The organism is Pseudomonas sp. IPO3749 (genome assembly GCF_013386605.1).
GTDB classification, from domain to species: Bacteria; Pseudomonadota; Gammaproteobacteria; order Pseudomonadales; family Pseudomonadaceae; genus Aquipseudomonas; species Aquipseudomonas azotoformans_A.
Window position 1 is genome coordinate 1 of record NZ_JACARN010000036.1, and the last position, 54,550, is coordinate 54,550.

Annotated in this window: 59 protein-coding genes (1 of these 59 cut by a window edge); 38 read left to right on the forward strand and 21 right to left on the reverse strand. The window is 61.5% G+C overall.

Annotated elements, in window-relative coordinates; all coding sequences use genetic code 11:
- Positions 1 to 49: 49 nt before the first annotated feature.
- On the reverse strand, positions 50 to 1,396 hold the full coding sequence (locus tag HX812_RS14750; RefSeq protein WP_016975387.1) for a class II 3-deoxy-7-phosphoheptulonate synthase: 1,347 nt from the start codon (positions 1,394 to 1,396) through the stop codon (positions 50 to 52).
- Positions 1,397 to 1,520: 124 nt separating this feature from the next.
- Here HX812_RS14750 and HX812_RS14755 point away from each other — a divergent pair, with 124 nt between their 5' ends.
- Complete coding sequence (locus tag HX812_RS14755; protein WP_038841936.1) at positions 1,521 to 2,276, forward strand: spermidine synthase; 756 nt, start codon at positions 1,521 to 1,523, stop codon at positions 2,274 to 2,276.
- 1 nt (position 2,277) lies between these two features.
- Here the strand turns inward: HX812_RS14755 and HX812_RS14760 are convergent, their stop codons facing one another.
- Positions 2,278 to 3,069, reverse strand: a complete 792-nt coding sequence (locus HX812_RS14760) for a crotonase/enoyl-CoA hydratase family protein (protein WP_038841939.1) — start codon at positions 3,067 to 3,069, stop codon at positions 2,278 to 2,280.
- Positions 3,070 to 3,493: 424 nt separating this feature from the next.
- On the opposite strand from HX812_RS14760, the gene HX812_RS14765 reads away from it, so the two are divergent.
- Complete coding sequence (locus HX812_RS14765; protein ID WP_028615656.1) at positions 3,494 to 5,167, forward strand: DEAD/DEAH box helicase; 1,674 nt, start codon at positions 3,494 to 3,496, stop codon at positions 5,165 to 5,167.
- Between the two features lie 84 nt (positions 5,168 to 5,251).
- On the opposite strand, the gene HX812_RS14770 is transcribed toward HX812_RS14765, so the two are convergent.
- Positions 5,252 to 6,019: a class III extradiol ring-cleavage dioxygenase gene (locus HX812_RS14770; protein WP_038841943.1), complete on the reverse strand. Its 768-nt coding sequence runs from the start codon at positions 6,017 to 6,019 to the stop codon at positions 5,252 to 5,254.
- Between the two features lie 103 nt (positions 6,020 to 6,122).
- Here HX812_RS14770 and HX812_RS14775 point away from each other — a divergent pair, with 103 nt between their 5' ends.
- Positions 6,123 to 6,779 (forward strand): thiopurine S-methyltransferase, encoded by a 657-nt coding sequence (locus tag HX812_RS14775; RefSeq protein ID WP_038841944.1) that lies wholly within the window; start codon positions 6,123 to 6,125, stop codon positions 6,777 to 6,779.
- A gap of 54 nt (positions 6,780 to 6,833) precedes the next feature.
- On the opposite strand, the gene htpX is transcribed toward HX812_RS14775, so the two are convergent.
- Both htpX and HX812_RS14785 read right to left on the reverse strand, forming a co-directional pair.
- The gene (gene htpX, locus HX812_RS14780; protein ID WP_016978461.1) at positions 6,834 to 7,721 is read right to left on the reverse strand and encodes a protease HtpX; all 888 of its coding nucleotides are present in this window, start codon (positions 7,719 to 7,721) and stop codon (positions 6,834 to 6,836) included.
- A gap of 304 nt (positions 7,722 to 8,025) precedes the next feature.
- Positions 8,026 to 9,237, reverse strand: a complete 1,212-nt coding sequence (locus tag HX812_RS14785; RefSeq protein ID WP_017734399.1) for a pyridoxal phosphate-dependent aminotransferase — start codon at positions 9,235 to 9,237, stop codon at positions 8,026 to 8,028.
- Positions 9,238 to 9,439: 202 nt separating this feature from the next.
- Between HX812_RS14785 and msrB the strand changes: the two genes are divergently transcribed.
- The 3 genes from msrB to HX812_RS14800 all read left to right on the forward strand — a co-directional run bounded on the left by msrB (position 9,440) and on the right by HX812_RS14800 (position 10,922).
- On the forward strand, positions 9,440 to 9,832 hold the full coding sequence (gene msrB, locus HX812_RS14790; protein ID WP_033901384.1) for a peptide-methionine (R)-S-oxide reductase MsrB: 393 nt from the start codon (positions 9,440 to 9,442) through the stop codon (positions 9,830 to 9,832).
- Positions 9,833 to 9,960: 128 nt separating this feature from the next.
- Complete coding sequence (locus HX812_RS14795) at positions 9,961 to 10,446, forward strand: glutathione peroxidase (RefSeq protein WP_038841948.1); 486 nt, start codon at positions 9,961 to 9,963, stop codon at positions 10,444 to 10,446.
- Positions 10,443 to 10,922: a MarR family winged helix-turn-helix transcriptional regulator gene (locus HX812_RS14800; RefSeq protein WP_038841950.1), complete on the forward strand. Its 480-nt coding sequence runs from the start codon at positions 10,443 to 10,445 to the stop codon at positions 10,920 to 10,922. The genes HX812_RS14795 and HX812_RS14800 overlap by 4 nt, the downstream gene beginning before the upstream one ends.
- Here HX812_RS14800 and HX812_RS14805 read toward each other — a convergent pair.
- On the reverse strand, positions 10,876 to 13,185 hold the full coding sequence (locus HX812_RS14805; RefSeq protein WP_038841953.1) for a response regulator: 2,310 nt from the start codon (positions 13,183 to 13,185) through the stop codon (positions 10,876 to 10,878). The two genes, HX812_RS14800 and HX812_RS14805, sit on opposite strands and share 47 nt — an antisense overlap.
- A gap of 164 nt (positions 13,186 to 13,349) precedes the next feature.
- Here HX812_RS14805 and HX812_RS14810 point away from each other — a divergent pair, with 164 nt between their 5' ends.
- On the forward strand, positions 13,350 to 14,240 hold the full coding sequence (locus HX812_RS14810; RefSeq protein WP_038841956.1) for an ATP-binding protein: 891 nt from the start codon (positions 13,350 to 13,352) through the stop codon (positions 14,238 to 14,240).
- Positions 14,237 to 14,719: a GAF domain-containing protein gene (locus HX812_RS14815; protein WP_038841959.1), complete on the forward strand. Its 483-nt coding sequence runs from the start codon at positions 14,237 to 14,239 to the stop codon at positions 14,717 to 14,719. The genes HX812_RS14810 and HX812_RS14815 overlap by 4 nt, the downstream gene beginning before the upstream one ends.
- 26 nt (positions 14,720 to 14,745) lie before the next feature.
- On the opposite strand, the gene HX812_RS14820 is transcribed toward HX812_RS14815, so the two are convergent.
- The 8 genes from HX812_RS14820 to HX812_RS14855 form a co-directional block, all read right to left on the reverse strand.
- Positions 14,746 to 18,381 carry a transporter substrate-binding domain-containing protein gene (locus tag HX812_RS14820; protein ID WP_080642324.1) on the reverse strand — a complete coding sequence of 1,212 codons (3,636 nt, stop codon included), beginning with the start codon at positions 18,379 to 18,381 and terminating at the stop codon, positions 14,746 to 14,748.
- 8 nt (positions 18,382 to 18,389) lie between these two features.
- Positions 18,390 to 19,016, reverse strand: a complete 627-nt coding sequence (locus HX812_RS14825; RefSeq protein ID WP_038841965.1) for a response regulator transcription factor — start codon at positions 19,014 to 19,016, stop codon at positions 18,390 to 18,392.
- 249 nt (positions 19,017 to 19,265) lie between these two features.
- Positions 19,266 to 19,667 (reverse strand): response regulator, encoded by a 402-nt coding sequence (locus HX812_RS14830; protein ID WP_038841968.1) that lies wholly within the window; start codon positions 19,665 to 19,667, stop codon positions 19,266 to 19,268.
- A 171-nt stretch (positions 19,668 to 19,838) separates the two neighbouring features.
- Positions 19,839 to 21,170 carry a deoxyguanosinetriphosphate triphosphohydrolase gene (locus HX812_RS14835; RefSeq protein ID WP_038841971.1) on the reverse strand — a complete coding sequence of 444 codons (1,332 nt, stop codon included), beginning with the start codon at positions 21,168 to 21,170 and terminating at the stop codon, positions 19,839 to 19,841.
- A 71-nt stretch (positions 21,171 to 21,241) separates the two neighbouring features.
- Complete coding sequence (locus HX812_RS14840; protein ID WP_038841974.1) at positions 21,242 to 22,405, reverse strand: EAL domain-containing protein; 1,164 nt, start codon at positions 22,403 to 22,405, stop codon at positions 21,242 to 21,244.
- A 92-nt stretch (positions 22,406 to 22,497) separates the two neighbouring features.
- Positions 22,498 to 22,839, reverse strand: a complete 342-nt coding sequence (locus HX812_RS14845; RefSeq protein ID WP_033901396.1) for a hypothetical protein — start codon at positions 22,837 to 22,839, stop codon at positions 22,498 to 22,500.
- Positions 22,836 to 23,219, reverse strand: coding sequence for a phage holin family protein (locus HX812_RS14850; protein WP_033901397.1), 384 nt, complete (start codon positions 23,217 to 23,219; stop codon positions 22,836 to 22,838). Before HX812_RS14850 ends, HX812_RS14845 begins: the two co-directional genes overlap by 4 nt.
- Before the next feature lie 2 nt (positions 23,220 to 23,221).
- Positions 23,222 to 23,536: a YqjD family protein gene (locus tag HX812_RS14855; protein WP_012723021.1), complete on the reverse strand. Its 315-nt coding sequence runs from the start codon at positions 23,534 to 23,536 to the stop codon at positions 23,222 to 23,224.
- A gap of 341 nt (positions 23,537 to 23,877) precedes the next feature.
- Between HX812_RS14855 and HX812_RS14860 the strand changes: the two genes are divergently transcribed.
- Positions 23,878 to 25,086: an ammonium transporter gene (locus HX812_RS14860; RefSeq protein WP_038842012.1), complete on the forward strand. Its 1,209-nt coding sequence runs from the start codon at positions 23,878 to 23,880 to the stop codon at positions 25,084 to 25,086.
- Here the strand turns inward: HX812_RS14860 and HX812_RS14865 are convergent.
- Complete coding sequence (locus HX812_RS14865) at positions 25,073 to 26,797, reverse strand: monovalent cation:proton antiporter-2 (CPA2) family protein (protein WP_050572360.1); 1,725 nt, start codon at positions 26,795 to 26,797, stop codon at positions 25,073 to 25,075. The two genes, HX812_RS14860 and HX812_RS14865, sit on opposite strands and share 14 nt — an antisense overlap.
- A gap of 147 nt (positions 26,798 to 26,944) precedes the next feature.
- On the opposite strand from HX812_RS14865, the gene HX812_RS14870 reads away from it, so the two are divergent.
- The 3 genes from HX812_RS14870 (at position 26,945) to HX812_RS14880 (ending at position 28,554) form a co-directional block, all read left to right on the forward strand.
- Positions 26,945 to 27,181: a glutaredoxin family protein gene (locus tag HX812_RS14870; RefSeq protein WP_038841978.1), complete on the forward strand. Its 237-nt coding sequence runs from the start codon at positions 26,945 to 26,947 to the stop codon at positions 27,179 to 27,181.
- A 73-nt stretch (positions 27,182 to 27,254) separates the two neighbouring features.
- Positions 27,255 to 27,590, forward strand: coding sequence for a hypothetical protein (locus HX812_RS14875; RefSeq protein WP_038841980.1), 336 nt, complete (start codon positions 27,255 to 27,257; stop codon positions 27,588 to 27,590).
- A gap of 73 nt (positions 27,591 to 27,663) precedes the next feature.
- Positions 27,664 to 28,554 carry a pseudouridine synthase gene (locus HX812_RS14880; protein ID WP_038842018.1) on the forward strand — a complete coding sequence of 297 codons (891 nt, stop codon included), beginning with the start codon at positions 27,664 to 27,666 and terminating at the stop codon, positions 28,552 to 28,554.
- A 56-nt stretch (positions 28,555 to 28,610) separates the two neighbouring features.
- Here the strand turns inward: HX812_RS14880 and HX812_RS14885 are convergent, their stop codons facing one another.
- Positions 28,611 to 28,832, reverse strand: a complete 222-nt coding sequence (locus HX812_RS14885) for a YgdI/YgdR family lipoprotein (protein ID WP_016978480.1) — start codon at positions 28,830 to 28,832, stop codon at positions 28,611 to 28,613.
- 79 nt (positions 28,833 to 28,911) lie between these two features.
- Positions 28,912 to 29,514 (reverse strand): molybdenum cofactor guanylyltransferase MobA, encoded by a 603-nt coding sequence (gene mobA, locus HX812_RS14890; RefSeq protein ID WP_038841983.1) that lies wholly within the window; start codon positions 29,512 to 29,514, stop codon positions 28,912 to 28,914.
- 76 nt (positions 29,515 to 29,590) lie between these two features.
- Here mobA and moaB point away from each other — a divergent pair, with 76 nt between their 5' ends.
- The 3 genes from moaB (at position 29,591) to HX812_RS14905 (ending at position 32,699) form a co-directional block, all read left to right on the forward strand.
- Positions 29,591 to 30,130, forward strand: a complete 540-nt coding sequence (gene moaB, locus HX812_RS14895) for a molybdenum cofactor biosynthesis protein B (RefSeq protein WP_038841985.1) — start codon at positions 29,591 to 29,593, stop codon at positions 30,128 to 30,130.
- Complete coding sequence (gene glp / locus HX812_RS14900) at positions 30,114 to 31,340, forward strand: gephyrin-like molybdotransferase Glp (protein ID WP_038841987.1); 1,227 nt, start codon at positions 30,114 to 30,116, stop codon at positions 31,338 to 31,340. The genes moaB and glp overlap by 17 nt, the downstream gene beginning before the upstream one ends.
- 102 nt (positions 31,341 to 31,442) lie before the next feature.
- On the forward strand, positions 31,443 to 32,699 hold the full coding sequence (locus HX812_RS14905; RefSeq protein WP_152514676.1) for a hypothetical protein: 1,257 nt from the start codon (positions 31,443 to 31,445) through the stop codon (positions 32,697 to 32,699).
- A 1-nt stretch (position 32,700) separates the two neighbouring features.
- Here the strand turns inward: HX812_RS14905 and HX812_RS14910 are convergent, their stop codons facing one another.
- On the reverse strand, positions 32,701 to 33,030 hold the full coding sequence (locus tag HX812_RS14910) for an EscU/YscU/HrcU family type III secretion system export apparatus switch protein (protein ID WP_038841992.1): 330 nt from the start codon (positions 33,028 to 33,030) through the stop codon (positions 32,701 to 32,703).
- The gene (locus HX812_RS14915; RefSeq protein WP_038841994.1) at positions 33,027 to 34,604 is read right to left on the reverse strand and encodes a flagellar hook-length control protein FliK; all 1,578 of its coding nucleotides are present in this window, start codon (positions 34,602 to 34,604) and stop codon (positions 33,027 to 33,029) included. Before HX812_RS14915 ends, HX812_RS14910 begins: the two co-directional genes overlap by 4 nt.
- Before the next feature lie 200 nt (positions 34,605 to 34,804).
- Here HX812_RS14915 and ccmA point away from each other — a divergent pair, with 200 nt between their 5' ends.
- From ccmA to HX812_RS14965, 10 genes are all read left to right on the forward strand, one after another.
- The gene (gene ccmA, locus HX812_RS14920; RefSeq protein ID WP_038841997.1) at positions 34,805 to 35,440 is read left to right on the forward strand and encodes a cytochrome c biogenesis heme-transporting ATPase CcmA; all 636 of its coding nucleotides are present in this window, start codon (positions 34,805 to 34,807) and stop codon (positions 35,438 to 35,440) included.
- Entirely contained in the window at positions 35,437 to 36,105 is a 669-nt protein-coding gene (gene ccmB, locus HX812_RS14925) for a heme exporter protein CcmB (RefSeq protein WP_003189951.1), read from the forward strand. Before ccmA ends, ccmB begins: the two co-directional genes overlap by 4 nt.
- A gap of 83 nt (positions 36,106 to 36,188) precedes the next feature.
- Positions 36,189 to 36,944, forward strand: a complete 756-nt coding sequence (locus HX812_RS14930) for a heme ABC transporter permease (RefSeq protein WP_038842001.1) — start codon at positions 36,189 to 36,191, stop codon at positions 36,942 to 36,944.
- Complete coding sequence (gene ccmD / locus HX812_RS14935) at positions 36,941 to 37,117, forward strand: heme exporter protein CcmD (protein ID WP_038842003.1); 177 nt, start codon at positions 36,941 to 36,943, stop codon at positions 37,115 to 37,117. The genes HX812_RS14930 and ccmD overlap by 4 nt, the downstream gene beginning before the upstream one ends.
- On the forward strand, positions 37,114 to 37,569 hold the full coding sequence (gene ccmE / locus HX812_RS14940; protein WP_028615684.1) for a cytochrome c maturation protein CcmE: 456 nt from the start codon (positions 37,114 to 37,116) through the stop codon (positions 37,567 to 37,569). The genes ccmD and ccmE overlap by 4 nt, the downstream gene beginning before the upstream one ends.
- A 3-nt stretch (positions 37,570 to 37,572) precedes the next feature.
- Entirely contained in the window at positions 37,573 to 39,561 is a 1,989-nt protein-coding gene (locus HX812_RS14945; protein WP_038842006.1) for a heme lyase CcmF/NrfE family subunit, read from the forward strand.
- Positions 39,558 to 40,094 carry a DsbE family thiol:disulfide interchange protein gene (locus tag HX812_RS14950; protein WP_016978490.1) on the forward strand — a complete coding sequence of 179 codons (537 nt, stop codon included), beginning with the start codon at positions 39,558 to 39,560 and terminating at the stop codon, positions 40,092 to 40,094. Before HX812_RS14945 ends, HX812_RS14950 begins: the two co-directional genes overlap by 4 nt.
- Entirely contained in the window at positions 40,091 to 40,564 is a 474-nt protein-coding gene (locus HX812_RS14955; RefSeq protein ID WP_017136200.1) for a cytochrome c-type biogenesis protein, read from the forward strand. Before HX812_RS14950 ends, HX812_RS14955 begins: the two co-directional genes overlap by 4 nt.
- Complete coding sequence (gene ccmI, locus HX812_RS14960) at positions 40,557 to 41,744, forward strand: c-type cytochrome biogenesis protein CcmI (RefSeq protein ID WP_038842010.1); 1,188 nt, start codon at positions 40,557 to 40,559, stop codon at positions 41,742 to 41,744. The genes HX812_RS14955 and ccmI overlap by 8 nt, the downstream gene beginning before the upstream one ends.
- A 15-nt stretch (positions 41,745 to 41,759) precedes the next feature.
- Complete coding sequence (locus HX812_RS14965) at positions 41,760 to 42,155, forward strand: lipoprotein (RefSeq protein WP_033901408.1); 396 nt, start codon at positions 41,760 to 41,762, stop codon at positions 42,153 to 42,155.
- 91 nt (positions 42,156 to 42,246) lie between these two features.
- Here the strand turns inward: HX812_RS14965 and HX812_RS14970 are convergent, their stop codons facing one another.
- Both HX812_RS14970 and HX812_RS32105 read right to left on the reverse strand, forming a co-directional pair.
- Positions 42,247 to 43,443, reverse strand: coding sequence for an ATP-binding protein (locus HX812_RS14970; protein ID WP_038842011.1), 1,197 nt, complete (start codon positions 43,441 to 43,443; stop codon positions 42,247 to 42,249).
- Between the two features lie 240 nt (positions 43,444 to 43,683).
- Positions 43,684 to 43,830 (reverse strand): DUF6124 family protein, encoded by a 147-nt coding sequence (locus HX812_RS32105; RefSeq protein ID WP_371318419.1) that lies wholly within the window; start codon positions 43,828 to 43,830, stop codon positions 43,684 to 43,686.
- Positions 43,831 to 44,205: 375 nt separating this feature from the next.
- On the opposite strand from HX812_RS32105, the gene phnC reads away from it, so the two are divergent.
- The 13 genes from phnC to phnP all read left to right on the forward strand — a co-directional run.
- Complete coding sequence (gene phnC / locus HX812_RS14975) at positions 44,206 to 45,039, forward strand: phosphonate ABC transporter ATP-binding protein (RefSeq protein ID WP_038845851.1); 834 nt, start codon at positions 44,206 to 44,208, stop codon at positions 45,037 to 45,039.
- Between the two features lie 32 nt (positions 45,040 to 45,071).
- A complete protein-coding gene (gene phnD / locus HX812_RS14980; RefSeq protein WP_038845852.1) occupies positions 45,072 to 46,073 on the forward strand; it encodes a phosphonate ABC transporter substrate-binding protein in 1,002 nt (333 codons plus the stop codon).
- Between the two features lie 170 nt (positions 46,074 to 46,243).
- Complete coding sequence (gene phnE, locus HX812_RS14985; RefSeq protein WP_016978496.1) at positions 46,244 to 47,026, forward strand: phosphonate ABC transporter, permease protein PhnE; 783 nt, start codon at positions 46,244 to 46,246, stop codon at positions 47,024 to 47,026.
- 36 nt (positions 47,027 to 47,062) lie between these two features.
- A complete protein-coding gene (gene phnF, locus HX812_RS14990; RefSeq protein ID WP_177128227.1) occupies positions 47,063 to 47,767 on the forward strand; it encodes a phosphonate metabolism transcriptional regulator PhnF in 705 nt (234 codons plus the stop codon).
- An 11-nt stretch (positions 47,768 to 47,778) separates the two neighbouring features.
- Positions 47,779 to 48,216 (forward strand): phosphonate C-P lyase system protein PhnG, encoded by a 438-nt coding sequence (gene phnG, locus HX812_RS14995; RefSeq protein ID WP_038845854.1) that lies wholly within the window; start codon positions 47,779 to 47,781, stop codon positions 48,214 to 48,216.
- Positions 48,216 to 48,806: a phosphonate C-P lyase system protein PhnH gene (gene phnH, locus HX812_RS15000; protein ID WP_038845855.1), complete on the forward strand. Its 591-nt coding sequence runs from the start codon at positions 48,216 to 48,218 to the stop codon at positions 48,804 to 48,806. Before phnG ends, phnH begins: the two co-directional genes overlap by 1 nt.
- Positions 48,806 to 49,882, forward strand: a complete 1,077-nt coding sequence (locus HX812_RS15005) for a carbon-phosphorus lyase complex subunit PhnI (RefSeq protein ID WP_038845856.1) — start codon at positions 48,806 to 48,808, stop codon at positions 49,880 to 49,882. The genes phnH and HX812_RS15005 overlap by 1 nt, the downstream gene beginning before the upstream one ends.
- On the forward strand, positions 49,875 to 50,717 hold the full coding sequence (locus tag HX812_RS15010) for an alpha-D-ribose 1-methylphosphonate 5-phosphate C-P-lyase PhnJ (RefSeq protein ID WP_038845857.1): 843 nt from the start codon (positions 49,875 to 49,877) through the stop codon (positions 50,715 to 50,717). The genes HX812_RS15005 and HX812_RS15010 overlap by 8 nt, the downstream gene beginning before the upstream one ends.
- Positions 50,678 to 51,487: a phosphonate C-P lyase system protein PhnK gene (gene phnK, locus HX812_RS15015; RefSeq protein ID WP_161630236.1), complete on the forward strand. Its 810-nt coding sequence runs from the start codon at positions 50,678 to 50,680 to the stop codon at positions 51,485 to 51,487. Before HX812_RS15010 ends, phnK begins: the two co-directional genes overlap by 40 nt.
- Complete coding sequence (phnL, locus tag HX812_RS15020) at positions 51,484 to 52,206, forward strand: phosphonate C-P lyase system protein PhnL (RefSeq protein WP_038845858.1); 723 nt, start codon at positions 51,484 to 51,486, stop codon at positions 52,204 to 52,206. The genes phnK and phnL overlap by 4 nt, the downstream gene beginning before the upstream one ends.
- A complete protein-coding gene (locus HX812_RS15025) occupies positions 52,196 to 53,341 on the forward strand; it encodes an alpha-D-ribose 1-methylphosphonate 5-triphosphate diphosphatase (RefSeq protein WP_033897609.1) in 1,146 nt (381 codons plus the stop codon). Before phnL ends, HX812_RS15025 begins: the two co-directional genes overlap by 11 nt.
- Positions 53,341 to 53,913, forward strand: coding sequence for a phosphonate metabolism protein/1,5-bisphosphokinase (PRPP-forming) PhnN (phnN, locus tag HX812_RS15030; RefSeq protein ID WP_038845859.1), 573 nt, complete (start codon positions 53,341 to 53,343; stop codon positions 53,911 to 53,913). The genes HX812_RS15025 and phnN overlap by 1 nt, the downstream gene beginning before the upstream one ends.
- Positions 53,904 to 54,550: the 5' portion of a phosphonate metabolism protein PhnP gene (gene phnP / locus HX812_RS15035; RefSeq protein WP_038845860.1), read on the forward strand. 103 nt of this gene lie beyond the right edge of the window; the window shows 647 of its 750 coding nt (coding positions 1-647); its start codon is at positions 53,904 to 53,906; its stop codon lies beyond the right edge, outside the window. Before phnN ends, phnP begins: the two co-directional genes overlap by 10 nt.

Consider the following 54,550-nt stretch of genomic DNA (forward strand, 5'->3'; position numbering starts at 1 on the left):
GGGCAAGCCCGCTCACCACATTAAGTTAGAACCTTTTGCTACAGGTTCCTCAGCGCTTGACCTGTTTCAGGGTCTCGGCAATCAGAAACGCCAACTCCAGCGATTGATCGGCATTCATCCGTGGGTCGCAGTGGGTGTGATAGCGGTCCGACAATCCATCCTCGGTGATCGGCCGCGCGCCGCCAATGCACTCGGTGACGTTCTGCCCGGTCATCTCGATATGAATCCCGCCGGCATAAGTCCCTTCGGCCTGGTGTACTTGGAAGAAGTCCTTCACTTCACCCAGGATCTGCGCAAAGTCGCGGGTCTTGTAGCCGCTGCTGGCCTTGATGGTGTTGCCATGCATCGGGTCGGAACTCCACAACACCTGCTTGCCTTCACGTTGTACGGCGCGAATCAGACCTGGCAGGTGATCGCCGACCTTGCCGGCGCCCATGCGCGCGATCAGGTTGAGGCGGCCGGGGTCGTTGTCCGGGTTGAGGATGTCGATCAGGCGGATCAGGTCATCCGGGTTCATGCTCGGGCCGACCTTGACCCCGATCGGGTTGTTCACGCCACGCAGGAACTCGACATGGGCGCCGTCCAACTGGCGGGTGCGGTCGCCGATCCACAGCATGTGCGCCGAGCAGTCGTAGTAATCGTTGGTCAGGCTGTCACGGCGCACGAAGGCTTGCTCGTAGTTGAGCAGCAGTGCTTCGTGAGCGGTGAAGAAACTGGTTTCGCGCAGTTGCGGCGAGCTGTCCATGCCGCAGGCGCGCATGAAGGCCAGGGTTTCGTCGATACGGTCTGCCAACTGGCTGTACTTCTCGGCCAGCGCGGAGTTGGCGATGAAATCCAGGTTCCACTTGTGCACCTGGTGCAGGTCGGCAAAACCGCCCTGGGCAAAGGCGCGCAGCAGGTTCAAGGTGGCCGTGGACTGGTGATAGGACTGCAGCAGGCGGTCCGGGTCCGGCACGCGGCTTTTTTCGTCGAAACCGATGCCGTTGACGATGTCGCCACGGTAGGCGGGCAGGGTGATGCCGTCGATGGTTTCATCGTTGGCCGAGCGCGGCTTGGCGAACTGGCCGGCCATGCGCCCGACTTTCACCACCGGGCAGCCGGCGGCAAAGGTCATCACGATGGCCATCTGCAGCAGCACCTTGAAGGTGTCGCGGATCTTCGCGGCAGAGAACTCGGCAAAACTCTCGGCGCAATCGCCGCCCTGCAACAGGAAGGCGCGACCCTGGGTCACTTCGGCAAACTGACGGCGCAACTCGCGGGCTTCCCCGGCAAACACCAGCGGCGGGTAGCTGGCCAGATTCTGCTCCACTTGCAACAAGTGCGCAGCGTCCGGGTACTGGGGTTGTTGCTGGATCGGCAGGGCGCGCCAGCTGTCGGGGCTCCAGGGTTGGCTCATCATGAACTCGATTGGCTGATTGACGGTGGGGCGCCAATGTTATCAGCAATTAGTGCGTGACCTGTTGCCGCCGGTTGGCCGACAATCGCGCCTTTGCCGTGCGGTAAACCCTTTAGGAGTAGTGATGACCGAGGAGCGTGTCGAGCGCCTGCTGGCTGAAGTCCATGATGACTTCGGCATGATTCGTGTGCTCGAAGTGGCCGATTACCGTTTTCTCGAGTTCGGCGATGCCATCGAGCAAAGCTGTGTGTTCACCGCTGACCCGAGCTGGCTGGAGTACGACTACACCCGCGCGATGCTGATCGGCGCGTTGTGCCATGAACAGCCGGAAAGCGCGCTGTTCCTGGGCTTGGGCGCTGGCACGCTGACCCAGGCGTGCCTGAAGTTCCTGCCGCTGGAAGACGTGGAAGCCATCGAACTGCGCCCCGATGTGCCGCGCCTGGCCATCGAATACCTGGGGCTGGACGATGATCCGCGCCTGTACATCCGCATTGGCGATGCCCTGCAATTGCTGGAGACCGCAGAGCCGGCCGACCTGATCTTCGTTGACCTCTACACTGACGTCGGCCCCGGCGTTGGGCACCTGGCCTGGACCTTCCTGGAAAACTGCCAGAAGAAACTCAACCCCGGCGGCTGGCTGGTGATCAACCAGTGGGCTACCGACGATGGCAAGCCTTTGGGCGCTGCTTTGTTGCGTGGCTTGTATCACCGGCATTACTGGGAGTTGCCGGTGAAGGAGGGCAATGTGATCTTGCTGGTGCCTTCGGAGTTGGATCAGGAACTGGACCTGCAGGCATTGTCCGCTCGCGCCGAAGCCCTGGCACCGCGATTGGGTTATTCGTTGCAGCCGCTGATCAAGGCGATCCGCCCGGCGACCTGAGCTAGAGGCCTTTGAATACGCCGGGCCGCTTCTCGATCATCGCCCGTACACCTTCCTTGGCATCCTCGCTATTGAGCAGCTTATCCACCATCGGCGGCAACGCCGCTGCCGCAACGGTTTCGCCTTCCATCCGCGCCAACCGCGCCGACATCAGCGTGGCCTGCACGCCCAGTGGCGCCTGGCGGGCGATGCGGTTGGCCAGTTCGACGGCGCGGGGCAGCAGGTCTTCGCTGGCCATCACTTCCTGCACCAGGCCCAGGCGCAGGGCGTCATGGGCGTCGAATTCATCGCCGGTCAGCAGCCAGCGCATCGCGTTGCCCCAGCCGGCGATCTGATGAAAGCGCAGCGTCGCGCCGCCAAACGGAAAGATCCCACGCTGTACCTCCATCTGCGCGAAGCGCGTGTTGCTGGCGCAGAGGTTGATGTCTGCGGCCAGCATCAGCTCTATCCCGATGGTCAGGCAGTAACCCTGGGCTGCGACGATCACCGGTTTGTTCACACGGGGGCCGGCAAACACACCCCAGGGGTCACAACCGCCCAGAGGAGGCTGCCAGCCGCCGGCCATCACCCCGCTGACGTTGGCCAGGTCCAGCCCGGCGGTGAAGTGATCGCCATGGGCAAACACCACGGCGACCCGTGCGTCGGTATTTCGATCAAATTCGCCATAGGCCAGGCTCAGCTCATTGAGCAGGTCCAGGTCGAATGCATTGCGTTTGGCGACCCGATCCAGGCCTAAAAGCAAGACATGCCCCTGGAGTTCACGACTGACGCGGCTGCTGCTGGCTTGATTCATCGGGGTGTGCCCTCGGGCGCGGGGAAGGGTTTCGGACCAAAGGGTTCGAAAGGTCAGGTGAACCGTTTAAGCATTATGGCCAACAGGGCCGGGCCTTAGAAAAATAGACCTTGCCGGTGTTATCTGCAAAGACTGTGACACAGCACGGTTTATCGGTGCTTTCCGATAAAAAAAGCTCCCTTTTTCAGCTATTTCCGGTATAGTGCGCGCCGGCCTTTAACCGGGCCGCGTTTAGGTAGCGCATTTCCCCGAAGTCAGCTTCGGCTGCACGTCCGCACAGCGGACTCTCCCTTGACGAATCTTTTTCATTCATTCGTTTTCGCAAATCCCCGCCGACAAAGCAGCCAGGGCGACTCTTGAGTCTCAACACGGCATGCGCAGCTTTGGAGCATGGGTCTTTGCGGATGCACTTAGAGGCAGACCCATGACCCAGGAAACCGGCGGCTTCGCCGCTTTTAATCTGAACCCGAATATTCTTGCAGCCGTCGCAGCGACTGGCTACGAAGAGCCTTCGGCGATTCAGCAGCAATCGATCCCGATCATCATGGCCGGTAAGGACATGATTGGCCAGGCGCAAACCGGTACCGGCAAAACCGCCGCGTTCGCTTTGCCAATCCTGCACTGCATCGATCCTGCCAAGCGCGAACCGCAAGCCCTGATCCTGGCGCCAACCCGTGAGTTGGCGCTGCAAGTAGCAACCGCTTTTGAAACCTACGCCAAGCAAATGCCAGGCGTTACCGTTGTGGCCGTTTACGGCGGCGCGCCTATGGGCCCACAACTGAAAGCAATCCGTAATGGCGCACAGATCGTTGTCGCCACTCCGGGCCGTCTGTGCGACCACCTGCGTCGTGACGAGAAAGTCCTGTCGACCGTGAACCACCTGGTTCTGGACGAAGCTGACGAAATGTTGAAGCTGGGCTTCATGGATGACCTGGAAGTCATCTTCAAGGCGCTGCCACCGACCCGTCAGACCGTGCTGTTCTCGGCCACCCTGCCACAGTCGATCCGTGCCATCGCCGAGCGTCACTTGCGTGACCCGGAGCACGTCAAGATCCAGACCAAGACTCAGACCGTTACCGCGATCGAACAGGCTCACCTGTTGGTTCACGCTGACCAGAAGACCTCGGCTGTATTGAGCCTGCTGGAAGTCGAAGACTTCGACGCGCTGATCATGTTCGTGCGCACCAAGCAAGCCACCCTGGACCTGGCCAGTGCCCTGGAAGCCAAAGGCTACAAAGCCGCTGCGCTGAACGGTGACATCGCCCAGAACCAGCGTGAGCGCGTGATCGACTCCCTCAAGGATGGCCGTCTGGACATCGTTGTGGCGACCGACGTAGCTGCTCGTGGCCTCGACGTTCCACGTATCACCCACGTGTTCAACGTTGACATGCCGTACGATCCAGAGTCCTACGTTCACCGTATCGGCCGTACCGGCCGTGCCGGTCGCGAAGGTCGTGCACTGCTGCTGGTGACTCCACGTGAACGCCGCATGCTGCAAGTGATCGAACGTGTTACTGGTCAAAAAGTTGCCGAAGTCCGCCTGCCGGATGCCCAGGCCGTTCTGGATGCCCGCATCAAGAAACTGACCAACAGCCTGTCGCCACTGGTAGCTGACGCTGAATCGACCCACGGCGACCTGTTGGACCGCCTGACCGCCGATATCGGTTGCACCCCACGTGCCCTGGCTGCAGCCTTGCTGCGCAAAGCTACCAACGGTCAGGCCCTGACCCTGGCAGCCATCGAGAAAGAACGTCCACTGGTTCCGAACAGCGCACCACGCGGTGATCGTCCAGAGCGTACTGGCGACCGTCCAGACCGTGGTGATCGTGAGCGTCGTGCTCCGGTGCCATTGGCTGAAGGCCGTGCTCGTTGCCGTACCGCGCTGGGCGCGCGTGACGGTATCGCTGCCAAGAACCTGCTGGGCGCTATCCTCAACGAGGGTGGCCTGGCACGTGAAGCCATTGGTCGCATCCAGGTCCGTGATAGCTTCTCCCTGGTGGAGCTGCCGGAAGATGGCCTGGAAAAGCTGCTGGCCAAGCTGAAAGACACTCGCGTTGCCGGTAAGCAGTTGAAGCTGCGTCGCTACCGCGAAGATTGATCCGCCCTTGGGCTGATTGATCGCACATAAAAAATCCCCGACTGGTTCGGGGATTTTTTTTGCCTGCGGTTTAAGGTGTCTGGGTTAGCCGAAGCGGTAGATGTCCATGCCCAGCGCGCCCAACGTGAAGCCCTGGTACGCGATGCTGAAATCCCCCCCAGCGCCACGCGCAAAGAACAGCGGCAGCAGGTGCTCGTCACTGGGATGGCTGCGCACGGCATTCGGCGCCTGGCGGCGGTAGTCGTGCAATGCCTCTTGATCGTCGGCGGCCAGCTTGTCGACCACCCAATCGCGGAAGTCTCGCGCCCAGGATTCGATGCTCTCAGGCCCTGCGTGCCAGTCCAACTCGCCCAGGTTGTGGGTGATGCTGCCCGAGCCGATCAGAAGTACGCCCTGCTCGCGCAGGCTGGCCAGCGCATACCCAACCTGGGTCTGCAGGGCAGGGCCCATGCGACTGGGCAACGACACCTGCACCACCGGGATATCTGCCTCCGGGTACATCAACGACAGGGGCACCCAGGTGCCATGGTCGAAGGGGCGACGGTCATCGGTGCGCGCATTCAGGCCGTCGGCCTTCAGCAACTCGACAATTTCCCCGGCCAGTTGCGGGTTGCCCGGTGCCGGGTACTGCACGGCAAACAGTTCGCGGGGGAAACCGCCGAAATCATGCCAGGTTTCGGGCGCGGCATTGCCGCTGACCAAGAGTTCGTGGCTTTCCCAGTGTGCCGACACCACCACGATTGCCTTCGGGCGTGGCAGCTCGGCAGCGAGACGTTGAAGGGCCGGGCCGCTGGCACCGGGTTGCAGGGCAAGCATGGGTGAACCATGTGAGATAAACAGGCTGGGCAACATAAGTAGGGTCCTGAGCGTTAACATGGACCCATCTTCAATCAGGTCATTGATCTAAATCTAATATAAGTTTTAGCACTATTTGATCGAATTATAGGGAGGATCTATGGAGCCTAAGTTTTGGCAGGAACGCTGGGCGCGCAATCAGATCGGCTTTCATTTGCCCGAGGTCAACCCTTACCTGCAACGACATTGGCCGCAGCTGGCGCTCGCCGAGGGCTCCAAGGTATTGGTGCCGCTGTGCGGCAAGAGCCTGGATTTGATGTGGCTGGCCAGTCATGGGCTGCGGGTGATGGGCGTGGAGCTCTCGGAACAGGCCGTCGAGGCGTTTTTCAGTGAGCAGAACCTTGTGCCACGCATCACTCGGCGCAATGCCTTTACGGTGTACCAGGCTGACCTGATCGAAGTATGGTGCGGCGACTTTTTTGCCCTGGACGCCGAAGCCCTGATCGGGTGCATTGCGTTGTATGACCGCGCCGCCCTGATTGCCTTGCCACCGCTGATGCGTGCGCAGTACGCCGAGCAGTTGAGCCGCTTGCTGCCGTCGGGTTGCCAGGGGCTGCTGATCACACTCGATTACGACCAGACGCAAAAAGCCGGGCCGCCATTTGCGGTGACGGATGAGGAGGTGAAGGTGTTGTTCGGGTCGGACTGGACCCTGAAAGCGCTGCAAGAGCAAGACGTTCTGCAGGAGAGCTGGAAGTTCGTGCAGGAGGGTGTCACGCAGCTTGATGAGCGGGTTTACCGGTTGACCAAGGCCTGAATCGGCATCACAAAAAAGGGGCGATTCAATCGCCCCTTTTTGCATTGCAAGTTATCAGCCCATACGACGCAGTGCGTCGATACGCTCTTCCAGCGGCGGGTGGCTCATGAACAGGCGAGCCATGCCCTGCTTGATGCCACCGTTGATGCCAAAGGCGGTCAGGCTGTCCGGCATATGCACCGGCAAGCCTTGTTCGGAGCGCAGGTGTTGCAGCGCTGCAATCATCGCCCCGGTACCGGCCAGGCGGGCACCGGCTTCATCTGCACGGAACTCTCTCTTGCGAGAGAACCACATAGTGATTGCACTGGCCAGGAAGCCCAGCACCAACTCGGCGAAGATGGTCGCCACGAAGTAGGCAATGCCGCGGCCGCCCTCGTTCTTGAAGATCACTTTGTCAACAAAGTTGCCGATGATCCGCGCGAAGAACATCACGAAGGTGTTCACCACGCCTTGTACCAGCGCCAGGGTGACCATGTCACCGTTGGCCACGTGGCCGATCTCGTGGGCGAGCACGGCCTTCACTTCATCGTAGGAGAAGCGTTCCAGCATGCCCTGGCTCACCGCAACGAGTGCGTCGTTCTTGTTCCAGCCGGTGGCAAAGGCGTTGGCTTCATAAGCCGGGAAGATCCCGACTTCTGGCATTTTGATACCGGCTTGTCGGGATAGCTCCTCGACGGTCTGCAGCAACCATTGCTCATGCCGGGTACGGGGCTGGGTGATCACCTGGGTGCTGGTGCTCATCTTTGCCATCCACTTGGAGATGAACAGCGAGAAGAGCGAGCCGGCAAAACCAAAGACCGCACAGAAAACCAGCAGCTGATTGAGGTTCAGGTCAACCCCGTTGGCCGCCATGAACCCATTGAAGCCGAAAAGGCTCAAGGTGATGCTGGCAATCAGCACGACCGCAAGGTTAGTGGCCAAGAACAGCAGGATGCGCATCATGGTTGTAGAGTTCTCCTCATGCTTAATATGTCGCGTACTGCGGGGTATATAAGGTGCGGCATGGGGTGATTCAACCGAGCGACTATTTCAAACTGTGTCCTACAGCCTGAATGTAGAGTCTCGAAGGGCATTTCCGATAGGGAAAAGACGGCTGAATCGGTTCGCCGGTGCCTCGCAGTCCCGTGAATACAGGGGGTAGCAGGCTTTTTCAGTCACGGCGAAGTGCCTGTACGGGGGAAAACCAGAGAAGTGTTGCCAGATACTCGCTGTACGACCGATTGTCGGTCGTACAGCGTCGCTTCCGTTACTGGCGATAGGACTTGAGGAAGTTGCCGATGCGACCAATGGCCATGTCCAGGTCATCCACGCGCGGCAATGTCACTACACGGAAGTGATCCGGCCACGGCCAGTTGAACGCGGTGCCTTGCACCACCAGCAGCTTTTCCGACAGCAGCAGGTCAAGCACGAACTTCTCGTCGTTGAAGATAGGGCATACCTTCGGGTCGATCCGCGGGAAGGCGTACAGCGCACCCATGGGCTTCACGCAGCTCACGCCCGGGATCGCGTTGAGCAGTTCCCAGGTGCGGTTGCGCTGCTCCAGCAAGCGGCCTTGAGGCAGGACCAGGTCATTGATGCTCTGGTAGCCGCCCAGGGCGGTCTGGATCGCGTGTTGGCTCGGCACGTTGGCACACAGGCGCATGTTGGCCAGCATGTCGATGCCTTCGATGTAGCTCTGGGCGTTGTGCTTGGGACCGGAGATGGCGATCCAGCCGGAGCGGAAGCCCGCCACGCGGTAGGACTTGGACAAGCCGTTGAAGGTCAGGCACAGCAGGTCCGGCGCCAGGGAGGCGGTGCACACGTGCACGGCGTCGTCGTAGAGGATCTTGTCGTAGATCTCGTCGGAGAACACCACCAGGTTGTGCTGGCGTGCCAGTTCGAGCATGCCCAGCAACACTTCCTTGGAATACACCGCGCCGGTCGGGTTGTTCGGGTTGATGATCACCAGGGCCTTGGTGTTCGGGGTGATCTTGGCCTTGATGTCGGCCAGGTCCGGGAACCAGTCGGCGCCCTCGTCACACAGGTAGTGCACCGGATGGCCGCCCGCCAGGGTCACGGCGGCGGTCCACAACGGGTAGTCCGGCGCCGGTACCAGCACTTCGTCGCCATTGTTGAGCAGGGCCTGCATGGACATCACGATCAGCTCGGACACGCCATTGCCCAGGTAGATGTCTTCGATGCCAACACCTTCGACCTGCTTTTGCTGGTAGTACTGCATTACCGCCTTACGTGCGCTGAACAGGCCTTTTGAGTCGCTGTAGCCCTGGGCGGTGGGCAGGTTGCGGATCACGTCCTGGAGGATTTCGTCCGGCGCTTCGAAACCAAAGGGCGCCGGGTTGCCGATGTTCAGCTTGAGGATGCGATGGCCTTCCTCTTCCAGGCGTTTGGCGTGCTTGAGCACTGGGCCGCGAATGTCGTAGCAGACGTTGGCGAGCTTGTTCGATTTGCTGACCTGCATGGCGATGTGATCCTGAAAATGAACGATCCAGACGGTGGGGACACTACCGTACTGCGAATCCTGCGGGGCCCGCACCCATAAATACGTTTGAATGCCGGTAGCGCGGGTGCCAGACTGGCGTTTTGAAGAGGCGCAATCATACGTGCCGCCTGATCCATGGAAAAGACACAGATCAGGCTTTTTCAGTTGCCGAGGTGTACCGATGGAAAAGTTGCAGAAAACCGTTGAAGAATGGAAGGCGATGCTCGATCCGGAGCAATACAACGTGTGCCGTCTCAAGGGTACCGAGCGACCTTTCAGCGGCAAGTACAACGCCACCAAGACGGATGGCGTGTACCACTGCATTTGCTGCAACGAGCCGCTGTTCGACTCCACCACCAAGTTCGACTCCGGCTGCGGCTGGCCCAGCTTCTACGCGCCGATTGCCGACAGCGCGATGATCGAGATCCGTGACGTCAGCCACGGCATGATCCGCACTGAAGTCACCTGCGCCAAATGCGATGCCCACTTGGGGCACGTGTTCCCGGACGGCCCGCCGCCGACCGGCCTGCGTTACTGCATCAACTCGGTGTGCCTGGACCTGGTGCCGCGCTAGGTCTTCCAGCGCTCCTGCGGATAACGCGGGAGCGCCCTATAGCGGGATATCATTCCGGTCAATTCAATTGCGCACAATTTAATTGCCTACTATGTTTACGCTTCTTTAGACCTTACTGAGGCATTGCCATGAGCAACAACCTGCTGAGCATCCCTTGCACCACCATCAAGGGGGAGCAAAAGACCTTGGCCGATTTCGCCGGCAAGGCCATCCTGGTGGTCAATACCGCCAGCAAGTGCGGTTTCACCCCGCAATACAAGGGCCTGGAGCAGCTTTGGCAGCAATACAAGGACCAGGGATTGGTGGTGTTGGGCTTCCCCTGCAATCAGTTCGGCAAGCAGGAGCCGGGTAACGAGGGCGCGATTTCCGAGTTCTGCGAGCTGAACTTCGGTGTCAGCTTCCCGCTGTTCAAGAAGATCGACGTGAATGGCAGCGACGCCCACCCATTGTTCGTGCAACTGAAAAAACAGGCGCCCGGACTGCTCGGTTCCAAGGGCATCAAATGGAACTTCACCAAGTTCCTCATCGGCCGTGACGGCCAGATGGTCAAGCGCTTTGCGCCGACCACCAAGCCGCAGGACCTGACCCAAGAGATCGAAGCCCTGCTCAAATGACCGTCTCCCTGGCGCTCGACCATCAGCTGTGTTTCAAACTTTACGCCGCCTCCAGGGCGGTGACGCGCGCGTACAAGCCGATGCTTGATCAGTTGGGCCTGACTTATCCGCAATACCTGGCGATGCTGGTGCTGTGGGAGTGGCACGCCGCAACACCGGTGCAACCCACGGTCAAGGCGTTGGGCGAGCGCTTGATGCTGGATTCCGGCACGCTGACACCGCTGCTCAAGCGCCTTGAGCAGCTCGGGTGGGTCAAGCGCCAGCGCAGCGCCGAGGATGAGCGGGAAGTGCACTTGAGCCTGAGTGAAAGCGGCGTTCAACTGCGCGAGCAGACCCATGACCTCAAGACCCGGCTGCTGTGCGACAGCGGTATCGACCTGAACCAGGCTGACGCGCTGCGCGAGGGCTTGGACCAGTTGCTTCGGCAGATCAGAGACTTGTCGTCTTCGGCACCCACAGCTCCAGCAAACCATTGAGTTCCTCACGCCGGAATGGCTTGGCCAGGTAGTCATTCATGCCCGCAGCCCGGCAACGCTCGCGCTCTTCGGACAGCGCATTGGCGGTCAAGGCAACGATCGGCAGGTCCGGCCAGCGCCCGCTGCGACGGATCTGCCGGCTGGCCTCATAGCCGTCCATCACCGGCATATTGCAGTCCATCAACACCAGGTCGAAGTGTTGTTCTTCAAGAAACTTGAGCGCTTCACCACCATGGGCTGCGACGATCACTTCACACCCCAGTTTGCCGAGCATGCCCTTGGCCACCAGTTGGTTGACCGGGTTGTCTTCCACCAACAGGATGCGCGCGCGGTGTGCCAAGGGCGCGGCCTCCATCTGGATCGGGTCGAGGATCAGTTGTGCGTCGCTGCGCAAGTTACGTTGCAGGATCTGATACAGCGCATTGCGGCTCAACGGGCGTGCCTGTTGTTGCAGCGGCGCGAGTGCGGCGACTTCTTCGCTGGGCATGAAGTTGCCGTAGGCGGTCACCAGCAGGATCGGCGCGTTGATGGTAGGGCGTAGGCGGAACAGGCATTCCGGGCAATCGGTGATCAGCAGGTCCGGCGTTTGCCCGCTTAAATCTTCATCACGTGGGTAGCAGCGCGGTGTCAGCCCCCAGTGGGGAAGCAGGGTCGTGAGCAGTTCGGTCAGGCCGCTGCCGGCACTGGTAATGGCGATGACCTCGCCTTTGAGCGGCAGTGGCTGGACGGCGGGCAAATGGATCGGCAGCGGCAGGTCGGCGCAGAACTGGCTGCCAAAGCCCACCTCCGAGCTGATGCTCAGCCGGCCTTTCATCGCTTCACACAGGTTGTGCGTCAATGCCAGGCCCAGGCCCGTGCCGCCGAACTGGCGTGTGATACCCGCACCGGCTTGGGTGAAAGGCTGGAAGATCTTCACTTGGGCTTCTTGCGCAATGCCGATGCCGGTATCACAGACCTCGATGCGCACCTGGCCGTCCCGCGCGCTGAGACGAACATCTACTCGGCCGAAGCGCGTGAATTTCAAGGCGTTGGACAGCAGATTGCTGACAATCTGTCGTACACGGGTCGGGTCACCCAGGACCTGGGCGGGAAACTGCGGGTCGATCAGGCACGTCAGTTCGACGTTCGGCGCGGCGTTCTGTGACAACAGGTTGGCGGTGTCTTCCACCAGCGAGCCCAAGTCGAACGGGATGCGTTCCAACTCCAACTGGCCGGCGTCGAACTTGGACAGGTCGAGGATATCGTTGAGCAGTTCCACCAGCACCTTGCCCGAGTCATGGGCGATGGACAGTTGCTGACGCTGCTCGGCATTGAGTGGGCTGTCGAGTGACAGCGCGATCATCCCCAGCAGGCCGTTCAGCGGCGTGCGGATTTCGTGGCTCATGTTGGCCAGGAACGCTGCACGTGCCTGGGCCATGCCCAATGCATGCATTTTGGCCGCTTCCAGCTCATCGTTGGACTGGCTCAGCCGCTGGTTGCTCGCCTTGAGTTCCAGGGTGCGTGCGGACACGATGTCTTCCAGTTGTCCCAGGTATTCGGTCAACCGGTCTTCGGCGTGACGGCGTTGCTGGATCTCCGTCTCCATGTTTTCGAACTGCTGGTTGGCCACGTTCACCAATACGCCGATTTCGTCGTGTTCATGGCCGGGTGGGCAGTCCAGGCGTGCCTGACGGCGGTTGCTCAACTCGCGGATGATGCGCACCAGCGGCTGGGTCAGCATCACGTAGAACAAGCCCAACAGAATGCCGGTCAGCAAGAGGCTACGGACGAAGCCGTTGAGCAGGGTGATCTCGGCACGGCGCAGGAAGCGGCTGCCAAAGGCATAGGTGTCCACGTCCAGGCGCAGCACGCCGAGGGATTCGTTGGGCATATGGCTGAGGAACAGCCGGTCTTCGAACTGGCGGTTGGCGCCGAACAGGAAATCGCTGACGGGGCGGTAGGTACTTTCTTTGCGCGGGCGGTCGACATCGGCCAGTACCGCGCCGTTGTTGTCGATCAACTGGGCGTGAATGATGGCGGGGGAGTGCAGCAGGCCCAGGGTCAGTTCCTGGGCCAGTTCGGCGTCGATGTTATAAGCGATGCGTGAGGCGGGGTTGTGGCTGATTTCGATCAACGAGCGAATTTCACGGTTGATGGATGCGTCTTCGCTGGCATAATCAATGCCGATTTGGATCAGGCTGAGCAAGGTTCCCAAGACGAAACCGACCAGCACAGTCAATCTGGCTTGTTTATAAGACAAGCGGTGGGCGAACTTGATATCCATCGAGTGTTGAACCACTTCACGTTTCCCTTCGCCCGGCAAGCATAGCTGAACATCCACAGGCTCTGGCTTACCCGGCATGAATCGTTTTTTTACGCAGCCTCGTGCGGTCTGCCGCAGGGCTGCCAATACGCCATCTTTTGCAAGAACTTGCCAGAGGAATAATCGTGGATTCTCGATTGAATGCGTTTCTTGAACGGGCCGATGCAGTGCTCGCCCGCCTGGAACCCTTGTTACCCGCGCCCCGCCAAGCCATCGATTGGAACCACTGCCTGGCTGCCCGCTGGCAGCGTGAAGGCCGCACGGGTTTCCTGTTGCCGCTGGACGTAAGCCTGGACATGCGCCTGTCCGACCTGATCGGCGTGGACAAGCAACGTGAAACACTGGCGCGCAATACCCAGCAATTCATCGACGGTCTTCCCGCCAACCATGCGTTGCTGTGGGGTTCGCGTGGCACCGGCAAATCGTCCATGGTTCGGGCTTTGCTGGCCCAGCACGCCAAAGCCGGCTTGCGCCTGATCGAGATCGAACGCGACCACTTGGCCGACCTGCCGCGCGTGGTCGAGCAACTGCTCAAGCTGCCGCAACGTTTTATCCTGTTCTGCGACGACCTGTCGTTCGAGGCTGGTGAGGGCGATTACCGTGTGCTTAAAAGCGTGCTCGACGGCTCCTTGGAGCAGGCCCCGGAAAACGTGCTGTTGTACGCCACCTCCAACCGCCGTCACCTGGTGCCGGAAAACCAGAGCGACAACGACAATTGGAAACGCGTGGACGGCGAGTTGCACCCAAGCGAAGCGGTGGAAGACAAGATCGCGTTGTCCGATCGGTTCGGCTTGTGGTTGTCGTTCTACCCCTTCACGCAAGAACACTTCCTGGATGTGGTGGAGCACTGGATCGGCGAGCTGGCAAGCAAGGCCGGTTTGCAGTGGCAACGCGATGAAGCCCTCGACATCCTGGCCGTGCGCTGGGCCACCGGTCGCGGCAACCGCAACGGTCGTTGCGCCTATCAATTCGCCCGTTACTGGGTAGGCCTCAAATTGCTGGAGCTGCAACCATGATCGATCTACAAAGCGCCGGCACTGGCCTTGATGGCTACGCCATGCTCTGTGCGCAACTGGAGTCGCTGCTGGCCGATGAGCGGGATTTCATTGCCAACAGTGCGCAGTTTTCTGCGTTCCTGTTCAACCAGTTGGACGACTTGAACTGGGCCGGTTTTTACCTCAACCGTAACGAAGAGCTGGTGCTCGGCCCGTTCCAGGGCCAGATCGCCTGCGTGCGCATTCCGTTTGGCCGTGGCGTGTGCGGTGCAGCGGCCGCCTCGCGGCAGACCCAGCGCGTGGAGGATGTGCATGCGTTCCCAGGGCATATCGCCTGTGACAGCGCGTCCAACAGCGAGCTGGTGGTGCCTCTGGTCAAGGACGGCCAACTGATTGGCGTGCTTGACCTCGACAGCCCGTCGCTGGCGCGCTTCACCCCCGAGGACCAGGCGGGTATTGAACAGCTGGCGGCGATTTTCCTGCGCTTGACCGACTGCTGATCACGGGAGGGGCGGCTCGCGCCCCTTCACTGACCCTCCAAGCCGTGAAGCTGCCCTTGCAGCAACCTCTCGAGTTCCAGCATGAGTTTTTCCAGGGATCTCGCCCCGGCTTCAATCGCCGTCCAGTCATCCTCACGGGCGCACGCCTGCTCAAGGGTTTCGCACTGCCTGGCCAATGGGGTCGCCTGAACAATGCGCGCAGCGCCCTTGATTTTGTGCGCCTGCTCGGTGATCTCCTGAAGCGGGGCATGTGCGCTGATCAGCGCCTCCAGTTCCTGGCGGTCATGCCGACTGCTGCTCAACAGTTCTTCCAGCAAACGCCAGCTCAATTGTGGGTCGCCACCGGTGAGGGCCTCGAAGTTGCCGAGGTCCAGGTGCAGGTCAGTGGTTTGCGGGGCGATCTTTGCCAGTTGCCGTTCCAGTGCAGTGAGGCTGATCGGTTTGAACAGGCAGTCGTTCATGCCCGCGTCGGCACAACGTTGCTTCTCTTCGGGCTGGGCATTGGCGGTAAAGCCCAACACCACGCACGGCGCCAGTTGCTCGCGCTGTTCGTATTCGCGGATCGAGCGACTCAGCTCATAGCCATTCATGGTGGGCATGTTGCAGTCGGCGATCACCAAGTCGAAACGCTCCTGGCGCCAGGCCTGGAAACCGGCGGCGCCATTCTGGGCGGCGCTGAACTGACGCCCCAGGTAGCCCAGTTGCTGGCACATCAGCAAGCGGTTTGCGGGATGGTCGTCCACGACCAGCACGTTCAGCACTGGCGCGCTTGCAGGTGCCTCAGGCTTGTATTCAAGCACCGGCTGTTCCGGCTGAAGACGGGTCATGTTCAGGCTGATATGCACCTGGGTGCCCACCATCGGCACGCTGCTGAGGCTCAATTGCCCACCCATCATCGCGCACAGGCTGCGGCAGATCACCAACCCAAGGCCGGCGCCGCTCCTGGCAAGCTGCCCGGAATTGTCGGCCTGGGCAAAGGGCTCGAACAGGCGCAACTGATCATCCCGACTGATCCCTATGCCGGTGTCCTCGACCACCAGTTTCATCTCGACCTGCTGCGCCAGCTCGGTGGGCAGCACCTCGACCTTGACTTTCACCTGGCCACGCTCGGTGAATTTGATCGCGTTGCTGACCAGGTTCGACAGCACCTGCTTGAAGCGCAGCGGGTCGATCAGCACTTCGGTGTCATCCAGGTTGGGGTTGAACTCAAGCGACAGGCTGAGGGTTTTCTGGCGTGCCAGGCCGTCGAACACGCGCACCACCGACTCGATCACCTCCCGCAGGTTGACACGCTCCGGCGCGAGGCTCAGGCGGCCGGATTCGATGCGCGCGATGTCGAGGATATCGCCGATCAGTTCGAGCAGGTCCTTGGCCGAGTTGTACGCCACTTCGATGGCCGGGCGATCAAGATGACCCTGGTCGGCGCGCTTGAGGGTGAGTTCGAGCATGCCGATCACCGCGTTCATCGGCGTGCGGATTTCATGGCTCATGGTGGCGAGGAACGTGCTCTTGGCCCGGTTGGCTTCGTCGGCGCGTTCTTTGGCAGCGCGGATTTCATCGAACAGCTGGCGTCGTTCGCTGATGTCGATCCAGCCGCCAATAATGCCTTGCACCTCTCCAGTCGAGTCACGGTAGGGCAGGATCCAGTGATAGATCGTCAGTTTCTTCCCGTGGATATGCAGCGTGCGGTCCAGGATCAGCGGGTTACCTTCGGCCATCACGCGCTGGTAGTCGGCATGGTATTGCGTCGCATCGGTTTCAAGGGCGGCGCTCATCTGGATGGCGCTTTTGCCGATCACGTCTTCGCGTTTGACGTTGAACACCTGCAAGTAGCTGTCGTTGCAGGTCTGCAGCAAGCCTTTACGGTCACGTACGTAGATGGGGTGCGGGGTTTCGTTGACCAAGGCCCGCATGAACTCGAATTGATCATTGAGGGCGCGCTCGGCCATTTTGCGATGCTTGATCTGACGGCGCATATAGGCGTTCCAGCTCAGGGAGATCAGCAGCAAAAGCCCGGTGCCGATGATGATGCGCGCGATCAGTTGGTGATAGTTGCGCCAGTAGCTGTCGGAGGCGGCGGTGTAACCGCGCCAGCGACTGTTGATGACCCCCAGCTCATCCGGTGCGATGCTCAGCATGGCCTTGTCGAGAATCGAGCTGAGTTCGGTGGCGTTGCGTGAGGTGGCCAGCGAAAATTTAGCGGGCGTGGTGCCAATACTGAAACTGATCTGGACCTTGTCCTGAAACATGGAGGACGAGAGGTAATAGTTGGCGATGACCAAGCTGTTCACGGCACCGTCGACGTGCTCTTGCACCAGCAGCTCGGCGGCTTTGAAGTTATCACCCGTTGCGACCAATTGAATGGTTGGGAAGTGCTCGCGCAGAAACGCTGCCATTGGGCTGCCTTCAGTGACGGCCACGCGCTTGCCTTCCATTTCTTCCAGGCTGGTCGCCGCCTGGTTTTCCTTGCGTGTCAACATTACGTAGGAGTTTTCCAGGTAGGGACGGCTGAAGTTCAACCGGGCTTCCCGTTCCGTGCTGGGAACGATGGCGCCAATGATGTCGGCCTTCCCTGCGTCGACCTGTTCGATCATTGACTGAACGACACGCTCACGTTGGATATCAAAACGCAGCCCTGTGCGCAGGCGAACCAGTTCCAGCAGGTCGGCGGTGATGCCGCGGAAGTTGCCATCGGCGTCGAAGAACGACAGCGGGGCAAAGGTCTCATTCACGATCACCTTGACCACTGGATGCTCCTGTAGCCAGCGTTCTTCGCGTTGTGTCAGTTGCAGTTTCTGGTCGGTCAGCAAGATATCGCTGCCGGCGCTCCAGCGTTTGGCGATCGCTTCCCGTTCATTGGTGGGCACGGCCGTCAATACGGCGTCGACAATGCTCAATAGCGTCTGCTGGTGTTGGGGCATGGCGAAGCTGAACCCGTAGGCTTCGTGTTTGCCGAAGTTGGCCATGCGGATGTTCTTCAGGTAGCCCTTGTTGATCATGTAGTGAGTAGAGATGGTATCGCCAAGGAATACATCCGCCTGGTCGAACGCCACCGCATTCAAGGCATTTTGATAAGAGGGATAAGCGCGTAGGGTCGCCTTGGGGTACAGCTTTTCCACCTCGCTCAACGGCAGGTAGTGGTACACCAGCGCCAGGCGCATGCCGGCCAGGCCATTGGTCAGGCTGCGGGTTTCTCCTTCGCGGGTGACGAGGACCGGCTGGTCCACCGCGTAGGGCTCTGACAGCGTGAGGTTTGGGTTGGCCGCCTCAAAACCGTTGGAGGATCCCAGCAAATCGATAGCCCCCGTTTCAAGCGCGCGGATCGCGGCCTCGCGAGAGGGGTAGCGCAATACTTTCACCGGCAAGGCCAGCGCCTTGGACAGCAGGCCGGCGTAATCAGCGGTGAGACCCTCGTAGTCACGTCCGCTGGACGTGAGGTCGAAGGGGGGGTAATCAGGCGCCGCAGTGCCCAGCACCAACTCGCGCTTGTTTTGCAGCCACTGGCGTTGAGCCTTGTTCAGGTGGGTTTCCAGTTGAACCGAGCCTGCACGACTCAACAAGGCGAAATGTTCCGGGCCCGTTGGCGGGTTCGCAAGTACCACGGTGCTGAAGCACAAGCCGGCACTCAATATAATCAGATAGTCCTTTATACGCCTGGGCATCCGCTTTCTCACACTAGCGCGTTTCGTTTTGCCATCTCGATAAGTTCTACCAAGGACTTGGCTTGAAGTTTCTGCATCAGCCTCTTTTTATAAGTGCTTACTGTTTTGTTACTCAGGAACATACCCTTGGCAATTTCCTTGTTGGTACGTCCTTGTGCAAAAAGTTGCAATACCATCAGTTCCCGGTCATTGACGGTCTTGAATAGTTCAAGCTCCTGGGATTCGACGCTATCGACACCATTGGTATTCAGTGCCTGGCTGGGGAAGTAGTTGTAACCGGATAACACTGCACGGATGGCGCTCAGCAACTCGCTCAGGTCGCCTTCCTTGCACACGTAGCCATCGGCGCCCGAACGCATGCAGCGTGTGGCGAACAGGGTGGGCGATTGGGCGGTCAGTATGAGGGTTTTCATCGGCGTGTTCATGGCGTTGAAGCGGCAGAGCACTTCTAGGCCATCCAGCTTGGGAATGCTGATATCCAGGATAATCAGGTCCGGCAGGCATTCGCGGACCATTTGTATGGCGTCGCACCCGTTATCTGTTTCGCCCACTACTTTGTAGCCTTCGTGTTCCAGCAACATCCGGATGGCGAGCCGTATAACCGGGTGGTCATCGATAATAAAAACTGAGTTCATGATCAGATTCCGTGCAAGTGCAAATAAAGCGGGCACATTAGCTCAGAAGAGGAGAGAGGAGCATGAGCCGAGGGGTGAGTAGATATAAAACAGGAAAAATCCTACAATAAAAAAGGTAATAGCCTACCGGCTGCTCAGGCTTGGTGAAGCGATGTGTCAGTGCTTTGGACGTGAGTGGACTAAATGCTGCAGCTATGGATTTAACTGATGCGGTATCGACGTCTTTCGTCGGCTCATAATGTTTAATTCCTACATTTCTAACTTGAGCAGTGGGCAGAGCAAATGTGCAAGTTCATCCTTGTTCAGCGGCTTGGATAAATAGCCAAGCAGTGGCAGGCCGCGGTCCATGGCTTGAGTGATCAGGCTGGCGAGTTCCGCCACCGGTAAACCGCTCAACAGGATGGCGGTCGTGGTAAAGCGTCGGCGACTGGCGATTTCAATCAGTTCGAGTCCCGGCAAGTCGGGTAGGCATTGGTCACACAAGATGATGTCGAAAGGCACCTCGGCCTGCGACATCAAGCAGATTGCCTGCTCGGCGCTTTCGGCCGGCGTCAGTCGTGCGAAGCCAAAGCTTCTGAGCAGGCATTGGGTGGCGAGGAGTTGGAACGGGTGATCCTCCACCAGCAGGATACGGAGCGAGTAAATGGGCATTGGGGCCACACGGTGAGTCAAGCATCGAGGGAGGGCGCGTAGGACCAGTTCGCCAGGGTCGCCCGGAGCGTGCGTGATTATTCATCGAGTGGTTGTGCGAATTCGATCAGGCCGCTCTGTTCCCGTCGTAGGTCGATTCCTTTCAAGAAACAGGCGGCTTGATCATGGTCGTTACTGAGGGCTGGAACGTCCGGTCATTTCCCGGGCCATCTCGGTGGCATAGCTGTCAGTCATCCCCGCGATAAAGTCGATCATGCGCAGGAACGACGCGTGCAGCGGCCATTCAGGGTTCGGCGCATTGTTGCCCAGCAGATCGAGAATGCGCCGGTTCTTGAACGACGGCGTACGCCCGCCATGCTGCTCCAGTGCCGCACCGCAGAACGCATTCAAGAGAATTTCCAGGGTGGTGTAAGCGCCGATCTCATGCAGGGTCTTGCGCTTGTCCTGGAAGATCTTCTTGCGCGCCATGTCCTTGGCATCCAGCACACAACGCTTGGCCGGGCCGTGCATGTGTTCCACCAGGTCGCCGGGAAGGGTGCCGGCGAGCAGGGCGTCCTGTTGCTCGACGAAGGCCTGTGCCGCTGCGTTGGTCAGATGCTCGATGGCCTTGCCGCGCAGGATCGCCAGCTTGCGTCGGCGCGAGTCCTGGGCGCCCAGTTGGCGATAGGTCTGGGGCAGGTCGTCGCCCACCAGGTTGAGCAGCAGCGACTCGACTTCGGCGTATTCGAGCAACTCCATTTCCAGGCCGTCTTCCAGGTCGATCAGGGCGTAGCAGATGTCATCCGCCGCCTCCATCAGGTACACCAGCGGGTGCCGGGCCCAGCGCTGTTCTTCGAGTTGTGGCAGGCCGAGCCTGTGGGCGATCTGTTCGAGGATTGGCAGTTCGCTCTGGTAGCAGCCGAACTTGTGCTTCTTGTAGCCCAGGGAGTCGGCGTGGCGGGCAGTCCAGGGGTATTTCAGGTAGGTACCCAGGGTGGCGTAGGTCAGCCGGGTGCCACCGTCGAACTGGTGGTACTCAAGCTGGGTCAGCACCCGAAAGCCTTGGGCGTTGCCTTCGAAATTCAAGAAGTCATTGCGCTCGGCGCTGCTCATGTCGTCCAGCCAGCCACGTCCTGCGGCTTGTTGGAACCAATGGCGGATGGCGTCTTCGCCGGAGTGCCCGAACGGTGGGTTGCCGATGTCATGGGCCAGGCAGGCCGACTGCACCACCATGCCCAGGTCGCTCGGGTCGCACCAGTCGGGCAGGGCGCTGCGCAGGGTTTCGCCGACGCGCATGCCGAGGGAACGACCCACACAGCTCACTTCCAGGGAGTGGGTGAGGCGCGTGTGGATATGGTCGTTGCTGGTAACCGGGTGCACTTGAGTCTTGCGGCCCAGGCGACGAAATGCGCCGGAGAAGATAATACGGTCATGGTCTTTGTGAAACGGGCTACGCCCCAGTTCTTCCGGGCTGTGCAGCGGTTTGCCAAGACGTTCGCGAGTCAACAGGGTGGGCCAATCCAAGGCGGGTACTCTCCGTGCGGTGAATGACCCTCCCAGCTTCCCGGTTCAGCGCGGCCTGGGCAAGCGAAAATCTACAGCCCGGCCGCGTCGATATCGATTAACAGCAAGCGCTGACCGTTATCGAAGAATTGTCCGGCGGTGAGGCAATACTGGTTGGTGGTGGCGTCGCGGTAGGTCGAAGACAACGTCAGCCGGCGCTCTTCCCAGCCTTCGGCCAACAGGTGATAGAAGTATGGACGCCATGACCAGTTGTGGCCCAGGTAACGGCTGTCGGACTGCCAGGCATCCTGGCGCCACTCAAAGTTCGGTGTGAGTTGGGTGCCGTGCCGGTCACACTGATAGAAGCGCAGCAGCCAGGGAAACGCCGGCAGTTGCGGCAGTTGGTTCAGCGGCGCCTGCCCCTGGGCCCAGGTCTGCAGGATCTTCATCAGTTCGGCCAATTGCTGGCGCAGTTGCATGACGCGCCCGCGTTCCGCCAGCTTCTGCTGGACATAGGCCGTGCGCAACTGGGCGAAACGCGGCACAAAGGCGTCGGCGGCGAACCAGTCCAACTGCGCCTGGGCAAACAGATAGCCCTGCACATAGCGCGAACCGCACTCCAGGGCGAAGCTCAATTGCGCCTCGGTTTCCACGCCTTCGGCAATGATCCAGCAGCCGGTCTTCTCGGCCATCTGCGCCAGGGCTCGCACCACTTCGCTGCTCGGCCCGCCGCGAGCGGCGTCCTGGAACAGGCGCATGTCCAGCTTGAGGATATCCGGCTGCAACGCCAGCACCCGGTCGAGCTGGGAGTAACCAGCGCCAAAGTCGTCGATGGCGATGCGCGCACCGGCTTCGCGATAGCGCGCCACCACGTCGGCCAGGCGCCGGATGTCGCCACCTAGTTCGGTGATCTCGAACACGATGCGCTGCGGGTCGACGCCATGGTGGTGGATCTGCTTCAGGCTCGGCAGGGCCTGGCCTGGGCGCAGGCGATTGATCCAGCGTGGCGAGATGTTCAGGCTCAGGAACCAGTCTTCGGGCGCTTCGTGCAAGCGGCTCAGCGCATTGTCGCGAATCTGCCGGTCGAGGCGGCGCAAGGTCACGCCCGGCGTGCGCGGGTCAGCGAACAGCGGGCCCACGGACTGCAAGCGGCCGTCAGCCTGGCGCAGGCGGCCCAGGGCCTCGACGCCGGCAATGCGGCCGGTGGCGGTGTCGATAAACGGCTGGAAGCAGGCGAGCGGTTGCCCGTCGATCACGGGGCCTCCTTAGAAACATTGGCGAAAAAAGGCCCGGCCCTCGAAAACGAGGGCCGGGCCGATTCTGTTAGCAAGAATGCAGCCAGCCAGGCTCAACTTTTACGCGAAGAGCCCTGCATGGCCAGTTTGATCAACGGGATCAAGCCGGCGCCGAGGCGCACCAGGCGCGTCAAGCTGCCAATGCCGCCGCCCTTGGCACCTTTGCCGGTAAAGAAACCCATCAGCGTCACCGCGGCCACGCCCCACAGCGGCGCGTGCTTGATGCCCAGGCTGTCCTGCCAGTTGCTGCCCATATTGCGCACCTTGTTCAGGGGCAACATCAGTTGCTGGGACTCGTGGCGGATCTCCTGACGGTGCATTTCCATGCGCAGACGGATCAACGCCTTGCGCATTTCCCGGCGGGAGGTGGTTTGCGGGATCTCAGTGATGCTCATGGCAGCAGGCGCTCCCGGTCATTGGCCAGCTCTTCGAGGGTGGCGTGGAAGGGCGTGGACTCATCGAATACCGCCGCCTTCAAGCGTACCCCGCAAAACGCGGCGGCCAAGGTATAGAACACGCAGAGGCAGATGATCCCGGTCAGGCGGTAGCCGGTGTCCCACACCAGGATCATCACCAGGGTCGACAGCCCCACCAGCAACAGCAGCGCAAACACTAATGCCAGGCCGGCAAACAGCAGCAGGCTGACGGTGCGGGCCTTCTGTTCCTGCAATTCGATACCAAACAATTCGACGTGGCTGTGCAGCAAGCCCAACACGGCCGCGCCCAGACGTCTTGAGGTAGTGCCCGTGGACGAGCCCGTTTCGCCGATAGACATGGTTAGCGCCTTGTGGCCAGCAGGCCGATCAGAAAGCCCACGCCGGCGGCAATGCCCACCGACTGCCAAGGGTTGGCTTGCACGTAATCTTCGGTCGCAGTGACCGCAGCCTGGCCGCGTTCGCGCAGGGAGTCTTCGGTCTGCTTCAGGGTTTCACGGGCCTGCAACAGCGTGTCGTGAATTTTTGCGCGCAGCTCATCAGCCTGGTCGCCCGCCAGCACTTTGGTGTCGTCCAACAACCGTTCGGTGTCAGTCACCAGGGTTTGAAAATCCGCCATCAGTATTTCTTGAGCAGTCTTTGCAGTTCTTCTGGCCATGGTTATCTCCGTGATTGGCTGATCTGTACGTTTCGAGTCACCGGCTTCGGTGAAGGTTCAGTGCAATTGTGTGGTACAGCTTTTGCTTTGCCTTGGTGCGCAGGCCCCGGGGCTTGCGCTGAATCTGGGCGGTCGGGCAGGAAGCCTTGAAAAACCTTACCCTAAATAACTGAAATTCGCGGAAAAACCCTGTCGGCAACGGCTTGTTGTGTTGATCGCTGCGCTAAAGCGGTTCACGCCCTCTGAAGAGGGGTGGGACCGGTGGTGCCAATTTAGTGCGCTCAACCCTGGCTTGAACCGCTTTGGTGCTTTTTGCCTTTATTGCAGGCCTGCCAACCTCCATGGAAAATTTGCAAAGTGCAGTGGACACGCTCGTCCACAGCTCCAACACCCTGTTTATCCTGATCGGCGCGGTCATGGTCCTGGCCATGCACGCCGGCTTCGCGTTCCTCGAAGTCGGTACAGTGCGCCAGAAGAACCAGGTCAACGCCTTGTCGAAGATCCTCAGCGACTTCGCCATCTCCACCCTGGCCTACTTCTTTATAGGCTATTGGATCTCCTACGGTGTGAGCTTCATGCAACCGGCAGCGGTGCTCAGTGCCGATCACGGCTATGGCCTGGTGAAGTTTTTCTTCCTGCTGACCTTTGCGGCGGCGATCCCGGCGATCATTTCCGGGGGCATTGCCGAGCGCGCAAGGTTCGCTCCACAGCTCTGCGCGACGGCGTTGATCGTGGCGTTTATCTACCCGTTTTTCGAAGGCATGGTGTGGAACGGCAATTTCGGCCTGCAGGCCTGGTTGCTCGCGACCTTTGGCGCCAGCTTCCATGACTTCGCCGGTTCCGTGGTGGTGCACGCCATGGGCGGCTGGCTGGCGCTGGCGGCGGTGTTGCTGCTGGGTCCGCGCAATGGGCGCTACCGCGAAGGGCGCCTGGTGGCGTTTGCACCGTCGAGCATTCCGTTCCTGGCGCTGGGCTCGTGGATTCTGATCGTCGGCTGGTTCGGCTTCAACGTGATGAGCGCGCAAACCCTGAACGGCGTCAGCGGTTTGGTCGCCGTCAACTCGCTGATGGCCATGGTCGGCGGCACGGTGGCGGCCCTGATCATCGGCCGCAACGACCCAGGCTTCCTGCATAACGGCCCGCTGGCCGGGTTGGTGGCGATCTGCGCCGGCTCCGACCTGATGCACCCGGTGGGCGCGCTGGTCACAGGTGTCGTCGCCGGTGGTTTGTTTGTGTGGTTCTTTATTGCGGCCCAGGACCGCTGGAAGATCGACGATGTCCTGGGTGTGTGGCCCCTGCACGGTCTGTGCGGCGTGTGGGGCGGCATCGCCTGCGGCATCTTCGGCCAGACCGCGCTGGGTGGACTGGGCGGTGTCAGCCTGGTCAGCCAGTTGATCGGCACCGCCCTCGGCGTGCTGGTGGCGCTGGCGGGCGGCCTGTTGGTGTATGGCGTGATCAAGCGCGTCACCGGGCTGCGTTTGAGCCAGGAACAGGAGTATTACGGCGCGGACCTGTCGATCCACAAGATCGGCGCGGTCAGTCAGGATTGATCGGCTCGTCTGCCGGCCGATAAAAACCGTGTAGCAGGCGATAGCGGGTCTGCCGCACTTCGTCGACCCGCGCCTGAACCTGTTGGTCCGGCAGGCCCAGCAGGATCAAGGCATGGGAGGCGAGCATCAGGCTCGACTCCAACAACTCGGGCACCACTTCACTGGCGCCTGCGGCTTTCAGTTCTGCCAGCTGGCTGTCGTCGCGGGTACGCACCAGGATTGGCACGTCGGCGTTGATCCGACGCGCTTCCTTGAGCACCACTAGCGCCACATCGGTGTTGTCCACGGCAATCACCACCAATCGCGCACGCTCCAGGCCGACTGCGCTGAGCAACGCGCCACGCCGGCAATCGCCGTAATGCACGCTGCTGTCTTCAGTGGCGGCTTCCTGCACCCGTTCCGGGTCGTCATCCAGGGCGATGAAGGTTTGTTGTTCGTTGCGCAGAAAACGCCCGATGGACTGGCCGACGCGTCCATAGCCACAGATCACCGCGTGCCCGCGCAGCTCGGCGTTGAGCGCGGTGATTGCTTCCAGCTGCACCTGCTGGTTGGGCTTGCGGTGCAGGCGCAGGGCGATGGCGGGGGCGGCGCGCAGTAGCAGCGGCGTGAGCAGCATCGAGCAAAAAGTGGCCGCGAGCAGCAGGCCGTTAAATTCATCCGGGATCAACCGGCTTTGTTGCATCTGTGCCATCAACGCAAAGCAGAACTCGCCACCCTGGGCCAGGGCCAGGCCGCTGCGCCAGGCGGTTTCACTGTCGCTGCCGCGCAGTTTGACCAGCACGGCGACCACAGAGCCTTTGACCAGCATCAAGGTCAGGGTCAGGCCGAGGATCAGCAGGCTATGGCTGACGAAGAGTTGCAGGTCGATCAGCATGCCGATGCTGACGAAAAACAGCCCCAGCAGGATGTCGCGAAACGGCCGGATATCTGCCTCGATCTGATGGCGGTAATGGCTTTCGCCCAACAGCATGCCGGCCAGGAAGGCACCGAGCGCAGGGGAGAGCCCCAACAGGTGCGTGAGCCAAGCGGTCAACAACACAATCACCAGCGCCAGCAGCACAAACAGCTCCGCTGAATGGGAGGCGGCCACTTCATGAAACAGGCGCGGCAATAACCAGCGGCTGGCCAATAGCAGGCCGACAAACAGCACCACGGTCTTGCCCAGGGTCAGGGGCAGCGCCCAATACCAGGCTTGCTCGCCAGTGCCGGCGAACACTGGCACCAGGGTCAGCAGCAACACCGCGACCACATCCTGGAACAGCAACACGCCAATCGCGTTCTGGCCGTGACTGCTGAAGATTTCCCCGAGGCTGGTCAGCTCCTTGCTGACGATGGCTGTGGACGACAGTGCCAGTCCTGCCCCCAGCAACAAGGCGATACCCGGCGCCACACCCAGGATCATCAACAACAGTCCCAGCAGTACCCCGCACCCCAACACCTGCAAGCTGCCCAGACCAAATACAACTCGGCGCAGGGCGAGCATCCTGGTCAGGGAAAACTCCAGGCCGAGGGAAAACAGCAGGAACACCACGCCCAGTTCGGCCAGGTCGGGTAGCTCTTCACTGTCATTCACCCAGTCCAGCGCGGTGGGGCCCACGGCCAGGCCGACGCACAGGTAACCCAGCACGGGGGGTAATTGCAGGCGACGAAACAGCGCAATCACCACCAGGGATGAGGCCAGTATAATCAGCAGGTTGGCAAACACACGCATCTCCGTTGCAGGTGGGCAGGCAAAAAGCCGCGAGAATCGCTGAAACAGTTATAGGCCATGGTGACCTGGGTCAGGGTTTATAGAGTGGGCTTCAGGCGGTCACCGGGCTTAGAATGTCTGCCTGTTTTCTGATCAGGTCCCTTCGCCATGCTTCCTGAATGCCAGCTGTTCGGCACCCTGGGTTGTCACCTGTGTGAGATTGCCGAAGTCGAAATCATGCCGCTCGTCGAACACGGCTTGCTGGTGGAATTGGTGGACATCACCGACCCCGAAGACCTGACCGAAGCCTACGGCCTGCGGATTCCGGTGCTTCGCCGGACGGACACCGGCGCGGAACTGGATTGGCCATTTGACTCACAACAGGTTGTTGCCTTCCTTCGTTAGGTTTATGCGATGGCAGGTTTCCAAATATTAAGTTACTGTATGTTTGTACAGCGATTGAATTGAGGGAACGCCCGTGGTGAATGTTGAACAACTGAAAAGCAGCGTCAATCGCATGTCCGCCAACGTCGTGCGCGACGCGGTGAACGAGCTGCGCCTCGATGGTCTGGTCACGGAAGGCAAGACGCCCTTTAACAAAGTGCATTTCAATACCTGCTTTGCAGAGATCGAGGCGTTATTCCAGCGCGCCGGCTACCACAAGCAGCTGGATGTGGTGGGTTACCAGGGCTTGTTGTACGCGTTGTACGATCCGGGCCGTTGGGAAGCGGTGGACGTGCTGCGCTGGCTCAAGGAGTTCACCGACGCCGCCAGTGCTTCGCCGATCCTGCGGGCGGAGTTGGCCAAGGCTTGAGATCCGCCCTAGGCTCAATCCCGCGCAATGCAGGATAATGCCCGCCGGTTTTGTCACAGGCTTTGAGCATTTCATGTCCACCTCCGGTTTTTCCGCGTCCCAGCACCAAGCCAGCACCTTGTATCTGCCGCCCGGTTCTTGGGCGACGGTGCTGGATTGCCTGTGCGAGCACTTCCCGGCCATCCGCCGCGAACACTGGCTGGACCGCATTGCGCGAGGCCGGGTGCTGGATATCAACGGCACCCCGATCACCGTCGACCTGGGCTACAAGGAAGGCTTGTGCATCTACTACTTTCGCGAAGTGCCTAACGAGAAAGTCATCCTGGTGCAGGAAACCATCCTGTATGCCGACGAGCATCTGGTGGTCGCTGACAAGCCGCACTTCCTGCCCGTGACGCCGGCCGGTGAATACGTCGAGCAAACCCTGCTGCGCCGCCTGATTCGCCGGCTGGATAATCCCTCACTGGTGCCGTTGCACCGTATCGACCGGCACACGGCGGGGCTGGTGCTGTTTTCGGCCAATCCGGCCAGCCGCTCGGCTTACCAGCAACTGTTTCCCACTCGCCAGATCGATAAATTCTATGAAGCCATCGCCCCAGCCCTGCCGGACCTGACCTTTCCCAGGGTGCACAAAAGCCGACTTGTGGATGGCGAGCCGTTCTTTCGCATGCAGGAAGGTGATGGCGTCCCCAACACCGAAACGGCGGTGGAGGTGCGCGAGAAAAACGGCGATCTGTGGCGCTACGGCCTGTTCCCGGTGACCGGCAAGAAGCACCAGCTGCGCGTGCACATGAGCGCCCTCGGCGCGAGCATCTGCAACGACCCCTTCTACCCCCACGTGATCAAAGACGCGGTAGACGATTACGCCAACCCCCTCAAACTGCTGGCCCAGGGCGTGCGTTTTATTGACCCGGTCACGGGGGAGGAACGCAGTTTCCGCAGCCGCATCAGCCTCGACTGGTAACCCCCCGGAAACGACAAGGCCCGCGCGAGGCGGGCCTTGATGGCAAACGCTAAGACTTACAAGTCTTTGACGGTGCGAACCTGGTCTTTGTTGATGCGGGTCTGCTTGCCGTCCAACTGTTCGAACTCGTAGAAGCCCGAGTCCTTGTCGAATTTAGGGGTGTCGACGGCCTGGATTTCGCGACCGTCATTCAGGGTGATCACTGTCGGCGAGGCGCAACCGGCGAGGGTGGCGAGGCCCAGTGCAAGCATGAGAGCGGCGATGGTCCGTTGAGTCATGAGTCTGTCTCCGAGAGAATACTTTTTAATGGCTGACCTTGTGACGCATGCAGCGTCGACAAAGTTCCGGGTGCGAGGTTCATTCTGACACGCCCGACGGCGTCTGTAACAGCTCCGGCGTATTAAGGTTGGCCAGGCGCGGATCATCTGCCGGGCATTCCAGACCCACGCCGCCAAGTTGCAGGAAGAGCTTGCGCGGGCTGCGCTCACCGGCGTGCCAGGCCCTGTCCACCGCATCGCGCAGGCCCGTGGGGACGATGCAGATCAACGGTTCCCAGAACGCGCCATGGCGCACCATCACCGGCAGCAGCGGGTTGCGTTGCGCGGTCTCACGCAGAGCCTGGATAAGCCCTGCGTCGATATGCGGCACGTCGCACGGCAATATCAGCAGGTGCGCATGACGGGCGGCGGCAAGTCCCGCACGGATACCGGCGAGGGGGCCGGGGAAGTCCGGGCTGTCGTCGGTCACCAGTTGGTCGGCATAGCTGGCGTACTGCTGCGGGTTGCGATTGCACGAGATGATCAGGTCGTCCGTGAGCTGTCGCACCAAGTGCTGCAAATGCGCAATCAACGGCTGGCCACGCCACTCCAGCAAGCCTTTGTCCTGGCCGCCCATGCGTTGGCCGCGCCCACCAGAGAGCAGCAGAACCGAACAGGGCAGTGGGGGCGAATCGATAGGCATGGCAGCTCCGCAGCGGCAGCAAAAGGGGGGCCTGTGATATAACATCGGGCTGTTCCTTCGACAACCGGACCGTGCCATGAAAGCCAAGGCAGATGCGCCCTTCGTACCCCTGAATATCGCTGTATTGACCGTCAGCGACACCCGAACCCTGGAAACCGATACCTCCGGCCAGGTCTTCGTTGACCGACTGACGGCCGCCGGCCACAACCTGGCCGAGCGCGTGCTGCTCAAGGACGATCTCTACAAGATCCGCGCCCAGGTCGCCCACTGGATCGCCGAAGACGTGGTGCAGGTGGTGCTGATCACCGGCGGCACCGGCTTCACCGGCCGCGACAGCACCCCCGAAGCGGTGAGCTGCCTGCTGGACAAACAGGTCGACGGCTTTGGCGAACTGTTCCGCCAGATTTCCGTGGCCGACATCGGCACCTCCACCGTGCAGTCCCGCGCGTTGGCCGGTTTGGCCAATGGCACCCTGGTGTGCTGCCTGCCGGGCTCCACCAATGCTGTGCGTACCGGCTGGGACGGCATCCTTGCCGAGCAACTGGACAACCGTCACCGCCCGTGCAACTTCGTCTCGCACCTGAAACAGGCCGAGCCTTGTGAATCCCGTGGGTAAGCCCGGCAGGACCGGCGCACTGCTGCCGGTGGAGGACGCCTTGGCTCAACTGCTGGCGATGGCCGACGCCGCGCCGATCCGTGAGCAGGAAAGCCTGTTGCTGGCGGATTGCGATGGTCGTGTACTGGCGCAAGACCTGATCTCCACCCTCGACCTGCCGCCGTGGCCGAACAGCGCCATGGACGGTTATGCCGTGCGGTTGGCGGACTGGACCGGCGAACCCCTGGTGGTCAGCCAACGCATTTTCGCAGGCCAGGCGCCACAACCCTTGGCCGCCGGCACCTGCGCCCGCATCTTCACCGGCGCCCCAGTACCGGAAGGGGCCGACTGCGTGGAAATGCAGGAGAACGCCGTGGTCCACGCCGATGCGCGCGTGAGCTTTACCGAACCCCTGCACCTCGACCAGAACATCCGTCCCCAAGGCCAGGAAACCACCGTAGGCGAGCTTGTTTTAACGGCGGGTACGCGCCTGGGCCCAATTGAACTGGGCCTTGCGGCGTCTCTCGGCCATGATCGCCTGGCAGTGGTACGCCGCCCACGCGTGGCGGTTCTATCCACCGGCGATGAGTTGATCGAACCGGGCTTGCCGCTCGGACCGGGGCAGATCTACAACAGCAACCGGCGCGTGCTGTGCTCATGGCTTACGCGCATGGGCTGTGAAGTGATCGACGCCGGCATCCTGCCCGACGACCTTGAGCAAACCCGCGCGCGCCTGGGCGGCTTGGGCAGTGTCGACTTGATCCTGTCCACGGGCGGTGTGTCGGTTGGCGAAGCGGATTTCCTTGGGATCGCCCTGCGTGAAGAGGGTGAGCTGGCGTTGTGGAAACTGGCGATCAAACCGGGCAAGCCGCTGACCTTCGGCCACTTCCGTGGCGTGCCGGTGATCGGCCTGCCCGGTAACCCGGCGTCGACGTTGGTCACGTTCGCGCTGCTGGCACGCCCTTATCTGCTGCGCCGCCAAGGTGTGCAGGACGTCGAGCCACTGCGTTTCGACGTGCCGGTGGGGTTCGAGTGGCCCAAACCGGGCAACCGCCGCGAGTACCTGCGCGGTCGCATCGAGCAAGGCAAAGCGATCATTTACCGCAACCAGAGCTCCGGCGTGCTGCGCAGTGCGGCGTGGGCGGAAGGGTTTGTGGAGGTGTTGGAAGGCACGACGCTGGCGATGGGCGACCGGGTCAACTTCATTCCCTTGAGTGAGGTATTTGGCTGACACACAATTCACCGACGGCGGGCGCACAGTCAAGACAAGTCCTATGAGCCAAGCAGGGCGGGCAGGCTAGTTTTTCGAGTCCCGGTTACTGGAGGACTGACGATGACTATCCAACCTGCTGCATCCGTTCATGGCGTGGCGGCATCCGCTCACGCCGAGCCCGACTTGCCCTCGGCAGCGTCAATCAATTCAAGCACTGCACGCGGGGTTTTGAATCAACTGATCGGCAGGCCGCTTTCCGAGAACACTTATCGGGAACGGCTTGCCTGCATGATCGCCGATCCGAGTATCACTTCCTGGCAGGCGCTGACGCGTAACCCTGGTCAGTTAAAACGGCTGCAGGACAATGAACGACTGGGCTGGGCCGACCCGGCTGCGGCTGACAAAACCTTGCCGACACTGGCGCAGGCCCTGGGTCAGCGAAACGTTTGGCTGCCAGAGGTCGACAGCCTCAATGCCAACATCCTGAAGAACCTGACGGTCCAAGTGGCAGAAAAATACCTGGCGCAATTCCAGTCCATTCTTCAAGACCCGGCACCTGCCTTGTCGCAGGATGTCTCGATAGTCCGTGGTGCGCCATCAGCGGGTAAAACCACCTTTCTCACCGGCCAGTTCGCGCTCAATACCGATGTTGTCAAAAACATGATCCAGAACCGTATGCCCGGCACGAGCATGTTGCAGGTGCATGACCAAGGCGCTGCGTTGGTTCAGCAGTTCATGGGCCCCATGGAAAAGCGCCTGGGGCAGCCACTGACGCGAGATGCGTTGTACCTGTGGCCAAACGATTTCAACCAGAAAATCGCCGATATCGCACGCTTGAGCCAGGAACCCAAGTTGCACTTCCACGATATCCAGGTGGACCTCGCGACCTTGTGCTGTCGGATTCTCAAGCGTGGCACCGATGAGGCAGTGATGGGCTTCAATGTCCTGAGCCAGTTTTTCAGTGCGGGCCTGGAGCACCGTGGCCCAAGTATCGAGTCAGTCAAGAACAGCCAGGACAGGCTAAAGGAGTATTCGCTGTCGGCCTGGAACGGTCAGCAGAATGTGCTCGTTGCTCAACGCGCACCCGGTGCCCAGGATTTTGTGATCAAGGATCAAGCCCTGTTCGATAAAGTGACTGCCCGGGACAACCATTCCATACAGGCAGAGGTAGAGAGTGTTCGCACCACCATGATTGACGCGCCGTTCATCGAGGCCTTCACGGCTCCACTTGCGCCTGCGCAGGCGAGTGCGTTTGGTGCAGCATTGCGGCGGTATGAGGGGCTGACGTTCGAGCAGGCGTTGACACAGCACGCCCAGCGCATACCGGTTGCTACCTCGGTAGCGGCCCGCGTGTTGGCCGGTGTGAGGCCCGGCTGATTCAGTAGTCATCCCCACGTTCGGTCACGTCGCGCTCTACCGGCGCGGCGTCCGGGTCATACCCGACCGGGAACTTGCCCTTCAGCGTCCAGGCAAACGCAATGATCTCGGCGATCGTGCGGTACAAGTCCTCTGGAATACTGTCGCCCAGTTCCATCCGCGCCAGCAGTTTGACCAGCTCGGCGTTTTCATAGATCGGCACTTCGTTTTCGCGCGCCAGCTTCAGGATGGCTTCGGCCAGGGCATCGTCGCCCTTGGCGGTCAGGGTCGGTGCCTGCTGGCCGTCGTACTTGAGGGCAATCGCCTGGCGCGGTGGGTTGGCGTTTTTCATGCGGTTTCATCCACCCAGCGTTGCTCCAGTCCGGTTTTCGGCCCGCGTGGCGGGGTGCCGAGGTGGCAATCGAGGTCGCCGACATTGATCCCCGACGTCACCAGGCGTTCGCGCAAGCTGCCCAAGTGGCTTTCGATCAAACTGGCGGTGAATGGCCGCGAGGCCCACAACTGGCTGGAGAGTTTGCCCTGGCTCAATTGCGCCTGCACCTGCAGCGGCCCCAGCGGCTCCATGTCGAACGCCAGTTCGACGCGCCAGAGCATCTGCTTGGCATCCTTTTTCTCTTTGCGTTCGGGCTGGTCCTTGTCCGGCGCCGGTTCTTCGCGCTGGAACTTGACCTGCAACGGCACGATGTCTTGCAACGTGCGCATGGGGATTTCCAGCTGCCAGGTGGTTTGCAGGCGGCCGTCGGCGGTGGTGCCGGTCTGTTCCAGGCTCGACAATTGATGGCTCTGCAACCGCGAGATTGCCCCGGCGGCCAGGCGCAGCAGGTTTTCCAGGTCGCCTTCGCCTTCCAGTTTGGCCATCAGCCGTTCAGGCAGAGGAAAGCCAACGGGTGCTTGGCGCGCACTGACCTGGCCGAGGGTGTTCAAAGGGCTGCGCACGAAGTTGGGCAGCACCTGGGCCAGGGTGTTGGCGGCGAGGATGGCATTCATGTTGGTGCTGGCGGGGAGCGCAGGCAGCAAGTCGGCGACCAGGCGCAGCAAGGCACCTTTCATGTCCAGCGGTGGGACTTGCGGGTTTTGCCCGGCGAGCAGCTTGGCTTCCAGAAAGGCACCGCTGTTCTGGATGACTTGCGCCAATACCTTGGGATTGCTGACCTGCGCCAGGTCGGGCAGGGCGGCGAGTAAACGCTCGGCGGCGCCGCGCAGCTCGGCGGAGGTGCTGTCGCCGCGTGGCAGGTTCTGCAGCGCTGTGAAGACGGCATCCAGCGAGCCTTGGCGACTTTGCTGGGTCGACAGTTGTTGGGTGACGGCCAGCTGATCCTTGAGTCCGCTCAACGGCACAAAGCTTAAAGTCTGCGCGTTCTGTACCACGGCGCTGAGCAGGCTGCCGACGCGCAACGGCTGCGGGCTTTCCACGCTCAGGGTCGCGCCGGTCAGTGCGCTGTTGAGCACGGTGACCAGCGAGCGATAGATCGCCGGTTGCGCCGTGCCCTGGGGCAACATCTGGGTGGTCAGCACCTTGGCCTGAAGCAGTGCGCCCACCGGCATCTGGTGGGTGTCGATGCGGGTGAGGGCGGCGACATTGGCGCTCAAGGCCTGTTGCAGGCTGAGGGTCAGGTTGCCGGTGGGCGTCTGGCTCACCGCCACATTGCTGCCCAACGGCAGCGGCTGCGGGCTGCTGGCCTGCACCAACGTTTGGCGGCCGCCTTCAAGGGTCAACTTGAGCAGCAACTGAAAGGCTTCACCGCCTTGTTTCAGGGCGATGACTTCTGCGTTCGCGGTTTTCCCAGGGTCGATCAGGCCGATCTGCGGCTCCAGCAGTTTCAGCAACTCGCCGGCCGCAGGCGCAGGGCCGGGCCCGGCTGCCGGGGCGGGTGGAAGCGTAGGAAGGTTGATCTCACCGGTCATCGCGCGCGTCGTCTCTGGGGAAATTGCCCTCTTTAGAGTAGGGCATCACATGTATAATGCCGCCCGTCTGCAAAGAGAGCGGTAAAAACCTCACAACTATTTGATCCAGCTCTCTAAAATCGGTCGCCAAAGCCGTTATTGTGCATTTCTCTTTAACGGCCGCTGCACCGCCGACTTGAACCGTAAAGGCCCGCGATCTTTTGACCAGCCCTCTTCTTGAAGCCGTAGCGCTCTCCTGTGAACGCGACCTGCGCCTGCTGTTCGAGCACCTCGAACTGCGGCTGACGGGCGGCGACATGGTGCAGGTCAGCGGCCCCAACGGCAGCGGCAAGACCAGTTTGCTGCGCCTGTTGGCCGGGTTGATGCAGCCGACGGCTGGGGAAGTTCGCCTGAACGGCAAGGCCCTCAACGAACGACGTACCGAACTGGCGCGCAACCTTATCTGGATCGGCCACGCCGCCGGCATCAAGGACGTGCTCACCGCCGAAGAGAACCTCAGCTGGCTCAGTGCCCTGCATCATCCCGCGTCGCGCGATGCCATTTGGCAGGCCCTGGCCGCAGTCGGCCTCAAGGGCTTTGAAGACGTTCCCTGCCACACCTTGTCCGCCGGCCAGCAGCGCCGCGTGGCCCTGGCGCGTTTGTACCTGCCGGGGCCGCCGCTGTGGATTCTCGACGAGCCCTTCACCGCCCTCGACAAACAAGGCGTCGCCCAGTTGGAAGAACACCTGGCCCAGCATTGTGAGCAGGGCGGTCTGGTCATCCTCACGACCCACCACACGCTGACGCGCATGCCTGCTGGCTATCGCGATCTCGATCTAGGGCGGTGGTCGGCATGAGCGTATTCGCCCTGTTGGTCGCCCGTGAAGCGCGCTTGCTCTGCCGTCGCCCGGCGGAACTGGCCAACCCGCTGGTGTTCTTCGCGATTGTCATCGCGTTGTTCCCGTTGGCAGTCGGCCCCGAGACTAAACTGTTGCAAACCTTGTCCCCGGGACTGGTGTGGGTGGCCGCGCTTTTATCGGTCCTGCTCTCGCTGGACGGGCTGTTTCGCAGTGATTTCGAAGACGGTTCCCTGGAACAGTGGGTCCTTTCGTCGCACCCTCTGCCACTTCTGGTACTGGCCAAGGTACTGGCACACTGGGCTTTTTCCGGCTTGGCGCTAGTCTTGCTCTCGCCGCTGCTGGCGATGATGCTGGGCTTGCCCGTCGAATGCCTGCCGGTGTTGCTCCTGTCCTTGTTGCTCGGTACGCCGGTGCTCAGCCTGTTGGGGGCTGTGGGCGCAGCGTTGACCGTGGGTTTGAAGCGGGGCGGCCTGTTACTGGCCCTGTTGATTCTGCCTTTGTATATCCCGGTGTTGATCCTGGGCAGCGGTGCTTTACAGGCCGCACTCATGGGCATGCCGGCGACCGGTTACCTCCTGTGGCTTGGTAGCCTGACCGCCCTGGCGGTAACCCTGACACCCTTTGCTATAGCGGCCGGCCTGAAGATCAGCGTCGGCGAATAATGAGGTCTGGTTAAGCGTTGTCTTAACCAGTAAAGACCCTAAGCTTTTCGCAACGACGAAAAGCTACCGTGATGGAAACAGCAATGAACTGGACCTGGTTTCACAAGCTCGGCTCGCCCAAATGGTTCTATGGCATCAGCGGCAAGCTGCTGCCGTGGTTGAGCATCGCTGCCGTATTGCTGATCGGCATCGGCCTGGTCTGGGGCCTGGCCTTTGCGCCGCCGGACTACCAGCAAGGCAACAGCTTTCGCATCATCTACATCCACGTGCCCGCCGCGATGCTGGCCCAGTCCTGCTACGTGATGCTGGCGGTGTGCGGCATCGTCGGCCTGGTGTGGAAAATGAAACTCGCGGACGTGGCCCTGCAATGCGCCGCGCCCATTGGCGCGTGGATGACTGCCGTGGCGCTGGTCACCGGCGCAATCTGGGGCAAACCCACCTGGGGTTCGTGGTGGGTGTGGGATGCGCGACTAACGTCCATGTTGATCCTGCTGTTCCTGTACTTCGGTCTGATTGCTCTGGGCAACGCGATCAGCAATCGTGACAGCGCCGCCAAGGCCTGCGCGGTGCTGGCGATTGTTGGCGTGATCAACATTCCGATCATCAAATACTCGGTGGAGTGGTGGAACACCCTGCACCAGGGCGCCACCTTCACCCTCACCGAAAAACCGGCAATGCCCGTGGAAATGTGGGCGCCGCTGCTGCTGATGGTGCTGGGCTTCTACTGCTTTTTCGGCGCCGTGTTGCTGATGCGCATGCGCCTTGAAGTGCTCAAGCGTGAATCGCGCACCAGCTGGGTCAAGGCCGAAGTGCAAAACAGCCTGGGAGCGCGCGCATGAGTTTTGCTTCTTTCAGCGAGTTTCTCGCCATGGGCCATCACGGCCTGTATGTCTGGACGGCCTATGGCATCTGCCTGGCGGTGCTGGCCCTCAACGTCGCCGCGCCGATCCTGGCCCGCAAGCGTTACCTGCAACAAGTGGCGCGTCGTCTGCGCCGGGAGACCGAAAAGTGAATCCGCTGCGTAGAAAGCGTCTGTTGATCATCCTTGCCATCCTGGCCGGCGTCGGCATTGCCGTGGCCCTGGCCTTGAGTGCCCTGCAGCAGAACATCAACCTGTTCTACACCCCGACCCAGATCGCCAATGGCGAAGCCCCTGTCGATACACGGATTCGCGCCGGCGGCATGGTGGAGCAGGGCTCGCTGAAGCGTTCCGGTGATTCCCTGGACGTGACGTTCGTGGTCACCGACTTCAACAAAGCCGTGACCATCACCTACCGCGGCATCCTCCCGGACCTGTTCCGCGAAGGCCAGGGCATCGTCGCCCTGGGCAAGCTCAACGCCGACGGCGTGGTGGTGGCCGATGAAGTGCTGGCCAAGCACGATGAAAAATACATGCCGCCGGAAGTCACCAAGGCCCTGAAAGACAGCGGCCAATCCGCGCCAACGCCTGCCAAGGAGGGCTAAGCCATGACGTCCGCACTGTTTATTCCGGAGCTGGGCCAGTTGGCGATGATCCTCGCCCTGTGTTTTGCCGTCGTCCAGGCCGTGGTGCCGTTGCTCGGCGCCTGGCGTGGCGACCGCCTGTGGATGAGCCTGGCGCAGCCGGCGGCCTGGGGCCAGTTTGCCTTTTTGCTGTTCGCCTTTGGTTGCCTGACCTACGCCTTCATGACCGACGACTTTTCCGTCGCCTACGTCGCCAATAACTCCAACACCGCTTTGCCCTGGTACTACAAGTTCAGCGCCGTGTGGGGCGCCCACGAAGGTTCGCTGCTGCTGTGGGCGCTGATTCTTGGCGGCTGGACCTTCGTCGTGTCGGTGTTCTCGCGCCAACTGCCGCAAGTGATGTTGGCGCGCGTGCTGGCGGTGATGGGCATGATCAGCATCGGCTTCCTGCTGTTTTTGATCATGACCTCCAACCCGTTCAGCCGCATCCTGCCGCAGATTCCTACAAACGGGCATGACCTCAATCCATTGCTGCAAGACATCGGCCTGATCGTGCACCCGCCGATGCTCTACATGGGTTACGTAGGTTTCTCCGTGGCCTTTGCTTTCGCCATCGCCGCCTTGCTCGGTGGGCGCCTAGATGCGGCCTGGGCACGCTGGTCGCGGCCGTGGACCATCGTCGCCTGGGCTTTCCTTGGGATTGGTATCACCTTGGGGTCGTGGTGGGCGTATTACGAACTCGGCTGGGGCGGCTGGTGGTTCTGGGACCCGGTGGAAAACGCCTCCTTCATGCCTTGGCTGGTGGGCACGGCGCTGATTCACTCGCTGGCCGTCACCGAAAAACGCGGCGTGTTCAAAAGCTGGACCGTGTTGCTGGCCATCGCGGCATTTTCTCTCAGCCTGCTCGGCACTTTCCTGGTGCGTTCGGGCGTGTTGACCTCCGTGCATGCGTTCGCCTCCGACCCGGAGCGCGGCGTGTTCATCCTGATCTTCCTGCTGTTTGTAGTCGGTGGCTCCCTGACGTTGTTTGCCCTGCGTGCGCCCGTGGTCAAGAGCCAGGTCGGTTTCAACCTGTGGTCGCGGGAAACCTTGCTGCTGGGCAATAACCTGGTGCTGGTAGTAGCGGCGTCGATGATTCTGCTCGGCACGTTGTACCCCTTGGTGCTGGATGCCCTGAGCGGCGCCAAGCTGTCCGTCGGCCCGCCGTACTTCAACGCGTTGTTCATTCCTTTGATGGGCCTGTTGATGGTGGTGATGGCCGTCGGCGTGCTGGTGCGCTGGAAAGACACCCCGGTGAAATGGCTGGTGGGCATGCTGATGCCGGTGCTGCTGGGCAGCGTGGCCTTGGCGGTGATCGCCGGGTTTGCCTACGGCGATTTCAACTGGGCGGTGCTCGCGACCTTCCTGCTCGCTGCCTGGGTATTGCTGGCCGGCGTGCGTGACGTCGTCGACAAGACTCGCCACAAAGGCTTGATCAAGGGCCTGCCCAGCCTGACCCGCAGCTATTGGGGCATGCAGATCGCCCACATTGGCATCGCCGTGTGCGCCCTGGGCGTGGTGTTGTCCAGCCAGAACAGCGCCGAGCGCGACCTGCGCCTGGCGCCGGGTGAGTCCATGGACCTGGCCGGTTACCATTTCATCTTCGAGGGTGCCAAGCACTTCGAAGGGCCGAATTTCACGTCAGACAAAGGCACCGTTCGTGTCGTACGCAACGGCAAGGAAATCGCTGTGCTGCACCCGGAAAAACGCCTGTACACCGTGCAGAGTTCGATGATGACCGAAGCCGGCATCGACGCCGGTTTCACCCGCGACCTGTATGTGGCGTTGGGCGAACCCTTGGGCGACGGCGCCTGGGCCGTGCGCGTGCACGTGAAACCGTTCGTGCGTTGGATCTGGTTCGGCGGCCTGCTCACCGGTTTCGGTGGCTTGCTGGCCGCGCTGGACCGGCGTTATCGGGTCAAGGTCAAGAGCCGGGTGCGTGAAGCGCTCGGCCTACAGGGAGCGGCGGCATGAAGCGTTGGTTGATGGTTGTGCCGCTGGCGATGTTTCTGGTGGTTGCGGTGTTCTTGTATCGCGGGTTGTATCTGGACCCGGCCGAGCTGCCTTCGGCGATGATCGGCAAGCCGTTCCCGGCGTTTTCGCTGCCGACCGTGCAGGGCGACAAAACCCTGACCCAGGCCGACCTGCTGGGCAAACCGGCGCTGGTCAACGTGTGGGGCACCTGGTGCATCTCCTGCCGCGTCGAACACCCGGTGCTGAACAAGCTGGCCGAGAAGGGCGTGGTGATCTACGGCATCAACTACAAGGACGACAATGCAGCGGCCTTGAAGTGGCTGGCCGAGTTCCACAACCCGTATCAGTTGGATATCCGCGATGAAGACGGCAACCTCGGCCTGAACCTCGGTGTGTACGGTGCTCCGGAAACCTTCTTCATCGACGCCAAGGGCGTGATCCGCGACAAGTACGTCGGCGTGATCGACGAAGTGGTCTGGCGCGAGCAACTGGCCGCCAAGTACCAGGCGCTGGTCGATGAGGCCAAGCCATGAAGCGTCTGTTAGCCGCTGCGGTCCTGGCGCTTGGACTGGTCGGCGTGGCCCATGCCGCCATCGACACTTACGAATTCGCCAAGGACGGTGACCGCGAGCGTTTCCGCGAACTGACCAAGGAACTGCGTTGCCCCAAGTGCCAGAACCAGGACATTGCCGACTCCAACGCACCCATCGCCGCCGACCTGCGCAAAGAGATCTTCCGTATGCTCGGGGAGGGCAAGGACAACCAGCAGATCATCGACTTCATGGTCGACCGCTACGGTGATTTCGTGCGCTACAAACCGGCGCTCACCGGCAAGACCGCGCTGCTCTGGTTCGGCCCTGCCGGGCTGTTGTTGGCTGGCGTCGTCGTCATGGCCGTGATCGTGCGCCGCCGTCGCGCCGCACCGACTGACGGCTCCGACGCGCTGTCCCCTGATGAGCGTAAACGTCTCGACCAATTGCTGGACACCAAGACTGATGATTGATTTCTGGCTCGCAGCCGGCTTGCTGCTTCTGATTGCCCTGAGTTTCCTGCTGATCCCTGTACTGCGCGGCCGCCGCGCCCAGCGCGAAGAGGATCGCACCGCGCTGAACGTGGCGCTCTACCAAGAACGTGTGGCCGAGCTGCAAGTGCAGCAGGACGAAGGTGTGCTCAACGCCGCCCAACTCGACACCGGCCGCGCCGAAGCTGCGCGCGAATTGCTGGCCGACACCGAAGGCGTGGAAAAACCCCGCGAGTCGCGCCTGGGCAAGCCGTTGCCATTTTTGGCGGCGTTTCTGGTGCCTGTCCTGGGCGTTGCGCTGTACCTGCATTACGGGGCCAGCGACAAGGTCGAACTGACCCGCGAGTTCTCCCAGCCGCCGGTGTCCATGGAAGACATGACCCAGCGCCTGGAACGCGCCGCCGCCGCCCAACCGGATTCGCCGGAAGGCCTGTATTTCCTGGGGCGTGCCTACATGGCCCAGGACCGTTCCGCCGATGCCGCAAAGGTCTTCGAGCGCACCGTGGCCCTGGCCGGGCGCCAGCCGGAACTGCTCGGCCAGTGGGCCCAGGCGCAGTACTTTGCCGACAATAAACAGTGGTCGCCCAAGGTTCAGGCGCTGACCGATGAAGCCTTGAAGCTGGATCCGAAGGAAGTCACCAGCCTTGGCCTGCTCGGTATTGCGGCATTTGAAGGCCAGCGTTATCAGGAGGCGATTGACTACTGGAACCGTCTGCTGGCCCAACTGCCAGCGGAAGACAACTCCCGCGCGGCGTTGCAAGGTGGCATTGATCGCGCAGCTGAGAAGCTGAAAGAAAACGGCGGCACCGTCGCCCCTCAAAAAGCCGCGATGAAAGTTCGTGTAGATCTGAGCGCCGACGTGAAGGCCAAAGCCCTGCCGACTGACAGCGTGTTCATCTTTGCCCGTGCGGTCTCCGGCCCACCGGCGCCATTGGCCGCCAAACGCGTCACCGTCGCCGAACTGCCGATCACCGTCGAACTGGGCGATGCTGACGCAATGATGCCGCAGTTGAAACTGTCGAACTTCCCCGAAGTCCAACTGGTTGCGCGCATATCCCGGGCTGGTGTTCCGACAGCTGGCGAGTGGATCGGCCGCAGCCAACCCTTGGCCAGCACCACGACTGCCCTGCAGCAGCTGACCATCGACAGTCCGGACAAGTAAATCGAGGAAACGCCTATGACCGCATTTGCACGCATCACCCTGCTTAGCCTGGTATTGGGCCTGAGCGCTTGTGCGGTCCACCGCCCACCTCCCGCGCCTACCGGCCCGACCATTCCACCGTCGGGCCCGTCGACCCAGCCAACCACCAAACCCTCCGGCCCAGTGACCCCTGCACCGAAGCCAGTGCCCACCAAATCCGCGACCTTCGCCCCACCCCCGGGCGCCGTGAGCCACTGGGACGGCAAGATGCAGGTGTATGTGCTGGACGAACAGCCCGACACCTTCTACCGCCAGCGCACGTATTACCGCTGGAGCAACGGCTGGAGCCGCTCTATCAGCCCGAACGGGCCGTGGGAAGAGACCGACGTGCAGGGCGTACCGCCGGGGTTGAGCAAGCAGTACGCGCAATGACAAAAGGCGACCTTCGGGTCGCCTTTTTCATGCCTGTGCAACACGTTCTCCAATCTCAAAGATCATCTGTGGGAGCGTTGCTCAGTGTTAGTCAGTTAGCCATACCCCACTCATCTCCCGGCATGATTCGTTTCATAAACTCATCGAAAAGAGGAACTGTAAATGCCGTGTCCCCGTGATTCGGGCTCCAGATCATTCCTTTCGCAATCAGGCTATTGCGGATGGGCCCCAGCGCCTGAACCCGGCGACCCAGTCGATCAGCAATATCTCCGGATCGATGCGGTCCGGGTCCGAGCTCTGCCATTGCTCGTAGGTACTTCTTCTCCGTAGGAGTGAGACGATCAAAGCGTACCCGAAAGAAGCTCTCATCGAGCGCCGCTACGGCCTCGCCGGAGGCGAGTTCCACGTCGGTAATCGTGATAGGGCTTTCCCCCGCGACATCCCATGCGTGATTGCCCCATTCTTGTAGGAAATACGGATAACCCCGGGTTCTGCTGACGATGATTTCAACAGCTTCTGGATCGTATGCCACGCCTTCGTCTTCAGCGGGTTTGACGATGGCGAGTGTTGCCTCTGCCTCAGATAGAGGTCCGATTTCCGGATAGTCAAACAACCTTTCGGCATATGATTTCGCGTTGCCCGCTCGACCTCGCAGCTGAGGAAGACCAGCCCCCACTACGGTGACAGGCAGGCGTGACTGGGCGCAGCGGTGCAAAGCAGAGATGAGTGCAGAGAATTGCGACTCTTCGACGTATTGCATTTCGTCGATAAAAATCACCAGTGCGGAGCCAACTGACTTGGCTGCCAGGCCTGCTTGCTCAAGCAGTGCGGAAAGATCTGCCTCCAGATCGCCGTTATCCGCTAGACCCGCCTCAGGTTCGAGATCCAGTCCCACCTCAATATCGGCATAGATAACTTTCAGTGAGCCGGCAAAGCCTGCCAGCGCGCGCAAACCACGGCGGGCCAGATCCTTTGCCGCGTCCAGGCGGCTCAGTCGGAGAAGGGCCAGACGTAACTGCGGGGCGAGCAAAGCCGGAAGGGATCGATTCTCAGGGGCTTCAATACGTATGGTATGTACACCTTCACCTTCTGCATCCAGACGCATCTGATCAAGTAATACGGTTTTTCCAACCCCTCGGAGTCCGACCATCAACACGCTTTTTGCCGGACGACCTGTTCGCAAGCGGGCTATACCTATCCGCACACGTTCTCGTAGCTCACCTCTTCCGGCAAGTTCGGGCGGTGGTGTGCCTGCTCCGGGGGAGTAGGGATTCGTAATAGGGTTCATGAATATACCGAACTTATCAATGTTATGTGATTTTCATAAACTAGCTAAACTCCCTACATATCTCAAGCTTTAGCCTACGTCGCGCATAGATATTGAGCGCTTCAAACAGATTGAAGCAGAGGCTGTCTCCACTGCCATCAAAACCTTGCATCAAACCTTAACCAAGCATTTTTCTGTCCAGAATGCGCCGGCCATGCTGATCGCGCCCAGGCTCTAAGTGGGAGCGATCAACGAAATGCATCAGTTCACGGGGCACTCCCGCTCCAGTGCCGTATCCACCCACAACTGAGCAATCTCAATCATCTGCACCACCGCCAACACCTGCTTGCGGCCCGAGCCATCCAAGTGCTCGGCACAGTCGTACGCACACACAGTTGCCGATTCCAGCGAGCAGCGATTGCGAGACGCTAACGGTGCGTTATGGCAACCGCAACCGAAAGGGAAGGTAGGAAAAATCGCATATGTTGTGGCGAGCGGGCTTGCCCCGCGTTGGGCTGCGAAGCGGCCCCAAAACCTGGCGACGCGTTCTGCCTGAATGAACACGGTGGCCATACTGGGGCTGCTACGCAGCCCAACGCAGGGCAAGCCTGCTCGCCACAGGGTTGATCCGAGTTTCAGCCAAGTCCAACCTTTCACAAAACCTTCATCCAACCGACCCCCTCCAGTCATGTGCAAGTAATAGCACTGACACCTCCCGCGCCTACTGTCGTTTGAACTCAACCGCAGCCATCCCCTGGCTGTTCAAACAAGACAGAGAAGCCCATGAATCACGCTATCCATGTCGATCACTTGAACAAGACCTTTGCGAAGAAATCCGCGTTGGTCGACCTCGAACTCACCATTGCCCCAGGTGAGATGGTCGCGCTGATTGGCGCTTCCGGTTCTGGCAAGTCCACCTTGTTGCGCCACTTGGCGGGGCTGGCCTGTTGCGACAAGAGCAACGGCGGCAGCGTCAAGGTGCTGGGCCGGGAAGTACAGGCCAGCGGGCGCTTGAATGGCAGGGTGCGGCGGCTGCGCGCGGACATCGGCTACATCTTCCAGCAGTTCAACCTGGTCAACCGCCTGAGCGTGCTTGACAACGTGCTGCTCGGTTGCCTGGGCCGCATGCCGCGCTGGCGCGGCAACCTGGGCTTGTTCAATGCTGAAGAGAAAGCGTTCGCCATGGAGTCCCTGGCACGCGTTGGCCTGGCCGACCTGGCCGCGCAACGGGCCTCGACCTTGTCCGGCGGCCAGCAGCAGCGCGTGGCGATTGCCCGTGCATTGACCCAGCGCGCCGAGGTGATCCTGGCCGACGAACCTATCGCTTCGCTGGACCCGGAGTCGGCACGCAAGGTCATGGAGATCCTCGCTGACATCAACCGCCGCGACGGCAAGACCGTGGTGGTGACCCTGCATCAAGTCGATTACGCCATGCGTTATTGCCCGCGTGCCGTGGCCCTTAAAGGTGGCCGCATTCATTTCGACGGGCAGGGCAGCGAGATGAGCAGCCACTTCCTCAATGATTTGTACGGTGCCGACGTCGACACCAGCCTGATGTTTTCCGACCAGACCCGCCACACCTCCGTCACCCCTCGGCTGGCCCTGGCGCGCGCTTGAAATCCTACTCACGACCCACAGGAATCCTTTCCATGTTGAACCGTATCGGCCAAGTGTTTCTGTCCGCCGCGTTGTTGGCCAGTGTCGCCATGGGCAATGCCTACGCGGCCGACAAAGCCATCAACTTCGGCATCATGTCCACCGAGTCTTCGCAGAACCTCAAGAGCATCTGGCAGCCGTTCCTGGATGACATGCACAAGAAGACCGGCCTGACCATCAACGCCACCTTCGCCTCCGACTACGCCGGGCTGATCCAGGGCATGCGCTTCAACAAGGTCGATGTGGCCTGGCTGGGCAACAAGGCCGCGATGGAAGCGGTGGACCGCTCCAACGGCGAGATCTTCGCCCAGACCGCCGCCGCCAACGGCGCCGCCGGTTACTGGAGCGTGCTGATCGTGCGCAAGGACAGCCCGATCAACAACGTTGAAGACATGCTCAAGAACGCCAAGAACCTGACCTTCGGCAACGGTGACCCGAACTCCACCTCGGGCTATCTGGTACCGGGCTACTACGTGTTTGCCAAGAACCATGTGGACGCCGCCACCGCGTTCAAGCGCACGTTGAACTCCAGCCATGAAGTCAACGCGCTGAGCGTCGCCAAGGGGCAGTTGGACGTCGCCACCTTCAACACCGAAAGCTGGGAGCGCCTGGAAGTCACCCAGCCGGACAAGGCCGCCATGCTAAAGGTGATCTGGAAATCACCGCTGATCCCGGCCGACCCGATGGTGTGGAGCAAGGCCCTGAGCGACAGCGAGAAAACCAAGATCCGCGACTTCTTCGCCCACTACGGTGACACCGATGAAGAGAAGGCCGTGCTGAAGAACATGCAGCTGGGCAAGTTCCTCGCCTCCAGCGACGACCAATTGTTGCCGATCCGCCAGTTGGAGCTGTTCAAGCAGCGCACCACGATCAGCGCGGACGACAAGCTGGAAGCGGCGGATAAGGCCAAGAAACTCGCCGATATCGATGCTGACCTGGCCAAGTTGCAGCAGCGCATCACCGAACTCGACAAAAAAACCGCAGCTAACGGCTAATCCCCCGCCTGTATGCAGAGTGCTTTTGTGGTGAGGGGGCTTGTCCCCCGACGGGTTCACAGCAGAGCCATTGGGGCTGCTGCGCAGCCCAGCGCGGGGCAAGCCCGCTCACCACAGAAGCCAGGCTCACCACAGAAAGCCCACTCATACACATTGATCGAGAGTGACCCATGACAACCTTGCACGCTGAAGCCGTCGGCAAACGCACTTGGCCGCAATACCTCGGCTGGGGCCTGTTCCTGGTCCTGCTGGCCTGGGCCTGGCACGGCGCCGAGATGAACCCGCTGGCGCTGTACCGCGATTCCGGAAACATGGCGACCTTCGCCGCCGACTTCTTCCCGCCGGACTTCCACGAATGGCGCTCCTACCTCAAGGAGATGATCGTCACCGTGCAGATCGCCCTGTGGGGCACGGTGTTGGCGATTGTCTGCTCGGTGCCGCTGGGCATTCTCTGCGCCGACAACATCACCCCCTGGTGGATCCACCAACCCCTGCGCCGGGTCATGGACGCCTTCCGCTCCATCAATGAAATGGTGTTCGCCATGTTGTTCGTGGTCGCCGTCGGCCTCGGTCCTTTCGCTGGCGTTTTGGCCCTGTGGATCAGCACCACCGGCGTCCTCGCCAAGCTGTTTGCTGAGGCCGTCGAAGCCATCGACCCAGGCCCGGTGGAAGGCGTGCGTGCCACCGGTGCCAGTGCCTTGCAGGAAGTGATCTACGGCGTGATCCCCCAGGTGATGCCGCTGTGGGTGAGCTACGCGCTGTACCGCTTCGAAGCCAACGTGCGCTCGGCCACGGTGGTCGGCATGGTCGGCGCGGGCGGGATCGGCGTGATCCTCTGGGAAAACATCCGCGCCTTTCAGTTTGTACAAACCTGCGCGGTGCTGCTGGTGATCATCGTGGTGGTGAGTTTGATCGACGTGTTGTCCCAACGCCTGCGCAAGCAGTTCATCTGACGTCGGAGGGGTGCCCGCGCGGCGCTTTTTTTAAGCATGCAGTTGTCTAGACAAGATGAGCCGGTGTACCGCGAACTCGCGGATATCCTGCGCCGTGAATTGAGCAGCTACAGCGCCGGCGACTTCCTGCCCGGCGAGGTGCACATGGCCGAGCGTTTTGGCGTCAACCGCCACACGCTGCGCCGCGCCATCGACGAGCTGGTATTCGAAGGCAGCCTGTTGCGCCGTCAGGGCAAGGGCACCCAGGTACTTGATCGCCCGTTGATCTACCCGATGGGCGCCGAGACCTCCTACAGCCAGTCGCTGTCGGCCCAAGGCGTGGGCGTGGAAGCGGTGCTGCTCAAGCGCCGTTACTGCTACGCCAGTCACGATGAGGCGCAGCACTTGGGCATTGCCGAAATGGCGCCGATGATCGAGCTGCAGACCCTGCGCAAACTCGACCACCAACCCGTCAGCCTGATTCGCCATCGCTACTGCGCCAGCCGGGCGCCGTTGCTGGCCGACTACACCGGCGGTTCGCTGCGCCAGTACCTGCGCGAACGCGACCTGCCGCTGACGCGCACCCAAAGCCTGATCGGTGCGCGTTTGCCCAACCGTGATGAAGCCGCGCTGCTGATGATGCCTCGGCACTTGCCGGCCCTCACCGTATTCACCCTTTCCCGCGATCGCGACGGCCGCCCGGTGGAGCTGGCACAGTCCACCAGCCGTTCGGATCGCTTCCAGTACCAAGTGGTGACCTGATGGAGACCCTGATGAATCTGTCCCCGCGTCAGCATTGGATTGGTGTGCTCGCCCGCGCCCAATTCAGTGAACTGCAACCTCACGAAGCCGCGTTGAAAGACGCGGAATACCAACTGATCCGCGGCCCGGAAATCGGCATGACCCTGGTGCGCGGCCGCATGGGCGGCAGTGGCGCGCCGTTCAACGTCGGCGAAATGAGCGTGACCCGCTGCGTGGTGCGCCTGGCCGATGGCCGCACCGGCTACAGCTACCTGGCCGGGCGCGACAAGGCCCATGCCGAGTTGGCGGCCCTGGCCGATGCCCATCTGCAAGGCACGCAGCCAAGTCTTTGGCTCAGCGATTTGATCACCGCGCTGGCCAATACACAGGCCGTTCGACGCGCGAAAAAAGAAGCCGACACCGCCGCCACCAAGGTCGAGTTCTTCACGTTGGTTCGAGGAGAAAACTGATGAATGCGCAACTGTTGCAACCGGCCTTTGTCGACCCGGTCCTGGACGCCCAGCGCGGTTTTCGCGCCGCCCTCAAAGCCTTGGCCGAACCCGGTTTGATCCAGCACCTGCCCTGCGCGCCGCGCCTCGATGGCCTGGCGCCCGCCACCTATGCCCTGTGCCTGGCGATGCTGGATGGGGACACGCCGCTGTGGCTGGCGCCGAGCTTCGACACGCCGCTGATCCGCGCCAACCTGGCGTTCCACTGTGGTTGCCCGTTGACGGCGAACCGTGAAGACGCGGTGTTCGCCTTGCTCGGTGAGCAAGACTTGCTCGACCTCAGCGGCTTCGATCACGGCAATGACCGTTACCCCGACCAGTCCTGCACCCTGCTTGTGCAGCTCACCGACCTGGAATCCGGTCGCGGCCTGCTCTGGCGCGGTCCGGGCATCAAGGCCCAGCGCCAGGTGCAGGTGCCCGTGCCGCAAGCGTTCTGGCTGGAGCGCCAGCGTCGCGAAGCCTTCCCCCGTGGCCTGGACGTGCTGTTTGCCGCCGGCCATCACCTGATCGGCCTGCCGCGCAGCAGCCGTGTCGCAGAGGAGCGTGCCTGATGTACGTAGCCGTCAAGGGTGGCGAACAGGCCATCGATAATGCCCACCGCCTGCTGGCGAAAAAACGCCGGGGCGATACCGCGATTCCGGAACTGAGCGTGAGGCAAATCCGCGAGCAACTGCCCCTGGCCGTGGCGCGGGTGATGACCGAGGGTTCGCTGTTCGACGAAGAACTCGCCGCGCTGGCGATCAAGCAAGCGGCGGGGGACCTGGTGGAAGCGATCTTCCTGCTGCGCGCCTACCGCACCACGCTGCCGCGCTTCAGCCCGAGCTTGCCGATCGACACTGCGCAGATGTCGTTGAGCCGTCGCTTGTCCGCCACCTTCAAGGACGTGCCCGGCGGCCAGTTGCTTGGCCCGACTTTCGATTACACCCATCGCCTGCTGGATTTTTCGCTGCTGGCCGAAGGTGAATACCCCGGCCCGCAAACCGCGCCCGATGCGCGCATCGAAGCCTGCCCACGGGTGCTCGGCCTGCTTGCCAAAGAAGGCCTGATCAAGACTGAAACCGACGACAACGCCAGCGTCGCCGATATCACCCGCGACCCGCTGGAATACCCGGCCAGCCGCGCCGAGCGCCTGCAAGCCCTGGCCCGTGGCGATGAAGGTTTCCTGTTGGCGCTGGGCTACTCGACCCAGCGTGGCTACGGCCGTAATCACCCGTTTGCCGGCGAGATTCGCATCGGCGACGTCGAGGTGTGGATCGACCCGCCAGAGCTGGGCTTTCCCATCTGCCTGGGCAGCATCGAAGTCACCGAGTGCGAGATGGTCAACCAGTTCGTCGGCTCCGCCACGGAGCTGGCGCAGTTCACTCGCGGCTACGGGTTGGCCTTCGGGCATGCCGAGCGCAAGGCCATGGGCATGGCGCTGGTGGATCGCTCGCTGCGCGCGGGCGAATACAACGAAGAGATCGTCTCACCGGCCCAGCGTGAAGAATTCGTATTGGCGCACTGCGACAACGTCGAGGCGGCCGGTTTTGTCTCGCACCTCAAATTACCGCACTACGTGGACTTCCAGTCCGAACTGGAACTGATCCGCAAACTGCGCCAACCGGCCGAGGGCCCGAGCCATGAATGACGCCGCCTACAACTTCGCCTACCTCGACGAACAGACCAAACGCATGATCCGCCGCGCCTTGCTCAAGGCCGTGGCGATCCCCGGTTACCAAGTGCCGTTCGGTGGCCGCGAAATGCCGTTGCCTTACGGCTGGGGCACCGGCGGCATGCAATTGACCGCCGCGATCCTCGGCGCGCAGGACGTGCTCAAAGTCATCGACCAAGGCGCGGATGACACCACCAACGCCGTGTCGATCCGCCGCTTTTTTGCGCGCACCGCAGGCGTCGCCACCACCGAAGCCACGCCGGACGCGACGGTGATCCAGACCCGTCACCGCATCCCGGAAACGCCGTTGCAGGCCGACCAGATCATGGTCTACCAGGTGCCGATCCCCGAACCGCTGCGCTTTATCGAACCGTCGGAAACCGAGACTCGCACCATGCACGCCCTGAATGATTACGGGGTGATGCACGTGAAGCTTTACGAAGACATTGCCACCTTCGGCCATATCGCCACCAGCTACGCCTACCCGGTGATGGTCGACGAGCGCTATGTGATGGACCCGTCGCCGATCCCCAAATTCGACAACCCGAAACTCGACATGAGCCCGGCGCTGATGCTGTTCGGCGCCGGTCGCGAGAAGCGCCTGTACGCGGTGCCGCCGTACACCCAGGTCACCAGCCTGGACTTTGAAGACCACCCCTTCGAAGTGCAGAAGTGGGAGCACAACTGCGCCATCTGCGGCAGCCGTGAATCGTTCCTCGATGAGCTGATTCTGGACGATGCGGGCACCCAGAGTTTTGTCTGTTCCGACACCTGGTATTGCGCGCAACGCGTCAAGGAGAACAACCAGTGAGCCAGCCGTTATTGCAAGTGCGTGACCTGTCCCTTTTGTACGGCCCGGAGAAGGGCTGCCAGGGAGTGAGCTTCGATCTTTACCCCGGCGAAGTGCTGGGCATCGTTGGCGAGTCCGGCTCGGGCAAGTCCACCTTGCTCTCGCTGTTGAGCGGGCGCCTGCCGCCGCAAGCGGGGAGCATCGGCTACCGCAGCAAGGACGGCGAATGGCTGGATTTGTACAGCGCCAGCGAAGCCGAGCGCCGCACCTTGCTGCGCACCGAATGGGGCTTTGTCGAGCAGAACCCCCGCGACGGTTTGCGCATGGGCGTGTCGGCCGGTGCCAATATCGGCGAGCGGCTGATGGCCCAGGGTGTGCGCAATTACGAGCAGCTGCGCGGTGCCGGTCTCGATTGGTTGAGCCAGGTGGAAATCGACCCGCAACGTATCGATGACTTGCCGCGCACTTTCTCCGGCGGCATGCAGCAGCGCCTGCAAATCGCCCGCAACCTCGTCTCCAGCCCGCGTCTTGTATTCATGGACGAACCCACCGGCGGTCTCGATGTGTCGGTGCAAGCGCGCCTGCTCGACCTGCTGCGCGGGCTGGTGCGTGAGCTGGATTTGGCGGTGGTGATCGTCACCCACGACCTGGCCGTCGCGCGCCTGTTGGCCGACCGCCTGATGGTGATGCGTCGCTCCCGTGTGGTGGAAACCGGGCTCACCGACCAGATCCTCGACGATCCACAGCACCCTTACTCTCAACTGCTGGTGTCTTCGGTATTGCAGCCATGACAAATGCCTTGATCGAGGTCCGTGACCTCTCGAAAACCTTCACCCTGCATCAGCAACATGGCGTGGTGCTCAACGTGCTGCGCGGCGTCGAGTTCAGTGTGCAGGGCGGTGAATGCCTGGTGCTGCACGGCCAGTCCGGCGCCGGTAAAAGCACCTTGTTGCGTACCCTCTACGGCAACTATCTGCCGGCGGGCGGCAGCATTCGCGTGCAGCATGCGGGCGAGTGGCTGGAGTTGGTCGGCGCCGAGCCGCGTGACATCTTGCAGGTGCGTCAGCAAACCCTCGGCTACGTCAGCCAATTCCTGCGGGTAATCCCCCGCGTGGCGTGCCTGGACGTGGTGATGGAGCCGGCGTTGGCCCGTGGCTGGTCCAAGGCCAATGCGCAGTCGCGTGCCGAACACCTGCTGACCCGCCTGAATATCCCGCAACGCCTGTGGCAGCTGGCGCCTGGCACCTTCTCCGGGGGCGAGCAACAGCGCGTCAACATCGCCCGCGGCTTCATGGTGGGCTGGCCGGTGATGCTGCTGGATGAGCCCACCGCGTCCCTGGACGACAACAACCGCCAGGTGGTGCTGGAGTTGATGAACGAAGCCAAGGCCGCCGGCGCGGCGCTGATCGGCATCTTCCACGACCGCGCCGCTCGTGAAGCGGTTGCCGACCGCCATTTCGACATGACCCCCACGCCTGTTGCCCAAGAGGAATACGCCCATGCCCGCTGAACAGATCCTCAGTAATGCCCAGATTGTCACGGCTGATCGCATGTTCCTGGGCTCGGTGGTGCTGCGCGACGGCAAGATCGTCGACCTCGCCGAAGGGCGCAGCCAGTTGCCCCAGGCCCAGGACCTGGGCGGTGATTTCCTGTTGCCGGGCCTGGTGGAATTGCACACCGACAATTTGGAAAAACACATGACCCCGCGCCCCGGCGTGGACTGGCCGTCGACCTCGGCCGTGCTCAGCCACGATGCGCAGATCATCGCGGCGGGTATCACCACGGTGTTCGACGCGGTGTCCATCGGCGACGTGAACCCCAAGGGCAACCGCATGAAAAAGCTGCCGGCGATGCTCGACGCCATCGCCCAGGCGGAAGGTGCCGGCCTGACCCGCGCCGAGCACCACCTGCACCTGCGCTGCGAGCTGTGCCACCCGGACACCCTCAGCGTGTTCCGCGACCTGGTGGAAAACCCGCTGGTGCAACTGGTGTCGGTGATGGACCATTCGCCGGGCCAGCGCCAGTTCGTGCTTGAATCCAAGTACCGTGAGTACTACATGGGCAAGTACCACCTGAACGACGAAACCATGGACGCGTTCATCGTGTTGCAAAAGGCCAACTCACTGGCGTATAGCGACCGTTATCGCGCCGCCATCGTCGAGCATTGCCTGGCGCGCGGACTGTCCGTCGCCAGCCACGACGATGCGACGCTGGCCCACGTGCAAGAGTCGGCAGGCTACGGCATGACCATCGCCGAATTCCCCACCACCCTGGAAGCGGCGAAGGGCTGCCAGGCGCTGGACATGAAAGTGTTGATGGGCGCGCCGAACGTGGTGCGCGGTGGGTCGCACTCGGGTAATGTGGCCGCCGCCGGCCTGGCGGCCGAGGGATTGCTGGATATACTTTCCAGCGACTATTACCCGGCCAGCCTGTTGCAGGCGGCCTTCGTGCTGGCCGACCAGCAGGACGGCGGCGACCTGTCGCGAGCGGTCAAGATGATCAGCCTGGCGCCGGCAAAAGCCGCGGGCCTGAGTGATCGCGGCGAAATCGCCATTGGCCTGCGCGCGGACCTGGTCCAGGCCCGCAGCCGCGAAGGGCTGCCGGTGGTGCAACAAGTATGGCGACAAGCGAAGAGGGTGTTTTGATGGCTGGCAGGTTGATCTATCTCATCGGGCCGTCCGGCTCGGGCAAGGACAGCCTGCTGGATGCTGCACGGCCACGCCTGGCCGAGCGCGGTTGCCGCATCGTGCGCCGTGTTATCACCCGTTCGGCGGAAGCGGTGGGCGAGGCCGCGCAAGGGGTCAGCCCGGAGCAGTTCGCCGCGCTGCAGGCCGAGGGCGCCTTTGCCCTCAGCTGGCAGGCGAACGGTTTGTCCTATGGCATTCCCAAGGAGATCGACGCGTGGTTGGCGGCGGGTGACGACGTGCTGGTCAACGGCTCCCGTGCGCACCTGGCACAGACCCGCGCGCGTTATCCGACGTCGCTGGTGTTGCTGTTGACGGTGGACCAGGCGGTGTTGCGCCAGCGCTTGATCGCGCGCGGGCGTGAGGCGTTGGCGGAAATCGAGGAGCGCCTGGCACGCAATACGCGGTTCACCGCTGAGTTGATCGCGGGGCATGGGGCGGGGTTGTTCGTGCTGGACAACTCCGGGCCGCTCGAGCATACGGTCGAGCGCCTGCTCTGCTGCCTCGACCACGGACACTCGGCATGCGCCTGACGCTGCTCGGCACCGGTGACGCGCGGCAAGTCCCGGTGTACGGCTGCGAATGCCCGGCGTGCGGTCTGGCGCGCAGCGACGCAAGCCTGCGCCGCCGCCCGTGCAGTGCGCTGATCGAATGCGGCGACCAACGCTGGCTGATCGACAGCGGTTTGCCTGACCTCACCGAACGCTTCCCACCGCGCAGCTTCAACGGGATTTTCCAGACCCACTATCACGCTGATCACGCCCAGGGTTTGCTACACCTGCGCTGGGGGCAAGGGTGGGTGATTCCGGTGCATGGCCCGGCGGATCCGGAGGGGTTGTCGGACTTGTATAAGCATCCGGGCATTCTCGATTTCAGCCAGCCTTTTGCCGAGTTTGAAACACGCCAATTTGGCGAGTTGAGCGTCACGGCGTTGCCGTTGCAGCATTCCAAACTGACCCTGGGTTACCTGCTGGAAGGCGAGGGGCGGCGCATCGCCTACCTCACCGACACGGTCGGCCTCCCGCCGGCAACATTAGCCTGGCTGCAACGCGAACCCCTGGACGTGCTGGTACTGGATTGCTCCATGCCGCCGCAGCCGCAAGCGCCGCGAAATCACAATGACCTGACGTTGGCGTTGCAGAGTATCGAGGAAACTGGCGCGCAACGGGG

What these genes read in the sequence shown, in the direction of transcription:
- HX812_RS14750 (WP_016975387.1), bottom strand. Translation starts at nt 1,396, where the DNA reads ATGAGCCAACCCTGGAGCCCCGACAGCTGGCGCGCCCTGCCGATCCAG.
- HX812_RS14755 (WP_038841936.1), top strand. Translation starts at nt 1,521, where the DNA reads ATGACCGAGGAGCGTGTCGAGCGCCTGCTGGCTGAAGTCCATGATGAC.
- HX812_RS14760 (WP_038841939.1), bottom strand. Translation starts at nt 3,069, where the DNA reads ATGAATCAAGCCAGCAGCAGCCGCGTCAGTCGTGAACTCCAGGGGCAT.
- HX812_RS14765 (WP_028615656.1), top strand. Translation starts at nt 3,494, where the DNA reads ATGACCCAGGAAACCGGCGGCTTCGCCGCTTTTAATCTGAACCCGAAT.
- HX812_RS14770 (WP_038841943.1), bottom strand. Translation starts at nt 6,019, where the DNA reads ATGTTGCCCAGCCTGTTTATCTCACATGGTTCACCCATGCTTGCCCTG.
- HX812_RS14775 (WP_038841944.1), top strand. Translation starts at nt 6,123, where the DNA reads ATGGAGCCTAAGTTTTGGCAGGAACGCTGGGCGCGCAATCAGATCGGC.
- htpX (WP_016978461.1), bottom strand. Translation starts at nt 7,721, where the DNA reads ATGATGCGCATCCTGCTGTTCTTGGCCACTAACCTTGCGGTCGTGCTG.
- HX812_RS14785 (WP_017734399.1), bottom strand. Translation starts at nt 9,237, where the DNA reads ATGCAGGTCAGCAAATCGAACAAGCTCGCCAACGTCTGCTACGACATT.
- msrB (WP_033901384.1), top strand. Translation starts at nt 9,440, where the DNA reads ATGGAAAAGTTGCAGAAAACCGTTGAAGAATGGAAGGCGATGCTCGAT.
- HX812_RS14795 (WP_038841948.1), top strand. Translation starts at nt 9,961, where the DNA reads ATGAGCAACAACCTGCTGAGCATCCCTTGCACCACCATCAAGGGGGAG.
- HX812_RS14800 (WP_038841950.1), top strand. Translation starts at nt 10,443, where the DNA reads ATGACCGTCTCCCTGGCGCTCGACCATCAGCTGTGTTTCAAACTTTAC.
- HX812_RS14805 (WP_038841953.1), bottom strand. Translation starts at nt 13,185, where the DNA reads ATGGATATCAAGTTCGCCCACCGCTTGTCTTATAAACAAGCCAGATTG.
- HX812_RS14815 (WP_038841959.1), top strand. Translation starts at nt 14,237, where the DNA reads ATGATCGATCTACAAAGCGCCGGCACTGGCCTTGATGGCTACGCCATG.
- HX812_RS14820 (WP_080642324.1), bottom strand. Translation starts at nt 18,381, where the DNA reads ATGCCCAGGCGTATAAAGGACTATCTGATTATATTGAGTGCCGGCTTG.
- HX812_RS14825 (WP_038841965.1), bottom strand. Translation starts at nt 19,016, where the DNA reads ATGAACTCAGTTTTTATTATCGATGACCACCCGGTTATACGGCTCGCC.
- HX812_RS14830 (WP_038841968.1), bottom strand. Translation starts at nt 19,667, where the DNA reads ATGCCCATTTACTCGCTCCGTATCCTGCTGGTGGAGGATCACCCGTTC.
- HX812_RS14845 (WP_033901396.1), bottom strand. Translation starts at nt 22,839, where the DNA reads ATGAGCATCACTGAGATCCCGCAAACCACCTCCCGCCGGGAAATGCGC.
- HX812_RS14850 (WP_033901397.1), bottom strand. Translation starts at nt 23,219, where the DNA reads ATGTCTATCGGCGAAACGGGCTCGTCCACGGGCACTACCTCAAGACGT.
- HX812_RS14855 (WP_012723021.1), bottom strand. Translation starts at nt 23,536, where the DNA reads ATGGCCAGAAGAACTGCAAAGACTGCTCAAGAAATACTGATGGCGGAT.
- HX812_RS14860 (WP_038842012.1), top strand. Translation starts at nt 23,878, where the DNA reads ATGGAAAATTTGCAAAGTGCAGTGGACACGCTCGTCCACAGCTCCAAC.
- HX812_RS14865 (WP_050572360.1), bottom strand. Translation starts at nt 26,797, where the DNA reads ATGCGTGTGTTTGCCAACCTGCTGATTATACTGGCCTCATCCCTGGTG.
- HX812_RS14870 (WP_038841978.1), top strand. Translation starts at nt 26,945, where the DNA reads ATGCTTCCTGAATGCCAGCTGTTCGGCACCCTGGGTTGTCACCTGTGT.
- HX812_RS14880 (WP_038842018.1), top strand. Translation starts at nt 27,664, where the DNA reads ATGTCCACCTCCGGTTTTTCCGCGTCCCAGCACCAAGCCAGCACCTTG.
- HX812_RS14885 (WP_016978480.1), bottom strand. Translation starts at nt 28,832, where the DNA reads ATGACTCAACGGACCATCGCCGCTCTCATGCTTGCACTGGGCCTCGCC.
- mobA (WP_038841983.1), bottom strand. Translation starts at nt 29,514, where the DNA reads ATGCCTATCGATTCGCCCCCACTGCCCTGTTCGGTTCTGCTGCTCTCT.
- moaB (WP_038841985.1), top strand. Translation starts at nt 29,591, where the DNA reads ATGAAAGCCAAGGCAGATGCGCCCTTCGTACCCCTGAATATCGCTGTA.
- HX812_RS14905 (WP_152514676.1), top strand. Translation starts at nt 31,443, where the DNA reads ATGACTATCCAACCTGCTGCATCCGTTCATGGCGTGGCGGCATCCGCT.
- HX812_RS14910 (WP_038841992.1), bottom strand. Translation starts at nt 33,030, where the DNA reads ATGAAAAACGCCAACCCACCGCGCCAGGCGATTGCCCTCAAGTACGAC.
- HX812_RS14915 (WP_038841994.1), bottom strand. Translation starts at nt 34,604, where the DNA reads ATGACCGGTGAGATCAACCTTCCTACGCTTCCACCCGCCCCGGCAGCC.
- ccmB (WP_003189951.1), top strand. Translation starts at nt 35,437, where the DNA reads ATGAGCGTATTCGCCCTGTTGGTCGCCCGTGAAGCGCGCTTGCTCTGC.
- HX812_RS14930 (WP_038842001.1), top strand. Translation starts at nt 36,189, where the DNA reads ATGAACTGGACCTGGTTTCACAAGCTCGGCTCGCCCAAATGGTTCTAT.
- ccmD (WP_038842003.1), top strand. Translation starts at nt 36,941, where the DNA reads ATGAGTTTTGCTTCTTTCAGCGAGTTTCTCGCCATGGGCCATCACGGC.
- HX812_RS14945 (WP_038842006.1), top strand. Translation starts at nt 37,573, where the DNA reads ATGACGTCCGCACTGTTTATTCCGGAGCTGGGCCAGTTGGCGATGATC.
- HX812_RS14950 (WP_016978490.1), top strand. Translation starts at nt 39,558, where the DNA reads ATGAAGCGTTGGTTGATGGTTGTGCCGCTGGCGATGTTTCTGGTGGTT.
- HX812_RS14955 (WP_017136200.1), top strand. Translation starts at nt 40,091, where the DNA reads ATGAAGCGTCTGTTAGCCGCTGCGGTCCTGGCGCTTGGACTGGTCGGC.
- ccmI (WP_038842010.1), top strand. Translation starts at nt 40,557, where the DNA reads ATGATTGATTTCTGGCTCGCAGCCGGCTTGCTGCTTCTGATTGCCCTG.
- HX812_RS14965 (WP_033901408.1), top strand. Translation starts at nt 41,760, where the DNA reads ATGACCGCATTTGCACGCATCACCCTGCTTAGCCTGGTATTGGGCCTG.
- HX812_RS14970 (WP_038842011.1), bottom strand. Translation starts at nt 43,443, where the DNA reads ATGAACCCTATTACGAATCCCTACTCCCCCGGAGCAGGCACACCACCG.
- phnC (WP_038845851.1), top strand. Translation starts at nt 44,206, where the DNA reads ATGAATCACGCTATCCATGTCGATCACTTGAACAAGACCTTTGCGAAG.
- phnD (WP_038845852.1), top strand. Translation starts at nt 45,072, where the DNA reads ATGTTGAACCGTATCGGCCAAGTGTTTCTGTCCGCCGCGTTGTTGGCC.
- phnE (WP_016978496.1), top strand. Translation starts at nt 46,244, where the DNA reads ATGACAACCTTGCACGCTGAAGCCGTCGGCAAACGCACTTGGCCGCAA.
- phnF (WP_177128227.1), top strand. Translation starts at nt 47,063, where the DNA reads ATGCAGTTGTCTAGACAAGATGAGCCGGTGTACCGCGAACTCGCGGAT.
- phnG (WP_038845854.1), top strand. Translation starts at nt 47,779, where the DNA reads ATGAATCTGTCCCCGCGTCAGCATTGGATTGGTGTGCTCGCCCGCGCC.
- phnH (WP_038845855.1), top strand. Translation starts at nt 48,216, where the DNA reads ATGAATGCGCAACTGTTGCAACCGGCCTTTGTCGACCCGGTCCTGGAC.
- HX812_RS15005 (WP_038845856.1), top strand. Translation starts at nt 48,806, where the DNA reads ATGTACGTAGCCGTCAAGGGTGGCGAACAGGCCATCGATAATGCCCAC.
- HX812_RS15010 (WP_038845857.1), top strand. Translation starts at nt 49,875, where the DNA reads ATGAATGACGCCGCCTACAACTTCGCCTACCTCGACGAACAGACCAAA.
- phnL (WP_038845858.1), top strand. Translation starts at nt 51,484, where the DNA reads ATGACAAATGCCTTGATCGAGGTCCGTGACCTCTCGAAAACCTTCACC.
- HX812_RS15025 (WP_033897609.1), top strand. Translation starts at nt 52,196, where the DNA reads ATGCCCGCTGAACAGATCCTCAGTAATGCCCAGATTGTCACGGCTGAT.
- phnN (WP_038845859.1), top strand. Translation starts at nt 53,341, where the DNA reads ATGGCTGGCAGGTTGATCTATCTCATCGGGCCGTCCGGCTCGGGCAAG.